Below are 55,712 nucleotides of genomic sequence, written 5' to 3' on the forward strand. Positions count from 1 at the left end.
CCCAGATCGGCCAGCCATTGACTGGCATAGGGGCCCATCACGACCGTCGAAAGATCGACGACCCGGATACCTGACAAGGGCAGCATAGGCGGTGTCTCCTACTGTTTTAGTGATTCTGGCGAGGACACAGCGTAGTGCAGCGAGCCGCTTGCGTCTAATATTAGATTTTTAGGAAGCGATATCCATTGCATATCACCATGGACCTGCGCCAGCTGCAGCAATTCGTTGTGCTTGCCGAAACCGGCAATTTCCACCGTGCCGCCGAACGGCTGCATATGGCACAACCGCCACTATCGATCTCCATACGAAAACTGGAATCGTCGCTAGGCACGCCATTGTTCGTGCGCACCACGCGCGGCGTGAAATTGACGCAGGCTGGCGAAGCGGCGCTGACCGATGCCCGCCGCGCGCTGTTTCATGCGGATCAGGCGCGCGCCGCCGCGCAGTCGGCGGGGCTGGGCGAGCGCGGCGCGCTGCGGATCGGCTTTGTCGGATCCGCCACGTATGCGCTACTGCCAAGGTTGATTCCGGCGTTTCGCGGTGCCCATCCCGGGATCGAACTGATCCTTCATGAATCGACCTCGGCGACGATCCTGGACCGCATCGAACGCGGCCAGCTGGACGCCGGACTGGTGCGATTTCCGATTCTATCGAGCGGACCATTCCAGCTGATGCCGCTCGAATCGGACGCCTTCGTCGCGGCGGTGCCTGCAGACAGTCCGTTTGCCGCCAACGACAGCATCGCCCTCAAGGCGCTGGCCGGCGAGCCATTCATCATGCATCCCAGCGCCGACGTGCCGAACCTGCAGGCCGTGGCGATGTTGCTGTGCCAGCAGGCCGGCTTTGTGCCCCGCATCACGCAGGAAGCGGTGCAGGTGCAAACCATCGTCAGTCTGGTGGAAAGCGGGCTCGGCGTGGCGCTGGTGCCGGGCGTCGCGGCACGCTACACCAATCGCCGTGTGCGTTTTCTGCGCTTGTCGAGTCCGCGTCCCACCGCACGTATCGGCATTGCGCTGGCCACCCGGCAGGACGCCGACGATCGTCACGTACAGCGCTTTATCGCTGCAGCGCAGCGAATCGCGCGGGGCTGAGCGCCCGCGTTCCGCCCCGCAACGAAAACCATAGAGGCGGTGCATGGCCGCCATGAAACTTACGCCATCGTTGCCCGCGCGCTGTTGGCCGCGACGTACATTCTGGCTTGCATTGCCGTGGTATCGCGCCTGCGCTGTTGTGCTGCCTCGTCGTCGAGAGGATGGCAAAGCTCGCATCGCCGGACTCGCCCCAACAAGAGCCAGGAGACACGATGGACGAAAGCGTATTCTTCGCCGATCTCGACGCAAGGCACCGCCGCATCTGGCCAGCCGGGGTGCCAACAGCGCCGCACTACCCGCATGGCGAAGTCAGTCTTGGCGAATCGCTGCGCGCGTGGGCGCGCATCCAGCCGGACCATCCGGCGCTGATCTATTACGGCCGCACCATCAGCTATGCGGAACTCGATGATCTGAGCGAACGCTGCGCCGAATTGCTGCGCGGCCATGGCGTCGGGGCGGGCGAGCGCGTGGCGGTATTGCTGGGCAATTGCCCGCAGTTCCACATCGTGTTCTACGCGATCCTCAAGCTTGGCGCCGTGTACGTGCCGGTCAACCCGCTGTTCAAGGAACACGAGCTGGCCTATGAACTGAACGATGCGGGCGCCACAATGGCCATCGCGCTCGACACGCTGGTGCCGATGCTGATGGCTGTGAAGCCGGTCACGCGCGTCGGTACTGTGTTCCGCACGTCGGCAGGCGAATTTCTTCCCTCACAGCCAACACTGCCGATCCCTGCCGGCCTGGATGCCGCTCCCATCGAGCATCCGGGCTGCGTCGACCTGATGCCTGCGATTCGCCTGTGCACGGGCAACGTGCGTGACGTGCAGGTGGATCTCGATGCGCTGGCGGCGCTGAACTACACCGGCGGCACGACCGGCATGCCCAAGGGCTGCATGCACACGCAACGCGACATGCTGTACACCGCCGCGGCGTCTCTGGCGGTCAGCAGCGAGCACGCGCCGTTGGCCGCGGCGCAACCGAGCGCCGACGTCATGCTCAACTTCCTGCCGATGTTCTGGATCGCCGGAGAGAACCTGGGCCTGATCTATCCGATCTTTAGCGGCGCCACGCTGATACTGCTGTCGCGCTGGGATCCGGTAGCCGTGATGGCGGCGGTGGACCGCTATCGCGTCAACCGCACCTTCATGGTGGTCGACAGCGTCGTGGAGGTGCTGCAGCATCCCGAACTGAACCGCTACGACTTGCGTTCGCTGCAACACACGCGCGTGGCATCGTTCATTCGCAAACTCACGGTCGATCTGCGTCGCCAATGGCAATCGCTGACCGGCGGCGTGCTGGCCGAAGGTGCCTGGGGTATGACGGAGACGCACACCAGCGACACCTTTACCACCGGCATGCAGAGCGACGATATGGATCTGCACGGCCGCCCGATTTTCGTGGGCCTGCCCGTGCCCGGTACACGCATCAAGATTTGCGATTTCGAAACTGGCTCGCTGCTCCCGATTGGCGCGGAAGGTGAAATCGTGGTGAGCACGCCGTCGCTGCTCAAGGGCTACTGGGGACGCGACGACGCGACCGCCGAATCGCTGCGCGACGGCTGGTTCCGTACCGGAGATATCGGCGCCTACGACGACGCGGGGTATCTGCATTTCCTCGGACGTCGCAAGGAAATGCTCAAGGTCCGCGGGATGAGCGTGTTTCCATCGGAACTGGAGGTGCTGCTGGGCCGCCATCCGGCGGTACTCGGCTCCGCCGTCGTCGCGCGGCCCGATCGCGAGCGCGGACAGATGCCGGTGGCATTCATTCGCCTGCGCGCCGGTTACCACGACACGTCGGCGCAGGCACTGACGTCCTGGTGCCGCGACCACATGGCCGGCTACAAGGTCCCGGAAATCCGCGTGGTGGACGAATTTCCGATGACAGCCACCGGCAAGGTGAAGAAGGTGGAACTGCAGAAGCTGCTCGAATCGGACCCGCAGTAGCACGACGAGCCAGGAGACTCGCTGCGCTTCACCATGTCATGACGTGAACGTTTCCACGACGCCGCGCGCCCCGGCGTGGACCCATATTCACTTCGCAAGTGCGGCGCGAACAGTGCTTTTTATTTCAGAGCCGTGCCGAAAGATTCTAATTCGCCGTCTTGGCGCGGGACCGCGCAGAGGTCATCGAAACCTGCCATACGCTCGCACGAGTGCATTGCTTGACGCCCATCGTTCCGGTTCCTTAAATACGTTACGCACAACCGGAGCACCCTCCGGCGACGGTGTACACAGAGCCGGGGGAAACATGGAATCGGACCATCTGGAAGATCCGCAGCGCAAGAAGGAAGAACTGCGCAGCTTCCTGTTTCTGACTGCCGTGATGGTGCCCGCACTCACCGTCATGATCGTGGCCGGCTATGGCTTCATTGTCTGGATGAGCCAGTTGATCAGCGGTCCGCCTTCGCATTGAAGCATCGCAGCCATTGCCTTTAAAGGCCAATGGCAAAAATCAATTCCTGCAAAAGCAGTCTTGATTGGGGGCACACGCATGCCTGCAAGACTTCCGATTCCTATTCAGCCCATTGCCTCGAACGACGAGTGGCATATCGCGGGAATCATGGTGTTCGCGCACCCTGCGAGTCTGGAACGAGTGCGCAATGCAATCGATTCGATGACCGGCACGGAAATCCATGCCGTCAGCGGCGCCGGAAAACTCGTCGTGACCGTCGAGGCGCCGACCTCGCAAGCGATCGTGGCGCAGCTCATGTGCCTGCACCAACTGGAAGGCGTGATCTCGGCCACGCTGGTCTACCAGCACAATGAAGACGCCGCCGCCATGTACGAGGAGATCGACGATGTCAGTCACGCGTCGTGAATTCATCAAGCAGACGGCCATTGCGGCCACCGCATCCGTGGCCGGCCTATCGCTGCCGGCAGAATCCGCCAATTTCGTCACCGACAGCGAAGCCACCAAACTGAAATGGTCGAAGGCGCCCTGCCGCTTCTGCGGCACCGGCTGCGGCGTGACCGTCGCCGTGCGCGACAACAAGGTGGTGGCCACCCAAGGCGATCCGCAGTGCGAAGTAAACAAGGGACTCAACTGCGTAAAGGGCTACTTCCTCTCCAAGATCATGTACGGGCAGGACCGGCTGACAAAGCCGCTGCTGCGCATGAAAAATGGCCAATACGACAAGAACGGAGAATTCGCCCCGGTCAGCTGGGAGCGCGCGTTCGACGAAATGGAGCACCAGTTCAAACGCGTGCTCAAGGACAAAGGGCCCACCGCGGTCGGCATGTTCGGATCGGGCCAGTGGACGATCTGGGAAGGCTACGCCGCCGCCAAGCTCATGAAAGCAGGCTTCCGTTCCAACAACATCGATCCCAACGCGCGGCATTGCATGGCGTCGGCGGTGGCCGGCTTCATGCGCACCTTCGGCATGGATGAGCCGATGGGCTGCTACGACGACTTCGAGAATGCGGACGCCTTCGTGCTATGGGGGTCGAACATGGCAGAGATGCACCCGATCCTGTGGTCACGCATCACCGATCGCCGCCTGAGCCATCCCGAGACGCGCGTGGCCGTGTTGTCGACCTTCACGCATCGTTCGTTCGATCTGGCCGACCTGCCGATTATCTTCACCCCACAGACCGACCTGGCGATGCTGAACTACATTGCCAACCACATCATCCGCACCAACCGCGTCAACCAGGACTTCGTCAACCGGCACACGGTGTTCAAGGAGGGCGTGACCGACATTGGCTATGGGCTGCGTGCGGACAATCCACTACAGAAAGCCGCCAAGAATGCCGCCACGCCCGCTGACGCGAAACCCATCACGTTCGACGAATTCGCAAAGTTCGTCTCGAAATACGACGCCGACTATGTGAGCAAGCTGTCCGGCGTCTCCGCCGACAAGCTGGAACGACTGGCCGAGCTCTACGCCAATCCCGATATCAAAGTGATGTCGCTGTGGACGATGGGTTTCAACCAGCACACGCGCGGCACGTGGGTCAACAACATGGTCTACAACATCCATCTGTTGACGGGCAAGATCGCCACGCCGGGCAACAGCCCGTTTTCGCTCACCGGTCAGCCTTCGGCATGTGGCACGGCCCGCGAAGTCGGCACGTTCTCGCATCGCCTGCCCGCAGACATGGTCGTAACCAACCCAAAGCATCGCGAGGAAGCCGAGCGCATCTGGAAGCTCCCGCCCGGCACCATTCCCGACAAGGTTGGCTATCACGCCGTGTTGCAGCACCGCATGCTCAAGGACGGCAAGCTCAATGCTTACTGGGTGCAGGTGAACAACAACATGCAGGCCGCTGCAAACATGACGCAGGAAGGCCTGCCCGGATACCGAAATCCAGACAACTTCATTGTCGTATCCGATGTCTACCCGACGGTCACGGCGTTGTCCGCCGACCTGATCCTGCCCAGCGCCATGTGGGTGGAGAAAGAAGGCGCGTATGGCAACGCCGAACGCCGCACGCAGTTCTGGCATCAACTGGTCGACGCGCCGGGCGACGCGCGCTCGGACCTGTGGCAGGTGATGGAGTTTTCGAAGCGCTTCAAAGTGGAAGACGTCTGGCCAGCGGACCTGATCGCGAAACAGCCCGCCGTGCGCGGCATGACGCTGTTCGACGTGCTGTTCCGCAACGGCAATGTCGACAAGTTCCCGTTCGAAGAGGTCAGCACCGAGTACAGCAACGCGGAGGCCCAGGCCTTTGGCTTCTATGTGCAGAAGGGTCTGTTCGAGGAATACGCCGCATTCGGCCGCGGCCATGGGCACGACCTGGCGCCGTTCGACGCCTATCACCAAACGCGCGGCCTGCGCTGGCCGGTGGTCAACGGCAGGGAAACACGCTGGCGCTATCGCGAAGGCAGCGACCCTTACGTGAAGGCCGGCACAGGCTTCCAGTTCTACGGCAACGCGGACGGCAAGGCCGTGATCTTCGCGCTGCCCTATGAACCGCCAGCGGAAGCGCCGGACAAGGAATACCCGTTCTGGCTGGCCACCGGCCGCGTGCTGGAGCACTGGCATTCCGGATCGATGACCCGCCGCGTGCCCGAGCTGTATCGCGCGTTCCCCAATGCGATGTGTTTCATGCATCCCGAAGATGCCAAGGCGATGGGCTTGCGACGCGGCGTGGAAGTAGAGGTGGTATCGCGCCGGGGCCGCATGCGCACGCGTGTGGAAACGCGCGGACGCGATACGCCGCCGCGCGGCCTGGTCTTCGTGCCGTGGTTCGACGCCAGCCAGTTGATCAACAAGGTGACGCTCGATGCAACGTGCCCCATCTCGTTGCAGACCGACTTCAAGAAATGCGCGGTCAAGATCGTCAAGGTTTAGAGAGGAGACGCCATGGCAACCCGCCGATCCTTGACTGCATGGCCCGGCGTGCGCGCGTGGCTGCATGCGGCGCTGCTCGCCTGCGTGGCACTGGCGACGCTGGGCCTGCCGCCGGCCGGCGCGCAAGGCTTGGTGGACGCCATGCGCGGCCCCACGCCGGTGGCCGATGAAGCAAAGGCGCCTCTGCTGTATCCCACTGAAAACAAGGACATTCGCCGCACACGTGCCTACACCATGCAGCCGCCGACGATTCCGCACAAGATCGACGGCTATCAGCTCGATCGCGATTTCAATCGTTGCATGTTCTGCCACGCTCGCACGCGCACCGAAGAGACCGGCGCCATTCCCGTCAGCGTCACGCATTACATGGATCGGGACAGCAATGTGCTGGCGGAGGTGTCGCCACGCCGCTATTTCTGCACGCAGTGCCACGTGCCGCAGGCCGATGCCAAGCCGCTGGTGGGCAACACGTTTGTCGACGTGGAAACGATGCTCAAGCGCGCCAATGGCAAGAGCGGCGGCGCCAGCGCCCAGAGCGCCAAATAGCCGCACCTAACGGGGCAAGCGATGACGGGCAGACTCTGCGATCTCATCAAACGTTACTGGTGCACCATCAATCGTCCCAGCGCGTATTTCAGCCTGGGCTTTCTGACACTCGGCGGTTTCATCGCGGGCCTGGTGTTCTGGGGCGCGTTCAATACGGCGCTGGAGTTCACCAACACCGAGCAATTCTGCACCGGCTGCCACGAAATGCGCGACAACGTCTATCAGGAACTGCAGGGCACGATCCACTTCGCCAACCGCAGCGGCGTGCGCGCGAAATGTTCCGACTGCCACGTCCCGCACAACTGGACCTCCAAGATGGCGCGCAAGATGCAGGCGTCCAAGGAAGTGTGGGCCAAGATCTTTGGCACTGTGGATACGCCCGAGAAATTCCAGGAACACCGCCTGGTGCTGGCGCAGCATGAATGGGCGCGCTTCAAGGCCAACGACTCGCTCGAATGCCGCAATTGCCACGACTACCAGTCGATGGATTTCACGCGGCAGAGCCCGCGCGCGCAGGCCATGCATTCGACCTATCTGGCCGACAAGGAAAAAACCTGTATCGATTGCCACAAGGGCATCGCCCATCGGCTGCCCGATATGGGCAAGGCCGGGGAGCCGTGACATGACGGCAGGCGCCGTGCTGGAAGCCGGCAAGCTCACCGTCCGGCGCATGGGCCGCGCCATCTTTCGCGATATCGAAGTGTCGCTCTCGCCAGGTCAGTTGCTGCAGGTCACCGGGCCGAACGGTGCCGGCAAGACCAGCCTGCTGCGCGTGCTGACCAGCTTGCTGCAGCCAGCCGAAGGCGGATTGTGTTGGCACGGCCGCGCAATCGGCACGGGCGACGCGGAGTATCTGTCGGCGTTGGCCTATATCGGCCATACCAACGGTATCGACGTCGACCTGAGCGCTGCCGAGAATCTGCGCTTTGCCGCTCGCATGCACGACGCGCCGGCGCAGGCTTCGGCGATCCGCAACGCCTTGGCGTGCCTCGGTCTTGAAGCGGTGGGCAGCGTCCCGGTGCGCGCGCTGTCGCAAGGTCAGCGCAGGCGGGTATCGCTGGCGCGACTGGCGCTAGCGCCACGCCAACTTTGGCTGCTGGACGAACCGCTCACATCGCTCGATCAGGCGTGCGCCGCCTGCTTCGTCGCGCTGCTCGATGCGCATCTGGCGAGCGGCGGCATAGCGGTGATCGCCACGCACCAGTTGCTGCCCCAACGCGGCGCGGTGCTCGATCTGGCTACGCCATCGCGGAGGCCGACGTGATTGCCGCGCTCGGGGCCATCATCGCGCACGACGTGTCGCTCGCATGGCGGCGACGTAGCAGCCTGTTGGCAAGCGTGGTGTTCTTTGTGATCGTCTCTAGCCTGTTTCCGCTGGCGGTCGGGCCCAATCCGCAGCAGCTTCGGGTGCTGGCGCCGGGCATTCTGTGGGTGGCCGCGTTGCTGGCATCGATGCTGTCGCTGTCGCGACTGTTCACGCAGGAGCATGCCGATGGCAGCCTCGACCAGCTGCTGCTATGCCCGCATCCGCTTTCGCTGATGGTGCTGGGAAAAATCTGCGCGCACTGGCTGACCAGCGGCCTGCCGGTGCTCGCACTGACACCGTTGCTGGCCCAGCAATACGCCCTGCCCGGCGGGGCAACGCTGCTGCTGACGGCTTCGCTGCTGGTCGGCACGCCGGCGCTGAGTCTGATCGGCGCGGTGGGCGCGGCGCTTACGCTCGGTGTACGCGGCGGTGCGGTGTTGCTGTGCATCCTGGTGCTGCCGCTGTCGATTCCGGTGCTGGTGTTTGGTGCCAGCGCGGGCGCTGCCGCCGACGCCGGCCTGAACGTCGCGCCGCATTTTTCGTTGCTGGGCGCCTGCCTGGCCCTGTCCCTGTGCGTGTGTCCATTGGCCACCGCTGCGGGATTACGCATTGCGATGGAGTGACGCCGATGACCCAGCACGCTTCGTTGCAGGACACCGCCGCGCCCACGCGGCACGCCGGTCGCGCGCGATGGACGCGATTTGCATCGCCAGCCCGGTTCTATCCGGTTGCCGGCAAACTCGCCCCGTGGTGTTTCGCCGCGGCCGCGCTATGGCTGGCGCTGGGCCTGTGGCTGGGCTTCGTTGTCGCCCCCACGGACGCGCAACAAGGCGAGGTCTATCGCATCATCTTCATCCACGTGCCAGCGGCCTGGATGTCGATGTTCATCTACGTCGTGATGGCCGGCTACTGTGCGCTGGCGATGGTGATGCGCACGCGGCTTTCGTCGATGATGGCGTCCGCCCTGGCGCCGACCGGCGCGATGTTCACGTTCCTAGCGCTGTGGAGCGGTGCGCTGTGGGGCAAGCCAACATGGGGGACGTGGTGGGTCTGGGACGCGCGCCTTACGTCCGAGCTGATCCTGCTGTTCCTGTATCTCGGGTTCATCGCGCTGGAATCCGCCATCGACGAGCCGCGCCGCGCGGAGCGGGCGTGCGCCGTGTTGGCGCTGGTGGGTGTGGTGAACGTTCCCATCATCTATTTCGCCGTGCAGTGGTGGAACACGCTGCATCAGGGCGCATCGGTAAGCCTGACCACTGCGCCGACTATGGCCGCGACGATGCTCGCCGGCATGCTGGCAATGACGCTGGCATGCTGGATGTACACGATTGCGGTGGCACTGGTGCGGGTGCGCTGCATCCTGCGCGAACGCGGCGAGGTGGCCGTGCCGATTGGGCAGACGCTGCGATGAACGCGCACGCGGGCTATATCGCCGGCGTCTTCTGCGTGGCGCTCCTGGCGATCGTGATCGAACTGGTCAGGCTGGCGTGGCGGGTACACCGCCGCATCGATCCGGACGACACGCCATGACGCCTCGCCAGCGCAGGCTCGGATTGCTGCTGGCCGCATTGCTGTGCGGCGGCGCGGCGCTGACGCTCGTGCTCAACGCATTCCGGTCGAATCTCGTATTTTTCTTCAGCCCTTCGCAGATCGCAGCCAAGGAGGCGCCATTGGCGCACGCATTCCGGCTCGGCGGACTGGTCGCCCCCGGATCGATTACGCGCGAAGGCGAAACGCTGACCATCCGCTTCGTGGTCACCGATACCCGGCATGACGTGCCGGTGATCTATCGCGGACTGCTGCCCGATCTGTTTCGCGAGGGGAAAGGCGTCGTGGCACGTGGCACGCTCGATGCCAACGGCACCTTCGTTGCCAGCGAAGTGCTGGCCAAGCACGACGAGAACTACATGCCGCCGGAAGCGGCCGAGGCGCTCAAGCGCGCGGCCAACGACGGCCCCGCCTCGCAAAAGGTGCAGCGATGAGTGTGGAACTAGGCCACTTCGCCTTGATCTGCGCGCTGCTTGCCGCGCTGGTGCAGACGGTGTTGCCGCTGGCTGGCGCACCGCGCGGCTTTGTGCCGTGGATGGCATGGGCCAGACCCATGGCGCTCTTGCAGTGGGTGCTGGTCGCCGCCGCCTATCTGTCGTTGACGGCGGCCTTCGTTGGCGACGACTTCAGCGTGCGCTACGTCGCGGCAAATTCCAACAGCGCGCTGCCGCTTGCCTATCGCATCGCCGCGGTATGGGGCGGCCACGAGGGGTCAATGCTGCTCTGGACGCTGATGCTGGCCGGCTGGTCGCTGTCGGTGGCGCTGTTCAGCCGGCGCTTGCCGCTGAGTTTCGTCGCCCGCGTGCTGGGCGTGATGGGCGGCATCAGCAGCGGCCTGTTGCTGTTCCTGCTGTTTTCGTCGAATCCGTTCGTTCGTCTGCTGCCGCGCGCCATGGAAGGCCGCGATCTCAATCCGCTACTGCAGGATCCCGGCATGGTGTTCCATCCGCCATTCCTTTACATGGGCTATGTCGGCTTTGCCGTGGCGTTTTCTTTTGCGCTGGCGGCGCTGCTGGAAGGCCGGCTCGATGCGGCATGGGCGCGCTGGTCGCGACCATGGACCATCCTGGCGTGGATGTTCCTGACGGTGGGCATCGCGCTGGGCAGCATGTGGGCGTACTACGAATTGGGCTGGGGCGGCTGGTGGTTCTGGGATCCGGTGGAGAACGCGTCGTTCATGCCATGGCTGGCCGGCACCGCGTTGATCCACTCGCTGGCCGTGACGGAAAAACGCGGCGCGTTTCGCGCGTGGACGGCATTGCTGGCAATTTTCACGTTCTCGCTGAGTCTGCTCGGCACGTTCCTGGTGCGCTCCGGCGTGCTGACATCGGTTCATGCGTTCGCGGTGGATCCCAAGCGCGGCATCTTTATTCTGACGCTGCTGGCACTGGTCACCGGTCTCGCACTGGCGATCTTCGCGTGGCGAGCGCCACAGCTGACGCAACGCGCCGACTTCGACTGGACATCGCGCGAGGCGTTTCTGCTGGCCAATAACGTGCTGCTGGCCGTTGCCGCGTCCGCCGTTTTGCTTGGCACGCTGTATCCGTTGCTGCTCGATGTGCTTGGTCTCGGCAAGGTTTCGGTCGGGCCCGCGTATTTCGAACAGGTCTTCGTGCCGCTAATGGCGCCCGCGGTGCTGTTGATGGGGGCTGCGCCGCTGGCGCGTTGGCGTCGCGGCGAACTGCCGTCGATAGCGCGGCGCTTGCGCTGGGCGGGCGCGGCCAGTGTGGTGATCGGCATCGGTTTGCTGGGCGTGCTGCGCAACCAGTCGGCGCTGACCGGCCTGGGATTGGTGCTGGCGGCATGGTGCGTGGCCAGCGCGGGCGTCAGCCTGAAGGAACGGCTCAGGCATCGGCGCGGATGGCGCGAATCGTTGCGCCAGTTGCCGGCCGGATACTGCGGCATGCTGCTGGCGCACGTAGGCGTCGGGGTGTTCGTGATCGGCATCACGCTGGTCAACAGCCAGGAGACCATGCGCGAACTGCCGATGCGGCCGGGCGACACCGTCACGGTCGACGGCTTCGCCTTCCGCTTCGACGGCGTGGCGCCCGCGGTCGGCCCCAACTACGAGGCGCTGCGCGGCATCATGACGGTCAGCCGCGACGGGCACCCCGTCACGACGCTGATAACGGAGCGGCGCATCTATCGCAGCCAGGACATGCCGACCACGGAGGCGGCCATCGATACAGCGCTGACGCGCGATCTCTACGTCGCCATTGGCGAAGCTGGCGGCGACACGACCTGGGGCGTGCGCATTTATGTGAAGCCGTTTGTGAAATGGATCTGGGGCGGATGTGCGCTGATGGCGCTGGGCGGCCTGCTTGCCGCGTGCGACCGCCGCTATCGGCTGCGGCAGTCGGCCGCGCGCGAGGTGCAAACGATCAAGCCGCGTGTAGCGCCGTCGGCGCTGGCGATCCCGCGCAGCGAGCAAAACGGGCCATGACGCGCTTTCTGATGCCTTTGGCAATCTTCCTGGCCATCGTCGTAGCCCTGGGCGCCGGCCTGCGACACGACCCGCGCGAATTGCCGTCCGCCCTGGTTGGCAAACCGGCGCCGCAGTTTTCGCTTCCGGTGCTGAGCGTGGAGCCGGGCGCGCGGCAGACCGTGAAACCCCAGGATCTGCTTGGCAAGGTCTGGATCCTCAACGTGTGGGCGTCGTGGTGCGCCGCGTGCCGCAGCGAACATCCAGTGCTGATCGACTTTGCCTCGCGCTCCGCCGTGCCGGTCTACGGGCTGAACTACAAGGACTCGCCCGCGGCTGCATTGCAATGGCTGAAACAGATGGGCGATCCGTACGTGCAATCGCTGGTCGACGCCGATGGGCGCGTGGGGATCGATTTCGGCGTCTACGGCGTGCCGGAGACCTACGTCATCGACGCGCGCGGCGTGGTGCGCTATCGACAGGTGGGCCCGGTCACCCGCGAAGTGCTGGAACGCCAGATACAGCCGCTGCTGAAACAGCTTGCGCAGGGTGATAACCGTGCGTAGGCGCGGACTGATAGCGCTCCTTGCTGCGATCACGCTGCACGCGACGGCTGCCGCGCCGCTGTCGGACGCCGCGCTCGATGCGCGCGTGCACGCGCTATCCCAGCAACTGCGCTGCCTGGTGTGCCAGAACCAGACGCTGGCCGAGTCGAACGCCGAGCTTGCCGTGGATCTTCGCCAGCAGATTCGCGCGCAGGTCGCACACGGCGCCAGCGATGAAGCCATCAAGACATGGCTGGTGCAGCGCTATGGCGATTTCGTGCTGTACGATCCACCGTTCGCGCCGATAACGTGGCTGCTGTGGATCGGACCGTTTGCATTCCTGGCTGCTGTGGCGATCTGGCTGTGGCGCCATCACCGGAATACGCGCGGCACCCGCGCCGCATCGCTGGCCGAATTGCGCAGACCCCGGCCCGATGATCCGATCGCTCCCCGGCGTCCGCGCTCGCCGTGGACCACCGCCACGTTATGCGTGATGCTGCCGCCAGCCGCCGCCATGCTGTATCTGCATCTGGGCAATCCCGCGGCGCTCGTGCCGGGCGGCGACGCGCACACGCTGTCCGGGGACCGACACACACCGGACATCTCGCAAATCGAAAGCATGGTCGATCAACTCGCCCGCAAACTTCAGGCCGAGCCGCAGGACGCCGGGGGCTGGATCATGCTGGCGCGGTCCTACACGGTGCTGGAGCGTTTCGATGACGCAGCCGCGGCCTTTGCCAGGGCGGTGGCGCTGGCCCCGCACGAGGCCGCAGTGCGATCGGACTATGCCGACGTGCTGGCCAGCCTGAACGGCGGATCGCTGCAGGGGCCGGCGCTTGAGCAGATTCGCGCCGCGCTGGCGGCCGACCCGGACGATCCCAAGGCGCTTGCGCTGGCTGCCAGCGCAGCAGCCCAGCGTGGCGATGCGCGCGAGGCCATCGCCTTTTGGGAGCATCTCTATCGCTTGCTGCCGCCCGATTCGCAAACGGCAACGCGAGTCGCTGCCAATCTGGCCGCAGCAAAGTCGGCTGGGATGAAGTAGCGCACCGCAAAGCCGGCAGACCAAACCGCGAGCGGAACTTGATCGACGTGGACTTGTCGCGCCCCTCTCGTACATGGCGCTTTTCCGATATCCACTTACCTGGCATCGATGCATTGCGCCAGGGCAAATTTCGAGCTTGGGAACGGTCTGACAATTCGGGCTCGATTGCTGTACCGCCCCGAGATCCTATGTGGAATACCGCTTCAAAACGTGCGGAGAGGCTGCCTGCCGAAGGCCCCCGCCCTGTTCGCCAGGCCATGGCCTTGCCGGTTCGCCCGCCGGAAGTACTTTATGGATCGTTGCCCATCCGGCACGTCAACACCTGTCAACTGCGGCGATTCGTTCTGATGATGCAATTCCGTTCCGCCAGCGCCGCGGAACGCCACAGCGGCATCAAGGCAGCCGGCATCCTCTACGCCGTCCGGTGTATCGAAGACCGCCTCAGTACCAAGCTGTTCGAGCGCAACGGCACGACGATGCGTCCGACTGCCGCAGCACATCGGCTTTATCCATGCGCCATCCGCCTGCTGGAGATGTGGGATGAGCTGATCGCCGAACTGCGGCCGCCACCGGACAGCGCGCTGGCAGCCGCCGATACTGCGACAGGCGATGCATCCGCCGAGTCCGATTTGCTCCCTACGTCCGCGTTGCCCCCCGCGCCCCGAATCCCCGCCTCGCCCACCCCCGCCGCGCCCCCTTTGCCAACCGCTTCCACTGCTTCCACCGGGTCCACCACCCCTGCTGGCGGCGCCAAACCCAAACCCAAAGCCAGGCGCCAGGCCAACTCCCAATCCAGCCCCCAAACCAAACCGCGCGGCAAACCGGGCGTGCCCACACCTTTGGCCGCCGACTCGGCGCTGTTCCCGACTCCTTCCCGCGACACTGCCAAGACCGCCTTCGGCACGCGCCGACCTGTGCGGCGTACCGGCTAGATCGGCCGGCCGCGGGGCAAATCGTCGACAGATATCGACGGCGTCGTAGAATGGCGACTGCTTAGCCGATTAAGGAATCGCCCCATGACCGAGTCCTCCGGTCTGCACCACAAGTCGTTTCTGCTCCTGCTTGCGCTGGTGACCGTCGCGTTCTTCTGGATCCTGTGGCCCTTCTATGGCGCGGTGTTCTGGGGTGCGGTGCTCGCCATCATCTTTGCGCCATTGCAACGCCGTCTCGTCACCGGTCTGCGCGGCCGCGCCAACCTTGCGGCACTGCTCACGCTGCTGCTGGTGCTGCTTCTGGTTATTTTGCCGATGATCGCGATCACGATGTCGCTGATCCAGCAGGGCGTGAGCCTGTACGAAAGCATTCGTTCGGGCCAGCTCAATTTCGGCCACTATTTCCAATCGGCCGCGGACGCGCTGCCGCCCTTCATGCGTGATCTGCTGGCACGCGCCGACCTTGCCAGCCTTTCCGACGTCAAGGACAAGCTCAGCGCCAGCGCGCTGCAGGCCAGCCAGATGCTGGCCACCCGCGCGCTCAGCATCGGGCAAAACACGGCGCAGTTCATGATCAGCTTCGGCATCATGCTGTACTTGCTGTTCTTTCTGCTGCGCGATGGCCCCCAGCTGACGCGCCGCCTGCGGCTGGCCGTGCCGCTCAGCCCCACGTACAAGCAGCATCTGATCCAGAAGTTCACCACTGTCGTGCGGGCCACCGTCAAGGGCAATATCGCCGTGGCCCTCGTTCAGGGGCTGCTCGGCGGCGGCATTTTCGCCGTGCTGGGCATTCAGGGATCGCTGCTGTGGGGGGTCGTGATGGCGTTTCTGTCGCTGCTGCCAGCAATCGGCGCAGGCCTGATCTGGGCACCCGTGGCGGTCTACTTCCTGCTGACGGGCTCGATCCTCAAGGGCTGCGTGCTGGTGGGATTCGGCATGCTGGTGATCGGCATGGTCGACAATGTGCTGCGGCCCATTCTGGTTGGAAAGGACACGCAAATGCCCGACTACGTCGTGTTGATCTCCACGCTGGGTGGCATGGCATTGTTTGGATTGAACGGCTTTGTGATCGGACCGCTGATCGCGGCGCTGTTCATTGCCTGCTGGGACCTGAACAGCACGGAGGACCCGGCCAGCCATTGACCGGGGCGTCCGTGACGCGCAGGTTACGGCATCACAAAATCCCAGCGGATCCCCACGCGCTCCAGCAGCTTGTCGATGTGCCAGCCATGCGCGTCGATCATCAGTTCGTCACCGGCACCGGTAACGTAATGATGTCCGGACGCCAAGCCGGGGTTGTCGGCGGGATTGAACACCAGTTCCAATCCGTACTCGCAGGTCAGCGTCCAGTATCCGCCCGCGTTCATGGTGAAGCGGCTGCCCTTGGCGCCGCAGTTGCGCTTGTAGCCGCGGAACGTCGCCGTCACTGTCTCGCCGGTCTCGGCATCCTGCACGCGGCTATGCAGCATGGAGGGCTCGGACGAGTACGACCAGACGCCGGTGGTAGGCCCTTGGCGCGAGTCGAGCGTCGTGAAATAGATACTCGAGTTGGGCAGGTTGTAGGGGCGATAGAACGGTGTATCGATCCCTGCGGTAACGAAGGTCGGCATCTGCAACGATGCGTGCACGGTCACCTCGTCGACCAGTTCGCCGTTATCGCGCAACACGTTCAGCTTGACGCCTTCCGTCGTGGCATAGCTGCCGCTCGCCAGGCCGGCGTTGTCCTCGGCGGTGGCCCAAAGCACAAGCCGTTGGAGGTTGCTGGTGATCTTTCCGGGAGGCGCACCGCGATAGTTCGCCGGCATTGAGAGGATCCCGTTGGGCGCGTTTACGGTCTTGGCCGCACGTACCACGACGGTATGTATCATGCCGTCCGGCCCGATCATCGGCACGGTCAGGCGCATCGGCTGGCCGTTGGCGTCGCCGACAGCGGTCGTTGGCCCCACCGTCGCATCCTGCGCGACGAAGTGCAACGATGTCGCGTCGGACGGATACCAAGCCACGTCGACGGTCTGGCGCCCACAGCTCTTGGACATGCAGATGGCCGACAGCGTCACCTGCTGATGCTGCAACAACGTGCTGGGATTGACCTCGACGACCTCGGGCAACGCCGTGCCGCTGTCGATCGCGCGCGTGAAAAGCGCCGTGTTGCCCGTCGGCGTGATCATCGGATAAGGCTGGGCCGCTTCCCATAGCGTCATCTCGACGGGCCGCTCGTCGAGCGGCACATTGATGGAGAATTGCGCGAGCGCCTTGGGATTGGTGATTTCCGCCTGCTGGATCAGCGCGTACTCATGCCGGCCGCCCGCATAAGTCACGTCGACGTAGTATTTGGCACCGTTGTATTTTTGCGGCAAGCCGGCCTTGAACGGATCCGGCGCCACAAACGTGTTGCCGCTGGCGGCATAGATTGGCGGGTAGATCTGGCGTGCATCGGGCGAAGTCGCCGCCGCCAGTGTGCCCATCAGCGTGGCCACCGGCACATTGGTCCGTTGCGGCGCCTGCATATCGGCTTCCGGGATCGCGGCGGGCATGTACTGCCGCGCATTGTCGTCCCACTTATAGACGCCCGTGACGCCGTCCTGCTCGAGAATGGTCGGCGTGCTGCGCATCCAGCGCTGCGCCTTGCGGGCGTGGTAACCGGAATATGGCGACGAGCAGCTTGGCGTATTCGACTCGTTGTCGTAGCTCATCGGATCGTTCCTGCTGACCAGCGAATCCGCCGAAGCCGGATAGGAAAAACCCTTCGAAACCCGATACCAGGTGCGATACATGCCCCGCACCGTGTCGTAAGGCAGCGGCTGCGTCGGCAGCAAGGCAGCGTCCTTGGGATACTCGTCGGCAATTCCCCAGCTTTGCGCGTTACCTGCAAAGAAATGCGAAAGGGAAAGCGAATGTCCCACTTCGTGGTCGAAGAGATAGCTGCAATCGGTGTTCCAGTAGATTGCCGACCAGCCGGTCCAGCCGCCTGCCGCGCTATAGTCGTTCAGGTCCTTGTAGACGCCGGCGCTGTTGAGAAACTGCCCTTGCGCGACATAGCTGCCAAAGCTGTATGGAGAAGAGTCGCCATATTCGCTGGTTCGCAGGCCGCGACCGGTATTGGCCTTGTTGACCAGCACCGCCACCTGTTTCAACGCCTGGCTGTAAAGCAGGCCGCCGCCCGCGCTGGCATGGGCGGCTTGCGATGTCGCGCGAATTGGAGCGCCGTCCGCTGGCGCGAAGACCAGGTAACCCCAGCGCGCTTCCGTATAGTCGACGGCGCGCAGCGCGCCGACCGGCAGCACACCGTAGTAGTCGGTGGCACGCTTGGGAAGCGGACCGGTGTCGAGGCTATGGCTGTCCTCGCCCCAGAGCAATACTTTCAGACGTGCAAACGTGAACGGCAGATGCGGCGCCAGCGCCGGCAGCGACGCCGTCGCGCGCCACGCGTCGATTTGCCGCGCTGATTCGCGCGCTTCATCGTAGCCGACTGTCAAGGCCACGCCCCGCCGGATCCAGCCGGCCGGCATCTGCACGGTCCACGCCTTGGAGTTGTACGACGGCAGGCGGGTGACGCTGAGCCGGTCTTCGGCGAAGAACGGCTGCGACGATGGCCCGGCCATATACATCCGGCCCAGCGACACGCCGTTGAGCATGGCTTCCACAAACACGTTACGGTCTTCCGGAATTGCGGTGACCGGCGTGAATTGCAGTAGCGTGCCGCGTCCCTCGACCAGATCCGGTGCACTGCGCGTGTCGTTCTCGCCAATGATGTGTGTCTGGCCGAATTCGAACGCGCCGCTCAGCATGCGCGTTTCGATCACAGGGTCTACGACGGGGGGGTCATCGGGCACGCCCGGTGTATCGGGGTTGACCGGCACGTCCGGGATCGCCGGGGTGTCGGGGGAACTGGGCGATGGGACATACGGCGTGTCGGGAACGGCCGGCAACGCTGTTGGGCTGCCGCCATCGCCGCCGCCGCATCCGGCAGCCAGTGCGCCGAGCGCACAGAACATCAGTGTGACCAAACGGCGTCTTGCGGGGGGCATACTCTTCATGATCTGCAGCTTCGAAAATTGGAAGATTCTTGAGAAGCTGCGCTGCCGGGGATCGGGACAACGCAGCAATAGATATGCTTGCGCAGTCGGCCTGTGGTTGACATCGGAACTCAGCGAATTGGCTCCGGCCGCGAGCTGAAGTTGGAAGCGCGTGCCCCGACGCCGGGCGCATCAACCGATGACTCGTCGGCCGACAATCATCGTTTCCCCAAACTGCGCGCTATCAGGTTTGCGACCACACGCCGGGCTATTCCCGGTGCGACGCCCGCGCAGGTACCATCGTCGTTTCACTAACTTGCCGACACCATCGGGAAGCCGGCCAGCCAGGAGGAGCGTTTCGTGGACAGACTGCAGGCGATGAAAACCTTCGTGGCCGTAGTGGAGGGCGGCGGCTTCACGCCGGCGGCGCGCAAGCTCGATGTATCGCTGAGCGTGGTAAGCCGTGTCGTGACCGAACTTGAGACGCACCTGGGCGTCCGGTTGCTAACGCGCACCACGCGCGTCGTCAGGCCCACCGCAACCGGCATGGCGTACTACGAAGACTGCCGCCGCATCCTTGGCGAGATCGACGATGCGGAACTTGCGGCCACCGGCGCGCATGCCGCGCCGCGCGGTCGCCTGACCATCACGGCTTCGGTGCTGTTCGGACGCAGGTTCGTCACGCCGGTGGTGGTCGAATACCTGCGGCGCTACCCGCAAGTCGACGTCGACTGCCTGTTTATCGACCGCGTGGTTAATTTCGTCGACGAAGGGATCGACGTCGGCGTGCGCATCGGGGAGTTGCCCAGTTCGTCGCTGCAGGCCATCCCGGTCGGCCAGGTTCGGCGCGTGGTCTGCGCCGCGCCGCAGTACCTGGCGCAACACGGCGCGCCTGCGTCGCCTGACCAACTGGTCGAACACAGCGTGATCCAGACCACCGGCATCTCCACGTTGCCCGAATGGCGCTTCATGCGCGACGGCGAGCCGCATCCCGTCCGCCTGATGCCGCGCATGGCTACCACCACCAACGATTCGGCGATCGCGGCGGCAGTCGACGGCTTTGGGCTGGCGCGCGTGCTGTCGTACCAGATCGCCGATGAACTGCGCGACGGCCGGCTGCAACTGGTGCTCGAGCCGTTCGAGCCCACGCCGCTGCCGATCCACGTGATCCATCGCGAGGGCCGCCACGCCATGCATCGGGTGCGCGCCTTTATCGATCTGGCGGTGGAGACGCTGCGCGGCACGTCGTCGCTTAACCCCGCCGGCTGATTCTTCTCGATTTCACAATAGTCACTTGGGCTACGGGCCGTTTTTCGCGCCAATCGGTGCGCCTATAGTCGATCCGTGACGCGCATCTGCGTGCAAATCCGCAACAATCGACCCAGGACACCGATCATGAAACTGTACGGCCACCCGCTCTCCGGCCATTCCCATCGCGCCCGGCTTTTCCTTTCGCTGCTAAACCAGCCCGCCGAGCTGATCGACGTTGACCTGCTGGAGCGCCAGCACAAGACGCCCGAGTTTCTGCAATTGAATCCATTCGGCCAGGTGCCGGTACTGGTCGACGACGAGACCGTGGTGTGCGATTCGAACGCGATCCTGGTCTATCTGAGCAGAAAGCTGGGCCGCAAGGACTGGCTGCCAGAGGGCGCGGCGCAGGAGGCTGCCGTGCAGCGCTGGCTATCGGTGGCGGCCGGCGATATCGCGTCCGGCCCCGCCACCGCGCGGCTGGCGACGGTATTCGGCGCACCGGTCGACAGTCAGGCGGCTATCGACCGCGCGCATGTCGTGCTCAGGCGCATGGACGACGCGCTGGCGAGCCGGCCGTGGTTCGCCGCCGACCATCCGACCATCGCCGACGTGGCGCTCTACAGCTACACCGCGCGCGCACCGGAGGGCTTCGTCGATCTGAAGGACTACGCCCACGTGCGTGCCTGGCTGGCGCGCGTGGAAGCGCTGCCGGGCTTCGTGCCGTTCCAGAAAAGCGCAGCCGGACTGGAAGGCTGAACATCGCAACCGATCAGCGGGAGATCAACATGACAACGCAGCCGATAGCCGATATCGAAGTTCTGGCAGGCACGCCGTGGCATACCGGTGAACGGCTGCTACAGGCGCGCGCCGGTGTGGCAGAACGCCTGGCGGAAATCGGCGCGCGTGTGGTGCGGGACTATATGCCTGACCAGCATCGTGACTTCTTCGCGCAGTTGCCGTTCGTGGTAGTGGGCGCCGTGGCGCCCGATGGGCGGCCGTGGGCTACGGTGCGCGCCGGACATCCCGGATTCATGCACTCGCCCGATCCGCGCCGGCTCGATGTGGTGGTCCCGCGCGACGCCGACGATCCGGCCGAAGCCGGCATGGACGACGGCAACGCGATTGCCCTGCTCGGCATCGAGCCGATGACGAGGCGACGCAATCGCATGAATGGCGTGCTTCATCGCTCCGACGCGCAAAAGTTTGAGGTATCGGTGGTGCAAAGCTTCGGCAACTGCCCCCAGTACATCCAGAAGCGCGACCCGGTGATGACGCGCGATCCGGCGCAACCAAGCGGTGTGCCGACGCAAGCGATGACCACGCTGGACCAGCGCGCCCGCACGCTGATCGCGCATGCCGATTCGTTCTTCGTGACGACGTATGTCGATTTGGGCGATGGACAGCGCCAGGTCGATGTGTCGCATCGCGGCGGCAAACCCGGTTTCGTGCGCGTCGATAGCGATGGCGGTCTGACGATTCCCGATTTTCCGGGCAACACGTTTTTCAACACGCTCGGCAACATGATGGTCAACCCGGTGGCCGGGCTGGTGTTCGTCAGCTATCCGACTGGCGACCTGCTGCAGATGACGGGCCGCGCCGAAGTCATCACCGATTCACCGGAGATCGCGCGCTTCGACGGCGCGCAACGGCTGTGGCGATTCCTGCCCGAACGGATCGTACGGCGCGACCGGGCGCTGCCGCTGCGCCTGGACTTCGTGCCCGGCGGCGCATCGCCGCAGGCGCTCAACACCGGCAGTTGGCAATAGGCAGGGATCGGGAAGCGATGCAAGGGGTCGACGCTAGGGGCTCTCGTCGGCGGGGCCGATTCCAGGGCCAACATTCGGGCCAATGTTCGGGCCGACATTCGAGCCCATAAGAATGCCGACGCAAGCGGGGCCGGCTGTGCCACAATCGCGCCAGTTTTTTGGCCCGACCGGATGCCGATCATGTCCCTGGAAGCCCTGCAGAATATCAACCCGCAATCGCTGCTCGATACCGCCATCAGCCTGACCGCCGCGTTCATCCTGGGCGGCATGATCGGCTTCGAGCGCCAGTATCGCCAACGCACCGCAGGCCTGCGCACCAATGTGCTGGTGGCGGTTGGCGCGGCCATCTTTGTCGATCTGGCCAACCATATCGCGGCGCACGACGGCGCGGTGCGCGTGATCGCCTATGTGGTGTCCGGTATCGGTTTTCTGGGCGCGGGCGTCATCATGCGCGAGGAAGGCAACGTGCGCGGCCTCAATACCGCTGCCACGCTGTGGTGTTCGGCGGCGGTGGGCGCCTGCGCGGGCGCGGACATGATCGTCGAGGCCGGTATCGGCGCGCTGTTCATTCTGGCGGCCAACACATTGCTGCGCCCCGTGGTGGACCGCATCAACCGCCAGCCGCTGGACACCACCGCGGTGGAAGTCACGCACACCGTGCATGTGATCACATCGCGCGACTACCAAAAGACCGCGATGCGCTTGCTGGAAGAGGCGCTGGAGGCCGCCGAGTATCCCACGCGCGACCTGGAAGTGCGCGCATTCGGCGAGCAGGATGTGGAAATCGAGGCGGCGCTGGCCGCCACCTCAGTCGATGGCGATGCACTCGACAAGATCGTGGCGCGGCTGGGCGGCACCAGCGTGGTCAGCCAGGCGTTCTGGAGTGCCAGCACCACGGAATGACGGCGCGGCACGATGACTTGCGCAGGCACCCGGGTCGGGCCGCGCCTGCGCGCCGACTCAGCCTTGCTGCAGGTCGCGCACTGCGCCCACGGCGAACTGGCCCAGCATGCGCAGCGCGGTGATCTCGTTCGCCGTCCACGCATCAACGTCGGCCAGATAGTTGAAGGTGCCGATCACCTTGCCGCCATGGCACAGCGGCACGTTGACCACGCCGTTCAAGCGCAGCGCGCGGATCGTGGCGATATCGTCGAACACCGCAGCCAGCGCGTCGTCGCCCTCGCCCACGAACACTTCGCCGCGCACCAGCAACTGGCGCGTCCAGGAAGTATCGCCCTTGCGCTTTTTGCCGCCCACGGGATAGGCGGCGGGGTCGGACGACCAGAGCCGTTCGATTTCGCCAGTCCGCGCGTGCCAGGCGTTGATCGTCAGCAGGCCGGGTCCGACGATGTCGAGCGTGGCCTGCCCGATCGCATCCATTGCAACCCGCGGCGTGGCGGCATCGCGCAGGCGATCGAACAGCGCATGCAGATGCGTTTGCCAGTGGCCCAGCGTATCGACGCTTGCCATCATTCCCCCTTGATGCCGAGGTCCTTGATCAGCTTGCCGTAGCGGTCCGCGTCGCGACGGAGGATCTTGCCGAACTCCTGCGGCGTCGACGTCGCCGTTTCCACGCCGATCGAATCCATCTTGGCCTTCACCTCGGGCAGCGACATCACGCGGTTGATCTCCTTGTTCAGGCGCGCAACGAGATCTGCCGGCATGTTCTTCGGGCCGAACGCGCCATACCAGACGGACAACTCGTAGCCCGGGATCGTCTCGCCCACCGTCGGCACGTTTGGCAGCAATGGCGACCGCTTGGCTTCGGTCACGGCCAGCAGCTTGAGCTTGTTGGCCTTCACGTGCGGCAGCGTCTGCGTGCCGGCCGAAAACAGCAGTTGGGTCTGCCCGGCCACGGTATCGACCACCGCCGGCGCGCCGCCCTTGTATGGGACGTGTAGCATTTCCACGCCAGCCATCTTTTCGAACAGCACCGCGCTCAAATGGTTGGTCGATCCGGGACCCGCGCTGGCATAGGCCAGCTTGCCCGGATTGGCCTTGGCGTAGGCGATCAGTTCCTTGACGTTGTTGGCCGGGACCGACGGGTTCACCACCATCGTGTTGGTCACATAGGCCAGCAGGCCGAGCGGCGTGAAATCGTCGACGCCCTTGAACGGCATGTTGGCCATCAGCGCCGGATTCATCGCGTGCGTGCTCATCGAGCCGACCAGCAGCGTGTAGCCGTCCGGCTGCGCGCGCGCCACCATGGCCGAGCCGATATTGCCCGATGCGCCGGGCTTGTTATCGACGATCACGGGCTGGCCCAGCGCTTTCGTCAGGTGTTCCGACAGCACGCGGGCGAGGATATCGGTGGAACCGCCCGCCGCCCACGGCACGATCAACGTGACGGGCTTGGTGGGATACGCATCGGCTGCGCCAGCCACGCTGGCGAACGACATGGCCAGTGCGGCGGCGCCGCACAGCAGGCTTTTCACTACGGCTCTCATCTTGCTTACTCCCCTTCTGTCTTCGAATAACAACGGCGCGCCCCGCTTTCGTCCCGAATCCGCAATGCAGCGCTCAGCGGCCCACCGCGTAACCCTGCATGCCGCGCGCATTGGCACCGGCGCGCAGCACCAGCCGGCCCTTGCCGTCTCGCTCGCGCGTGCATGCCGACATGCGCCCTTCGGACCAGTCATCGCCTACGCGAACTTCGTGCCCGCGCGCGCGCAGCGCATCGATCGTCGCGGCGGGCATGCGCGATTCCACGGTGATGCGGTTCAGCGTGGTCTGGCGCGGCCAGAACGATTGCGGGAAGTGGTCGACATGCCAGGCCGGCGCGTCGATGGCTTCCTGCAGGTTCATGCCGTGCACGGCGTGGCGCATGAAAAACGCCAGCGACCATTGGTCCTGCTGATCGCCGCCGGGCGTGCCGAACACCATGTACGGCTCGCCATCGCGCATGCACAGCGATGGCGACAACGTGGTGCATGGGCGCTTGCCCGGTGCCAGCGTGTTGTGCAGGCCCGGTTCCAGCCATGTCATTTGCAGGCGCGTGTTCAGTGCGAAGCCGAGTGCGGGAATCGTCGGGCTGGACGACAGCCAGCCGCCCGACGGCGTGGCCGCGACCATATTGCCGTGGCGGTCGATCACGTCGATATGGCAGGTGTCGCCGACGAATACTTCGCGCTCGGCCCATTCGCTGACCGGCGGCAGCGCCGCGAACGTCGGCTCACCGATGCCGAAGCGCGTATCGGCCGCGGCCAGCGTGCGCTCGGCGACAGCCAGGTCGGGCATGCGCGGCGCAACGCCCTTGAGCGCGCCCGGCTGCATCGTCGTGGCCGCGCGGTCGCCGATCAACGCCGCGCGCGCGGCCAGGTAATGCGGATTTAGCAGTGCGCACAATTGGCTTTCCACAAAACGCGGATCGCCGTACCACGCAGCGCGGTCGGCCATCGCCAGCTTGGCCGCTTCGGCAATCTTGTGGACGAATTCGACCGAGGTTGGCGCATGCGCGTCCAGCCCCGCGTGGCGCAGCATGCCAAGCTGCTGCAGGAATACCGGGCCCTGGCTCCAGATGTCGCACTTGGCCACGGCATAGCGGCCGAACTCGAGCGAAACAGGCGCTTCCACCACAGGCGTCCAGTTGGCCATGTCGTCGTAGCGCAGCAGACCGGTGTGCTTTTCGCCGGTGGTATCGCGCACAGGCGTGTTGCGGCAGTAATCGTCGATGGCCTCGGCCACGAAGCCGCGATACCAGCAATCCATGGCGGCATCGATCTGGCCTTCGCGGCTGTCGCTTTTTGCCACGGCGGTCTCGACCACGCGGGTGTACGTGTCGGCCAGCACCGGCAGTGTATGGAGCGCACCGGGGCGTGGCACCTTGCCATCGGGCAGCCAGGTATCGGCCGAGCTGTGCCATTCGTCGCGGAACAGCGCCTGCACGGCGAGGATCGCCTGCGAGATGCGCGGCACCAGCGGAAAACCGTTGCGCGCGTAGCCGATGGCCGGCGCGAGCACGTCGGCCAGATGCCACGTGCCGTGATCGCGCAGCATCGTCAGCCACGCGCCAAATGCGCCGGGCACGGTGGCGGGCATCAGGCCGATGCCGGGCATCATTTCCAGGCCCATGGCGCGCAATGCGTCGGGGTCCGCCAGCGCTGGCGCCGGGCCTTGCCCGCACACCGAGCGCGCGGCGCGATCGCGTTCGCTCCAGAACAGGATCGGCACTTCACCGCCCGGCCCGTTCAGATGCGGCTCCACCACCTGCAAGACGAATCCCGCCGCCACCGCCGCATCGAATGCGTTGCCGCCGCATTCCAGCACGCCCATTGCGGTTTGCGTAGCCAGCCAGTGCGTGGAAGCGGCGACGCCAAAGGTGCCGACGATCTCGGGCCGTGTCGTAAACATGGGTCAATGACTCCTGTTGCATGCATTTGCCTGTGGCGTCGAGTATAGGCAGATGAAATAACTTTCTGGATCGAATTACTTATCGTTGTATTACCATCCGGTTATATCGCTTTCGCCCGCCCTGCTCCGATGCCTATCGCCGCCGACAAACTGCTGCACCAGATCGTGTCCCGCCTGCGTTTGCGTCATTTGCCGCTGTTGCTGGCGCTGGAGCGGCAACGGTCCATCTCGCGCGTTGCGGCGGAAATGAACCTGTCGCAACCAGCGGTCACCAAGGCACTGCGCGAGATCGAGGACATCTTCATGACGCCGCTGTTTACGCGCACGCGCAACGGCCTGGAGCCGACCGCCACCGGCGCGGCGGTGCTGAGCCACGCGCGCATGACGATGGCCGATACGGAAGCGCTCGGGCGCCAGCTCGGCGTCATCGAGGCAGGCGGGCGCGGACGCTTGCGGATCGGCGTGATTCCGTACACCGCGCGCGCGGTGCTGGACGCCGCGCTGGCATACGGGCTCGATCAATCGCCGCGCGTGGCGGTGGTGGTGCGCGAAGGCACCACCGATGAACTGGTCACGGCGCTACGCCAGCACGAGATCGATTGCGCCATCGCGCGGTCGTTTTACCTGGCGGGCGAAGATATCGTGCAGCAACCGCTGTATCGCGAGGAGCCGGTGCTGGTGGTGCCTTCGCGCGCGGCGGCGCGGCTTTCGCGCGGCAAACTGGACTGGAAACGCCTGGCCCTGCTGGACTGGATTCTGCCGCCGCCGCACACGCCGGTCCGCCGCACGATCAATACGATGTTTGCGCTGGCCGGCGTGGCGCCGCCGCTGCCGATCGTGGAAACCTATTCGATCAAGCCGATGGCCACGCTGCTGCGCAGCCAGCCCGACGCAATCACCATCGTGCCGCGCGCCGTGGCCGCGGAACTGGTCGAGCTAGGCGACGCCGCCACGCTGCCGTTTTCGCTTAGTTGGGATTTGCCGCCGGTGGGCGTGATGTGGCGGCGCGGCACCGAAGAGAACGAACTGGTGACGGCGCTGGTGGCGGCATTGCGCGTGGCGGTTGGGTAAGGACATCGCGCATTCGACGTGCCCCGTTCGCCCGCGTGACCGCAGGCGATTAGCCGGTTCAAACATCCACAAAAAACCTCGACCGATATGAAGACAGTCGCGCTTTACCTGCTGACCGCGCTTGCCGAGATCCTTGGCTGCTATTTGCCTTACCTGTGGCTGCGCCAGGGCGCCAGCCCCTGGCTACTGCTGCCCGGCGCCGCGTCGCTGGCCATATTTGCTTGGCTGCTGACCTTGCACCCGGACGCCTCCGGCCGCGTCTACGCCGCATACGGCGGCATCTATATCGCGGTGGCGATCGTCTGGCTGTGGCTGGTGGACGGCGTGCGGCCCAGCGTCTGGGATATGACAGGTGTCACAATCGCCGTCGCCGGCATGGCCGTGATCGTGTTCCAGCCGCGCTGAGGCGAAGATTAAGGGCGGATTAACAGTCACATATTCTGACAAAAACCGTCACTATGTGGATCTTGCGTCCTACCCTACCAATGTGGGGTGACAAATTTTTGCAGATACATTCCGTTACATGTGACAAGAAATCTCACATTTCTCTGCTTTTTGCCCATTCCGTACGCTGGCACACCGATTGCTCTATATGCCCCGACAGCGCAGTTGCTGTTCCAACAAATTCAAGGGGTCAATTCCATGAAAAAAGCACGGATGGGAATCCAACGGGTACAAAAGGGCTTCACGCTGATCGAACTGATGATCGTGGTCGCGATCATCGGTATCCTGGCTGCGATTGCGATTCCGCAATATCAGTCGTATGTGGCCAAGTCGCAGGTGAATCGCGTGATCGGTGAGCTTTCGGCTCTGCGCACTGCTGCTGAGACCTGTCTTAACGAAGGGCGCACCGTAATTACGGACGGTGTGCCGGCAAACGCAACTGACTGCAACCCGGGGCGCACTCAGTCGACGTTGCTTGATGGTGCAGTCAATACGAATCAGTTGCCGACGATTGTTCTTGCAGCCGCTGCATCGACGATCTCTGGCCAATTGGGGGGGTCTGCCTCGGGTTCGGTGGCAGGGGCCACTGTGACGTGGTCCCGCTCGAGCACGGGCTCGTGGACCTGCGGAGTGACTGGAGGGGTTGCGGCTAACGGCTGGAATAACTCCTTCGCACCGGCTAGCTGCCCAGCGTCTTAATGCAAACCTAAGCAAGCTAAAAAGCCCTGGACTTTCCCCAGGGCTTTTTTCTTTTCCTCACCGCCTGAAGCAATTCAAGCGCGTCAAGCTCCTTACCCCGCCTCCCCCCGCATCCCGATCTCCTCGATCAGCTTTCCATAACGCGCATTGTCGGCCGCCACCATCTGCGTGAACTGGCCCGGCGATTGGCTCTTGCGAATTTCTCCCGCGTTGGCCTTCATCGTTGCATCAAGCTTGCCGCTGGCTTGCAGTGCCGCCACCGCATCGAACAGCTTCTTGGTCAGCGCCGCAGGCAAACCGGCAGGGGCAAACAGGCCGCTCCAGTTGTCGAGCACAAACCCGGGCGACAGAGATTCCGCCAGCGTCGGCACATCGGGGAAATAGATCGAACGCGCCGCCGATGACACGGCCAGCGGGCGGATCTGGCCGTTGCGCAGGAACGGCGCCGCCGTGGACAACACCGGCATGCCGAATTGCGTCTGGCCGCTCAGCATCGCCGTCACGATCTCGCTCGCGCCCTTGTAGGGGATATGCACGGCTTTCGTGTGTGTCTGGTGCAGCAGCGTCTCCACGGCCAGATGCGATACGCTGCCCTTGCCGCCCGATCCATAGTTCAGGCCATCGGGCTGCTTGCGCATCGCATCGACCAGATCGCGCGCGGTCTTGAAAGGCGACGACGCGGGCACGGCCAGCACCACTGGTCCGCCGGACAGCGCGGAAATCGCCGTGAAATCCTTGGCGGCGTCGTACGGCTGGTCGCGATACAGATGCACGTTGATGACATGCTGATTGGCCAGCACGCCGAGCGTGTAGCCATCGGGCTGGGCGCGCTTCAATGCGCGTGCGCCGATGATGCCGCCCGCGCCGCCGATGTTCTCCACCACCAGCGGTTGGCCCAGCACTGGCGCCAGCTCAGCTGAAATGGTGCGCGCCATCGAATCCGGCGCGGTGCCGGCGATAAAAGGCACGATCAGGCGGATCGGACGCGACGGATAGGGGGCGGCAGCCATGGCCAGGCGGCCTGTCATGCCATTCAATGCTGCGGCGCCGGCCGCAGCGCCCGCGGTGGCAAGCCACTGTCGACGATTCATGTTTGTCTCCTGTCGTTGGGCGCGCCGTCTGGGCGGCGTCGCCGTCGAGGTTGTGGTCCTGGCGAATCAGGCCGCGCCCGGATCGAGAATGGCCTTTGCGATGGTGTTGCGCTGGATTTCGCTGGTGCCCGTGAAAATGCGGAACATCCGCAGCTTGCGCCAAGTCTGCTCTACCGGATGACCGCGCGTGACGCCCACGTTGCCGTGGATCTGCACCGCCTTGTCGGCCACCTCGAAGCAGCGTTCGGACACGAACAGCTTGCACGCCGCCGCCTTCATGCGCAGGTCCGCGCCGGCATCGGCCAGCATCGCGGTCTGCGCGATCATGCTTTCGCACGCCCACAGCGCCGCCGCCATATCAGCCAGCATGTGCTGGATGGCCTGGAAGCGCGCGATCGGTCCGCCGAACTGCCGGCGCTGGCCCGCATATTCCACCGACGCCTGGTACGCGCGCGTAGCCAGACCCAGCATCGACGGGCAGTGCAGCAGCCGATTCACGTTGATGCGCGACATGCCAAGCTTGAAGCCCCTGCCCTCGCCGCCAAAAATGTTGGCGCGCGGCACGCGCACGTTTTCGAAGCGGATATCGCCATCGATATGCTGGCCCGACATCGGCACGTATTCGGTGCTCACCGTCACGCCCGGCAAGTCCAGATCGACCAGCACCGCGGTGATGGCCGGCGGCGACGTCGTGGCGTCGGTCACGCACATCACGATGGCAAAGTCCGCGAACGGCGCGCCGCTAATGTAGTGTTTCTGGCCGTTGATCACCAGCTCGTCGCCGTCGACGACGGCACTGGTGCGGATGCTCTGCGCATCGGATCCCGAATGCGGCTCGGTCAGCGCGAAGCAGGTCGATTTTTCTCCGCGAATCACCGGCTGGAAATAGCGCGCCAGCTGATCGGACGTCGCGTATTTCAGCATGTTGCCCACGCGCGGCGGGCCGCCAAGATCGCCCAGCACATGCGGCGCCAGCACCGCGCCGCTGGCGGCCAGGTCGGCTTTCAGCGCGCACTGCTCGGCAATATTGAGCCCCTTGCCGCCCAGTTCCACCGGCAGGCAGGCCGCATACAGCCCGAGTTCGCTCGATCGCCGCCAGACCTTGCGCAGCACCTCGCGCGGCCAGGGATCTTCGGTGCCGAGGCCCAGTTCGCGCTCCAGCGGGCGCAGCTCTTCGTCGATAAAACGCTGCACCGCTGCGCGCGTGTCGATCAGCACGGGATTGGTCAGATGGTCGAACATGGGTGAATTCCTGACGGCTTCAATTGACACGGCGGGTGGCGCCCATCCAGTACTGTTCGCGCACCAGCTTGCGCGCGAGCTTTCCACTGGCGTTCTTCGGCAGTTCGGCGACGAAATCCACCGAGCGCGGCGACTTGTAATCCGCGATGCGCGCGCGGCAGTGACCGATCAGTTCCGCCGCGCTGGCCTGGCGTCCCGGCCAGAGCGCCACCACGGCCTTCACGCTTTCGCCCCAGGTATCGTCGGGCACGCTGATCACGCACGCCTCCATCACGTCGGGATGCTGGTACAGCGTGGCTTCCACTTCGGTCGGATAGACGTTGAAGCCGCCGGAGATGATCATGTCCTTCTTGCGGTCCACCAGATAGAGATAGCCGTCGGCATCGACGCGCGCCAGATCGCCGGTGTGCAGCCAGCCGTCGATCAGCACTTCGCGCGTCAGTTCTGGTTCGCCCCAGTAGCCCTGGAACACGTCCGCACCGCGAATCACAAGTTCGCCGATCTCATCGCCGCTCACTTCCTCGCCGCGCTCGTTCACCACGCGCACTTCGGTTTCGCCCAGCGCGCGGCCGCACGATGCCAGCCGCTCCGGATGCGCGGCGATGGCCAGTGCGTGATCGGCTGTGGACAGGCGCGTAACGCCCGAGGTCGATTCGCTCGCGCCATAGCCTTGCGACAGCACCGGGCCGATGCGCTCCCAGGCCTCGCGGATGCGTGCGGGCGCCATCGGCGCGGCGCCGTAGGCCAGCGTCTTCAGGCTGCTCAGGTCCGCCGTGGCCAACGTGGGCTCGGCCAGCAGCATGTTGATCATGGCCGGCACCATAAAGACATGCGTCAGTTTCAGGCGCGAGACTTCGGCAAGGAAATGCGCCGGCTCGAATTTCTCGAACAGCACCAGCGTGGCGCCCAGGAACAGGTACGGCTGCATCAGCATGCCGGACGCATGGGTGATCGGCCCGATCAGCGCCAGACGGTCGCCGGGGCGTGCGGGGCGGTCCATCGTCAGGATCATCTTGCGCATCGACGCCAGCCGGTTGCCGTAGCTCTGCATCGCCGCCTTGATCTTGCCAGTGGATCCGGACGAGAAATGCAGCACCGCCAGATCATCGTCCTGCGGCACATAGTCGATCGCGGTGTTGGTGCCGCGCTCGATCAGCGCCTCGTACGCGCCGTAATGCGCCTGTGCGCCGGCAATCGCGAAGAAATGCTCGACCGCGCCAAACCCGCGCGTTTCCCGCGAATAACCGGTGTAGCCCGGGCCGGCGATCATCACGCGCGGCGTGCAGTTTTCTACCACGTCCGATGCTTCGTTGGCGGTGAAACGCGGATTCAGCGCGGCCTTGACCAGCCCCGCCTTGTACAGCGCACATTCGATCTCGACGATCTCCGGGCAGTTGCGCGACTGGATCGCCACACGGTCGCCCTTGCGCAGCCCCAACGCCAGCAGCGCATTGGCCAGCCGCGTCGAGCGCTCGTCAAGCTGGCGGTAGGTCAGCACGCGGTCGCGATACAGCACGGCGGGATTGTCGCCCCAATAGCGCGCCGCGCGCCTGAGGAAATAGGCGAACGTCATCGATGTCTCCTTGTATTGGAATTGGTATGTGTCCACGCAGTCTGTAAGATGCAGCCCATTACCACAATGGCGCGACTGGCATCCAGTCATAACCAACAGGAATGTGCGATGGAGACTCGCGATCTGGAATACGTGCTGGCCGTCGGCGCGCACGGCGGCATCGGCCGCGCCGCCGAAGCATTGGGCATGACGCAACCGGCGCTGACCAAGGCGATACAGCGCGTGGAGGCGCAACTGGGCATGCCGCTGTTCGAGCGTAGCGCGCTAGGCATGCGTGTCACGCAAGCGGGCACGGTATTCCTGGAGCGCGCGCGCCGTATCCGGCTCGAGTATGAAGATGCGCTCAAGGAAATGCGCGGCATCCAGACCGGCGAACAGGGCCTGCTGCGGCTGGGCTATTCGCCGTCGATGCCGAATGCACTGGTGCTGGGCGCATGCCGGCAGTTGATCCGCGAACGGCCAGTCGCCCGATTACGGTTGACGATGCGCGTAGCGCGCGAACTGATGGATCTGGTGCAGGCCGGCGACCTCGATCTGGCAATTGCGCCGCTGCCGCGCCAGGCAAATCCCGCGCTGCTATCGCGTGAACTGTTCACCGATCGGCTGGCCGTTGTGGCCGATGAGAATCATCCGCTGCAAGGACGGCGAAATTTGGCGCTGGCCGATCTGGTCGATCAGCAATGGCTGCTGCCGAGCGCGCACGTGTTGATCCGCCAGCAACTGGACGCCGCGTTTGCCGAGCTTGGGCTGCCGTCGCCAATCCTGCGCGTGGAAACCGATTTTGGCAGCACGACGCTGTTCGACCTCGTGCGCGGCACCGGCATGTTGTGCATTGCGGGATCGACCGGCAACAGCAAGCGCGCGGGCCTGCGGCCGCTGGCGCTACGCGCCGACGCGCTGGACCTGGGCCGTCGCGTCGGCGTGATGATGCGCGCAGGCGCGTACCTGTCGCCGCTGGCCGAGCGCATGATCGATATTCTCGAAGCGCACGTGGAATAAGGCGCTACTGGAACGTGCGCAGATAGGCGAGCAGGTCGTCGATCTGTTTGGTATTGCTGATGCCCCAGAAGCGCATCTTCGTGCCGGGCACCACCTTGGCCGGCGATTGCACGAACGCGCGCAAGCTGGCCTCGTCCCACACCACGGCAGAGGTCTTCATGGCATCCGAGTAACGATAGTCTTCCGTGCCGCCCGCCTTGCGCCCGAAGATGCCGTTGAGCTGCGGGCCAAACGCGGCGCGCGCCGACGGGCCGACGTGATGGCACGACGCACAGCGTGCGGAGAAAAGGTCCTTGCCGGCCTGGATATCGCCGGCGCCATGAGCGTTGGGCGCCACCAGCGCGGTGGACAGCGTGGCTGCGGCGGTAAGTGCCTTGGCAAGGCGGACTACGTGCTTCATGAATGCGATGAAAAATGGTTCGATGACTGGCGTGCGGTGCTTACGCCTTCTCTTGCGGCGGGTAGCTGGCCACTTCGATCAGATTGCCATCTGGGTCGCGGCAATACACCGACGTGATGGGCCCCAACGCGCCCGTGCGCTGCGCCGGCCCCGCTTCCACCGGCACCTTGTGCGCCAGGAAATGCGCAACCACCTCCTGCGGCGGCATGCGCGTGATAAAACACAGGTCGTCGCTGCCGGAGGTAGGATGCACGCCGGTGAACCACGCCACGGGGTCTTCGCCGATCGGCCGCAGATTAATCTTTTGCTGGCCGAATTTCACCGATACGCGCGTGCCGGTGCGCGACGCGAAATCCTCGCGCTGCATGCCGAGCACTTGCTCGTACCACGCGGCGCTGGTTTCCACATCTTTCACGTTGAGCACGATGTGGTCAAAACGGTCGATTGCGAGCGTCATGGGGCGTCCTTGTAGGAATCTCGGCAGATTATGTAACAGCATGTGAGACTGTGCAGTGCAAGGCGTAATGTACACCGCGGCGCTGCTTATAATTCCCGGCCGGTCAACCACCGCGCCCCCCGTCATGCGCCGAATCTCCTGGCTCGTCATGAGCCTTGTCCTCGCGGCACTGATGCACGTGTCCATCGGTATCGCCGCCGAATCGGCTTCGGACGCCGAAGCCCAGCCAGTCCCCGCACTCACGCACGCCGGTGCAGTGGCCGAACTCAAGCGCCTGCAATCCGAGCAGGATCGCGTCAAGCAATTGGCGTCGAGCGTTTCCGCCGATATCAAGCTCAGCGATCTGAACGAAACACTGAAGCAACTCGACGACGATGTCGACAAGCTCAACGCAGCGCTCACACCGCAGCGCGCTCAGCTACAGGCTCAGGTAGATCTGCTCGGCCCACCGGCCGATGCCGGCACCGCCAAGGAAGCGCCCGCTGTGGTCAGGCAACGCGCGGCGCTCAGCGCACGCAAGGCGCAGCTCGACGACGAGCTGACGCAGGCAGCCGAGAGCAAGGAAAACATCGCCCATTTGCAGGACCAGTTGGCCAAGCTGCAGCGCAGCCGGCTCAAGGACCAGCTTGCGCTGCGCTCCGAGAGCATCCTGAATCCCACGTTCTGGACGCCGTTGTTCAAGGTGTCCGACGAAGATCGAGAACGGCTGGGCAATTTCACCGACGAAATCGGGCCGATGATCCGGCAGGCATGGGACCCGTCGCAGCGCGGAAAGACCGTGATCCTGCTGTGCGTGGCGCTGGCGGTGTGGTCGCTCGGCCGGCGCCTGCTCGAACGCGGGCTGGCATGGTTTTGCCTCACGCAGTTGCCAGAGACGCGCATTCGCCGCAGCGCGCTGGCATTGGCGACGGCGCTGACCACGGTGGTCACCACGGCGATTGCCGTGCGCATCGTCTACGCGGCAATGACGGGCGGCGACGCGCCTTCGTCCGCGCTGCAGGATCTGATGAGCGAGATCGCCAAGCTGACGATGACCAGCGCGCTGATCGCTGGCCTGGGCCGCGCACTCCTCTGCACGCGACATCCCTCGTGGCGACTGCCGGCGCTGGCCGATCCGGTCGCCTTGGCGATGAAGCCGTTCCCAACGCTGCTGGCCGGCCTGCTGCTGCTAGCCGGCACGGTGGAACAGCTCAACCGCATGGCCGACACCAGCGTGCAGGTGACACTGCTGGGACGCGGACTCGTGTCGCTGGTGGTGGTGCTGACGATTGGTGCGGCGCTGCTGCGCGCCAATCGCGTGCGCACGGAAGTGGCCGCCGCCGGGGAACGTCCCGAGGCGCGCGCCACGCTGGCGGGCCTGATCCACGCGGCCGTGACGGCAACCGTGGTGGTGTCGTTTATCGCGCTTCTGGTTGGCTATATCAGCTTCGCGCGATTCCTGACCTATGAACTGGTCTGGTTCGATATCGTGCTTTGCAGCCTGTATCTGCTCACCCAACTGACGCGCGATCTCTGCGAGGCGCTGTTCTCCGCGCAGCATCGCAGCGGCCGCGTGATCAAGCAGTTGTTTGGCGTGGGCGACAGCCATCTGGAGCAGGTTTCGACGGTGCTGTCCGGCCTTGGCGCCAGCCTGTTGTTGCTGCTTGCCGTGCTGGCGCTGCTGACCGGTGGCTTCGGCACCACGCCGGCGGATTTGCTGAACAGCCTGCTGACGGTGCTCGGTGGCGAGAAGCTGCGCGCGCTGAACATCATGCCCGACCGCATTCTCAATGCGCTGATCGCGCTGGTGGTGGGCATCTGGCTGCTGCGCTCGGTGCGCCGCTGGCTCGACGCCGAACTGCTGCCCAAGGTCTGCATGGAACCGGGGCTGCGCGCGTCGCTGATTACGCTGTTCAGCAACGTGGGCTATGTGCTGATCGTGCTGCTCACGCTGTCGCTGCTCGGCGTGAAATGGGAAAACCTCGCGTGGATCGTCAGTGCGCTGTCGGTGGGCATCGGCTTCGGTCTGCAGGAAATCGTCAAGAACTTTGTCTCCGGTCTGATCCTGCTGACCGAACGCCCAGTCAAGGTCGGCGATATGGTGAGCATCGCCGGCGTGGAAGGCGATATCCGCCGCATCAACGTGCGCGCCACGGAAATCCTGTTGGGCGACCGATCGACGGTGATCGTGCCGAATTCCCAGCTGATTTCACAGAACCTTCGCAATGTCACGATGAGCAACAACACGCAGGGCGTGGCCACGCTGCAGCTGACTTTTCCGCTGAACACGGACCCCGAAGCGGTGCGCGATCTACTGCTCGATGTTTATCGCGAGAACGAAGCCATTCTTGATATTCCCGCGCCGTCGGTCACATTCAGCCAGCTTGCGCCGCACGGCATCACGCTGAGCGTCACCGGTTACGTCAACAGTCCGCGGATTGCCGGCGGCACGAAAAGCGACCTACTGTTCGAGATTCTGAAACGGCTGCGCTCGGCCAATATTCCGTTGTCCGAACCGCAGACATTGCGCGTGGAAAATATGGCAGCGCTTGGTACATGACGTCAGCGCGCCGGGATCGCGTCGTGATGCGTCCAGTAGTCCGCACCATCTTCCTGGGTGGACAGCGCGATCATCTGCCGGCAGCGCTGGCATGTGTAGACAAAGACCTGCCGGCCCGTGGGCGATACGGCATCGCCCGATCGCAGCAGGCGCGGATGAGGCGGAACATAGCCGGGACGACCCAGCAGGCTCTTGCATAGTTCGCAAGGAACCATGGTGCTCTCCAGACGCTGATTTCGGTCGCTGCAACAACCATGTCCTACGTACGCCAGACATTGCTGCAACGCAGCAGAGCACCCAGTATAGGCGCACGATCGTTCGATCGCCACGCCCGATACAGCCGATAGACGATTTCGCCTATTGCTGCGCGTTGGCGGCAAACCGGTCGGTCGCGGCGATCAGTTGATCGAGGATGCCGGGCTCGCTCCATGCGTGGCCGGCACCTTCAATCAGATGAAAATCCGCATCCGGCCAGGCCTGATGCAGCGCGTAGGCATAGCGCACGGGACACGGCATGTCGTAGCGGCCATGCACGATCACGCCGGGAATGCCGGCCAACTTTCGCGCATCGCGCAGCAGTTGTCCGTCCTCGAGCCAGCCGCGGTGCGTGAAGTAGTGATTTTCGATGCGCGCAAACGCCAGCGCGAAGTGCCCTTCATCATGCTTGGCGCTGATGTCGGGATCGGGCAACAGCGTGATGGTCTCGGCTTCCCACACGCTCCAGGCGCGCGCGGCCTCGATCTGCTTGTCGCGGTCGGCGCCGGTCAGCAGCTTGCGATACGCCGCCATCATGTTGCCGCGCTCGGCCTCGGGCACCGGCGCCTGGAAGCGCGCCCATTTTTCCGGGAACATCTCGGAGACGCCGAACTGGTAATACCAGTCGAGTTCAGCCTGCGATACCGTGTACACGCCGCGCAGCACCAGTTCGCTGACGCGCTGCGGATGGCTTTGCGCGTAGGCCAGTGCAAGCGTCGATCCCCACGAGCCGCCAAACACGAGCCAACGGTCCACGCCGATGGTTGCGCGCAGCCGTTCGATATCCGCCACCAGATGCCATGTGGTATTCGCTTCCAGCGACGCATGCGGCGTCGATTTTCCGCAGCCGCGCTGGTCGAACAGCAGCACGTCGTAGCGCGCCGGATCGAACAGGCGGCGATGATCGGACGAGATGCCGCCGCCAGGTCCGCCATGCAGGAACACCGCCGGCTTGGCGCCGCGCGTGCCGACGCGCTCGTAATACAGGACGTGGCCGTCGCCGACATCGAGCATGCCGGTTTCGTAGGGTTCGATGGCGGGATAGAGCGTGCGCAGTGCGGACATGGGTCGGTATCGGTCAGGACATCGGAGGAAACAAAGTGTAGCGCCAAGCCGGGGATTTGCCGCTTCGTGCTTCGCTCCGCTTTACGATTCGCGCTTTAAGTTTCGTTTAAGTCTTCGACTCTAGATTGGAGCCGTACCGCAACCGAATCCCACGAAGGTGATGCCATGACCCCTCAAGACGTGCAAGCCCTGGAAGCCTTTCTGAACCAACTGACCCAGGCGCGCGTGGATGCCAAGGACCCGCAGGCTGCGGCGATGATTGCCGAAGCGACGGCGCGCCAGCCCGACAGCGCGTATCTGCTGGTGCAACGCGCGATGCTGCTGGACCGCGCGCTGATGGACGCGCACGCGCAGATCGCGACGCTGCAGAATCAGTTGCAGGCCGCGCAAGGCAACGGCGCGCGCGGCTTCATGGACAACGATGTCGCATGGGGCGCGCATGCGGGCCGCGCGCCGTCGCAGCCGCCCTACCCTGCCCAGGCACAGCCGCAACCGCAGGCCCAGCCCTACGCGGCGGCGCAGAGTGGCGCGCAATATCCAGGCCAATATCCGGCTCAACTCGCCCAGCCCGCACCACAGGCCGCGCGCCCGGGATTTCTGAGCGGCGGACTGGGCGGCACGCTGGGCAGCATCGCAACCACGGCCGCAGGCGTGGCGGGCGGCGCGATGCTGTTCCAGGGCATCGAGAATCTGTTCCATCGCGGCGGCGGCGGCTTCTTCGGTGGCCAACCCGCCGTGGGCGCGGCGCCGGGCGAGACCATCGTCAACAACTACTATGGCGATGACAATTTCGGCGGCGGCAGCCATCGCGACAACGCGCTGCTGGCCGACAACGGCAATCTCGACAACGGGCTGGACGATTACATCGACGACAGCCAGAACGACGACTCCTCGTTCTTCTGAAGCGGCGGAGCGATAAAGGCGCTGCGCCGCTGCAACGCGGCGCTTGTAGGAAGATGACCGATTGCGGGCGTGGGCCGATGGGCGCACGATCCCCGCAGTCGGGCCGTCGGCCCGCTCGAGCGGAGCCCGCGCCATGAAGACTTTCCACTGCAATCGCTGCGGCAATCTGGTGTTTTTCGAGAATGTCGAATGCGAACGCTGCCGCGCCACGCTGGGTTTCATCCCGACCCTATCGCAGATCGCCGCGTTCGACGGCGATGACGAATCGGGCTGGCGCAGCCTGCATCCCGACGCACGCGATGCGCGCTTCAAGCGCTGCCACAACTATCAGGTGGAATCGGTCTGCAACTGGATGGTGCCGGCCGATGACCCCGGCAGCCTGTGCGAGGCGTGCAAGCTCACGCACACGATCCCCGACCTGACCATTCCCGAAAATCGCCTCTACTGGTACAAGCTCGAAGCGGCCAAGCGCCGCCTGCTCTACACGCTGCAGGCGCTGGGCCTGCCCGTAGTCTCGCGCGATGACGACCCGGCGTCTGGCCTGCAATTCGATTTCCTCGCCAACACCGGCCCGCACGACCCGGTGCTGACCGGGCACGACAACGGCCGCATCACGATCAACGTTGCCGAAGCCGACGATGCGCACCGCGAGCAGATGCGCAACGCCATGGGCGAGTCCTATCGCACGCTGCTCGGCCATTTCCGGCACGAGGTCGGCCACTTCTATTTCAATAGGCTGATTGCGGGCACGCGCAGGCTGGAGCCGTTTCGCAAGCTGTTCGGCGACGAGCGCGCCGATTATGCTGCGTCGTTGCAGCGACACTATGACCAGGGCGCGCCGGCGGACTGGAACGATGCCTACATTTGCGCGTACGCCACCATGCATCCGTGGGAAGACTGGGCGGAAACGTTTGCCCACTACCTCCATATGGTCGATACGCTCGACACCGCCGTGTCCTGCGGTCTGGTTCTACAGCCAGACAGTCCGCAGGAACCGACGCTGACCGACCAGACGCCAGTCGAGGACGCCAGCTTCCGCAGCCTGCTGAACCGGTGGTTTCCGCTGACCTATGTGCTCAACAGCCTGAACCGCAGCCTGGGCGTGCCGGACGGTTATCCGTTCACGCTGTCGCCAGTGGTGGTGTCCAAGCTCGAGTTCGTGCACCGCGTGATCGATTCCGCGGCACGCGAAACATCGAGCCACGCGCCGCACGCGACCGGATCGCCCGAAGGCGCCAGCGAGGCTCCGCTCAGGCAGTCACCGTGACATCGCGGCGCGACGGACTCATCAGCGACCACGCGAACATTGCCAGTCCGCCCAGCGCCAGCAGCATGCCCACCCAGCCGGTGGAAGTCCAACCCAGGCCCGCGGCGATCGTGATTCCGCCCAGCCACGCGCCCAGCGCGTTGGCGAGGTTGAAGGCCGAGTGATTGAGCGCCGCGGCCAGCGTCTGCGCATCGCCGGCCACATCCATCAGGCGGATTTGCAGCGGCGGGCCCAATGCGACAGCGGTGCCTACCAGCATCACGTTCAGCGATGCGAGCCACGGATATGGCGCGGTGAACACGAAGGCACCGAGCACCAGCGCGGACCACACCAGCACGCCGCCCACGGTTGGCATCAGCGCCTTGTCGGCCAATTTGGCGCCGGCCAGATTGCCCGCCACCATACCCACGCCAAACAGCGCCAGCACGATTGGAATACTGCTGACCGGCATGTGGGCCACTTCGATCATGGTGGGCTTGACGTAACTGAATACCGCGAACATGCCGCCAAAACCGATCGCGCCGATACCGAGCGTGAACCACACCTGCTTGCGTGCCAGCGCCGACAGTTCGCGCAGGGGGCTGGCGTGACGATCGGCCGGGACGAACGGCACCCAGCGCCAGACCAGCAGCACCGTCAGCGCGCCGATCGCGCCGACGATCATGAAAGCAGCGCGCCAGCCAAGCCAAGTGCCGATGCCGGCCGCAATCGGCACACCGACCAGCGTCGCCACCGTCAGACCCAGCATGACCAACCCCACGGCCTGCGCGCGGCGCTCGCGCGCGACCAGACTGGCCGCCACCAGCGCGGCCACGCCGAAGTACGTGCCGTGCGGAAAACCGGTGAACAGGCGCGCCGTCATCATCGACAGATAGTCCGGCGCCAGCGCACTGGCGAAGTTGCCGATGGCAAAGAACGCCATCAGCGCGATCAGCAGGTTGCGGCGCGGCCAGCGCGCGCCCAGCACGGCCAGCAGCGGCGCACCAACCACCACGCCCAGCGCATAGGCGCTGATCAGATGGCCGGCTTCGGGGATCGTGATGGCGAGGTCGCGCGCGGCGTCGGGCAGCAGGCCCATGATGACGAATTCGCCGGTGCCGATGCCGAAGCTGCCCACCCCAAGCGCGAGCAGCGCGCGACGGTCGGCGGCGCGACTGCGGTGGGGATCTGCGGGGGCGTTGGCGGCGAGTTCGGGGACGTTATCGAAATTTCCGGATGGAGCGGTCATGAGGAGAGATCGCAAGACATGTGTAATGGCTTTGCGCCGCGCACTGGTGGACAGGATCTTGCGTCCTGCCTCGGGGGTTCCAGTGTGCTCCGGTGCGGCGTAGTGCTAGGAGGGCGCTATTGTGAAGGAAAACCGCGCCGGTCGCAGAACCGTCCCAAATGCCCCTTTGCGGCAGTCTTGTATGCGCACGTATCCATCGCTGCGATGTATCGCGTCGATGCCTGCCGGTGATCGCGCCGGTCTCATGTGGGAAACACCACAGAGCCCGGGGGCGTGCGAAATGTGACCGCTCTATGCTGAATTCATGCGGCGCCGCCCGCAACGCATGTGTGAATCACAGCCCGGGGCGTCGCGCGAATCGTGTGTGGGAGGGGATATGTCCCTGTGTAGGGTGTTGCTGATCACCGCCATCGGCATGGTCTGGACGCTACCCGCGTCCGCGGCGGGATGCCAATATGACATGCAGTGCAAGGGCGACCGCATCTGCCAGTCGGGCCAGTGCACGGCGCCCGACGCCGAAGAGGCCGGCGATGCCGCATCGCAGCCCAAGGCGGTTCCGACCATCCGGCTTTCGCCCCCGCCCGCCAGCCTGCCGCGCAGTTGCTGCACCGTTGCGGGCAAGTTGCGGCTCGCGCCACCGCAGTCCGGCGACGGGCCGTTGGCGTTGGGCGACAGCTGCCAGGGCATCTCCAATAGCGGCAAGCCCGTCCTGGGTACGGCGTGCAATTAGTGCGCACGCAGCGCGAAGGCGATTGCCGTTGGAGCCGCGGCGTCAGACCGACGCCGCGATGAACTCCCGCAGCCATCGATGCGCGGGATCGCGGTGGCTGCGCTCGTGCCACAGCATCGACATCTCGTAGCCCGGCACATCGACCGGCGCCTCCACTACCTGCAGCGCGGCGTTGTCGCGCACCAGCCGCTCCGGCAGCATCGCCACCAGGTCGCTGCCGGCCAGCACCGCGGCCACATACAGGAAATGCGGCACCGATAGCACCACGCGCCGGGACGCGCCCGCGGTGGCCAGTGCTTCGTCGGTGACGCCGAAGAATCCACCGCCATCGGGCGACACCATCACGTGTTCCAGCGAGCAGAACTGCGCCAGGGTCGGCTTGCGCCGGAGTTTCGGGTGTCCCGCGCGGCCGACCAACACGTAGCGCTCGGTGAACAGCGCCTTGCGATGTAATGTCTGCGGCGAGTCGTGGGTGGTGTGGAATGCCAGATCGATATCGCCCTGTTCCGCCTGGCGCGCGAGCCGCGCGGGCGCCATTTCGAGCACGCCCACGCGGGTGCCCGGCGCGGCCTGACGCAGGCCCGGCAGTGCGGGCAGCAGCACGGTCGATTCGCTGTAGTCGGTGGCCGCGATGCGCCAGGTGTTGGCAGCGGACGTCGGATCGAACGGCGCCTCCGGTGCGACTGCCTGTTCCAGCGCGGCCAACGCCTCGCGCAGCGGTTCGCGCAAGGCCTCGGCGCGCGCTGTGGGCCGCATCCCGCGGGGGCCCGGCAACAGCAGCGGATCGTCGAAGATCTCGCGCAGGCGCGCCAGGTGCACGCTGACGGACGGCTGCGAATAATGCAGCCGCTCCGCTGCGCGCGTCACATTGTGCTCGGACAGCAGCACATCGAGCGTCACCAGCAGGTTCAGATCGAGCCGCCGCAAATTAATCATGGCAATACCTGAAATATTGGAAATTCATTTCCAATATACCTTGGCCGACCCTACGCTGCTGTCATCTACCGATCACTGGATGACTGTCATGAATGTACTGATTGTTTACGCCCACCCCGAGCCGACCTCGCTGAACGGGTCGCTCAAGGACTTTGCGGTCCGCCGGCTGGAAGCGGCCGGGCATCAGGTGCAGGTGTCGGATCTGTATGGGATGCAATGGAAAGCTTCGCTCGACGCCGCCGACACGCTGGCGCCGCGCTCGGATGCGCCGTTCCATCCGTCGCTCGATTCCAAACACGCGTTCGAAAACGGCCTGCAGGCGCCCGACATCGCGCGGGAGCAGGAAAAGCTGCGTTGGGCCGATGCGCTTGTCCTCCAGTTTCCGCTCTGGTGGTTTTCGATGCCGGCGATCCTCAAGGGCTGGGTCGAGCGCGTCTACGCGTACGGCTTTGCCTACGGCGTGGGCGAGCATTCCGACGTGCGCTGGGGCAACCGCTATGGCGAGGGCACGCTGGCCGGAAAACGGGCGATGCTGGTGGTGACGACCGGCGGCTGGGAATCGCACTACGGCCCGCGTGGCATCAATGGGCCGATCGACGACATCCTGTTCCCGATCCATCACGGCATCCTGTACTACCCGGGCTTTGACGTGCTGCCGCCGTTTCTGGTCTATCGCACCGGCAAGATGGATGTCGAACGTTACGCCGCCACCACGGACGCGCTCGGTGCGCGGCTCGATGAACTGTTCACCGCCGCGCCCATCGCATGGCATCCGCAGAACAGCGGCGCCTATGAGATTCCCGCGCTGACACTGAAGCCGGAAATCTCACCGGGACAGACCGGCTTTGCGGCGCATCTGGCCGACGCGGCCTAGGCCTGGGCGGTGTGGGCTGTGCGCGCCTGCTCGCGGTAGTAGCGTGTGTGCCGATACAGGCCGTAGAGGCTGGTGGCGGTGAAACCAAGCTGCTGGACGAACAGGCCGTAGGTGCCCGTGACCAATGCGAACGCGCTCCAGACGAGATTCGAACACAGGTACGCGACCCATCCCCAACGCGACGCGCGGTTATGCAGGGCGACCAGGAACGATCCGCTCATCGCCAGGGCGCACCCCGACCATTCCAGACCATTGAGCACTTGAGGAAGATGAGCACCAAGCTCCATGGGGTTGTCTCCGTTTTTTTGCGTTCATTTTTTGTATGCAAAGCGGAGAATACCGGCGATCCGGGGTGTCACGCAAGTGGCTGTAACACTGTCGTTTCGAGCCGGGTGAAGGCGCTGACGCAGCGCGGCCTGTCGGAGCCAGGCCCCACAGGCGACGCGGAGATACAATGCCGGCCTGATCGCCACCAGGAACCGCTGCCATGCTGCCGGACCACGACGCCCTTGTGCTGCTTGTCACGCGGGAAATGCCCTTCGGCAAGCACAAGGGCACCCTTATTGCCGATCTGCCGGGCAACTACCTGAACTGGTTTGCAAGGGAAGGGTTTCCGCCCGGAGAGATCGGCCGGCTGCTGGCGTTGATGCATGAGCTCGATCACAACGGGCTGTCGGACCTGCTGAAACCGCTACGCGCGAAAACCGCGCGGCAACGCGGCGCGTGAAGGTACGCGCCGCGCCCGGACAACGCCGGGCCGGCGCGCGTTCGCGCTACTTCACCGCCTGTGCCGGCGTGGGCTGGTTTGCGGTGCCCGGCGGAATCTGGTAGCTCCAGGTTTCGCTGAGCACTCGATCGTTGGCGACCAGCGCCTCGCGCATCTCGACCACCTTGCTCGGATCCTTGACCTTGATGCGCAGCGTCACACGATAACCCTTGGTTACGGGATTCGGCTGCAGCACGTTTTCGATGACCTCGGCGTTATCGCCCACGCTGAACGACGCCCGCACGGGCGTATTGGGCGGCAGGCTGGCCAGCGCGCCGCCTTCGAAATCGATCACAAAGCCGAGGCTGCCGTCCAGATGGCGGATCAGATTGGCCTGCGTGATTTCCCCGGCGGTGCGCAGCGTCTGCTTGACCCACGCCAGGTCCTTGGAAAACACGCCGCGTTCGTCCATCGTCCAGTGAATCGTGTAGTCGGCCTTGATGGGCGTGCCCTTGGGCGGAAGCTCGTCGGGCGTCCAGAACGACACGATGTTGTCGTTGGTCTCATCCGGCGTGGGAATCTCCACGAGTTCCACCTTGCCCTTGCCCCAATCGCCCTGCGGTTCGATCCACGCGCTGGGCCGCAGATCGTAGCGGTCCTTCAGGTCCTCGTACGACGAAAAATCGCGCCCGCGCTGCATCAGCCCAAAGCCGCGCGGGTTGTTCACCTGGAACAGGCTCAACGCCACGTACTTGGGATTGTTCAGCGGCCGCCAGACCCATTCGCCATCGCCGGTATGGATCGACAGCCCGTTGGAATCATGCAGCGCCGGACGGAAGTTGTTGGCATCGCGCATCTGGTTCGGGCCGAACAGGAACATGCTGGTCAATGGCGCAATGCCCACCTTCTTGACCGCGCCGCGCATGAACACGCGCGCCTGCACTTTCAGTACCGCGTCGGCATCGGGATGCAGTTCGAAGCGGTAGGCGCCGGTGGCGTTCTTCGAATCGAGCAATGCGTAGAACACCAGATGCTTGTCCTGCGGCTTGGGACGTTCGATCCAGAATTCGCGGAAGGCCGGGAATTCCTCCGGTTCGGACAAGCCGGTGTTGATGGCCAGCCCGCGCGCCGAAAGCCCGTACACCTGACCCTTGCCGATGACGCGGAAATAGCTCGCGCCCAGCACGCTCATCACCTCATCGAGCTTGTCGGCGCGGTTGATCGGATACATCACGCGAAAACCCGCGTAGCCGAGCTTGTTGGTGGCCGCCTTGTCCAGCTTGAGATCGCCGAAATCGAAGCGGCTGGGCTCGTACTTGATCTCCTGCACGCGACTGTCGACGATCTCGTTGATGCGCACCGGCGAGCTGAACTGCATGCCCTGGTGATAGAAGCCGAGCTTGAAAGGCGTGCCCTGCCCTTTCCACTCGACCTGGTCCATCTTCGGCTGGATCTTGATGTAGTCGGCGAACTGCATCTGCGCAAAAACCGGCGGCAGATTGCTGGCCGGCGCCGCGTAGGGCTGATCGGCAAGCTTTTTCGCGCGTGCGGTCACGTCATCGAGCGAAAAAGCGTGAGCCGGCGCGGCGCCGATCAGGCATCCGGCAAATGCGATGCCGGGCAAGACAAGTTTCATCGTGTTACGAAACGACGCGGCAAAAACGGCGAGCACCAATCCATCTCCTGAAATTACATCGAGAAAACGCCACAAAGCAGCCAGTGTAGCCACCGTAAGGCTGTAAACTTGCGGCGCAGTTCAGAAAAATAACCGATTTCGCCCGACGTGCATGTCAGACACGCGGCGACATCCGTAGCAAGCGCCCTTGCCGCACCATGGCGGAGCGACGATCCGGAAGTCCGCCCATCCGAGACAACAAATAATGCGAATGTTCTCTTTGCTGGCCATCGCGGCCGGCCTTGCCTGCGCGCCAATGTTTGGCGGCGCCGCACCTGCCACAGACGGGGCCGCCACCGGCCCCGCCGCCATCGCGCCGTCACCGGACAAGCGTGCTTTCATCGACGACCTGGTCGGCCGCATGACGCTCGACGAAAAGATCGGCCAGCTGCGGCTCATCAGCATCGGCCCTGAAATGCCGGCCGCCAAGCTGATGGAGGAAATCACGGCCGGCCGCGTGGGCGGCACGTTCAATTCCGTGACGCGCGCCGACAACCGGCCGCTGCAGCAAGCCGCCACGCGCAGCCGGCTGAAGATTCCGATGTTCTTCGCCTATGACGTGGTGCACGGCCATCGCACGGTGTTTCCGATCAGCCTGGCGCTGGCGTCCAGCTGGGACATGGGCGTGGTGGAAAAGGCCGCGCGCATATCCGGCCTGGAAGCCGCGGCCGACGGCCTTGACGCCACCTTCGCGCCGATGGTCGATATCTCGCGCGATCCGCGCTGGGGCCGCACGTCGGAAGGCTTTGGCGAAGATCCGTTCCTGGTATCGCAGTGCGCGCGCGCCAGCGTAAAGGGATTCCAGGGCACGTCGCCCGCCAACGCGGACAGCGTGATGGCCTTCGTCAAGCACTTCGCGCTGTACGGAGCCGTGGAAGGCGGACGCGACTACAACACGGTGGACATGAGCCCGCAGCGCATGTATCAGGATTACCTGCCGCCCTATCGCGCCGGTCTCGAAGCCGGCGCCGGGGGCGTGATGATCGCACTGAATTCGATCAACGGACAGCCGGCCACGTCCAACAAATGGCTGCTGCGCGACCTGCTGCGCAAGGAATGGGGCTTCAAGGGCGTGACCGTGAGCGACCACGGCGCGATCGACGAACTGCTGCGTCACGGCGTGGCCAGTAACGGCCGCGAGGCGGCACGGCTGGCGATCGAGGCCGGCGTGGACATGAGCATGGCCGACACGCGCTACCTGGAACAGCTGCCGACGCTGATCAAATCGGGCGCCGTGCCCGTGGCGCTGATCGACGAGGCGGTGCGCGAAGTGCTGGGCGCGAAGTACGACATGGGCCTGTTCCACGACCCGTTCCTGCGCATCGGCGCGGCGGCACAGGATCCGACCGACGTCAACGCGGAAAGCCGCCTGCATCGCGCCGAAGCGCGCGAGGCCGCGCGCAAGTCCACGGTGCTGCTGGAAAACCGCAACCAGACGCTGCCGCTGAAGAAGGCGGGCAAGGTGGCGGTGATCGGCCCGTTGGCCGATGCGCCGATCGACATCATGGGCAGTTGGTCGGCCGCTGGCGTGGCCAAGCAATCGGTCACGCTGCTGCAGGGCATGCGCGAGGCGCTCGCCGGCAAGGGCGAGGTGGTGTACGCGCGCGGCGCCAATATCACCGACGATAATCGCGTGGTCGGCTATCTGAATTTCCTGAACTGGGACAATCCGGAAGTGGTGCAGGACAAGCGCTCGTCCGGCGAGATGATCGACGAAGCAGTGCGCGTGGCGCGCGACGCCGACGTGGTGGTGGTGGCGGCCGGCGAAACGCGCGGCATGTCGCACGAGGCGTCCAGCCGGTCCAGCCTTGGCTTGCCTGGCAGCCAGCAAACGCTGCTCAAGGCGCTCAAGAGCACCGGCAAGCCGCTGGTGCTGGTGCTGATGAACGGCCGCCCGCTGACGATCAACTGGGAAAAGGACAACGTCGACGCGATCCTGGAAACCTGGTACGCGGGCACCGAGGGCGGGCACGCCATCGCCGATCTGCTGTTCGGCGACGAAAATCCTTCCGGCAAGCTGCCGATCACGTTCCCGCGCTCGCTTGGCCAGATCCCGACGTACTACAACGCGCCGCGCATCGGCCGCCCCTTTACGCCGGGCAAGGCGCCGAACTATACGTCGCAGTATTTCGAGGAAGATTACGGCCCGCTCTATCCGTTCGGCTACGGGCTGAGCTACACCACGTTCAGTCTGTCGGAGGTGCGGCTGTCGGACCGCAAGCTCGCGCGGCAGGGCAAGGTGACGGCGAGCGTGACCGTGAAGAACACCGGTGCGCGCGCGGGCGAAACCGTGGTGCAGCTCTATCTGCAGGACGTCACGGCATCGGTGGTGCGTCCCGTGAAGGAGCTCAAGGACTTCCGCAAGGTGATGCTGACGCCCGGAGAATCGCGCACGATCGATTTCCCGATCGACGAGAACATGCTCAAGTTCTACAACGCGAAACTCGAATACGTGGCCGAGCCCGGCGACTTCAATGTGCAGGTGGGGCTGGATTCCGAGGCCGTGAAAACCGCCACATTCACGCTAGAGTGACGCGGCGGCGCCAGGGACCGGAGCGCAGGCGGCAACGTGTCAGCGGTTGCCGTCCAGCAGATCGTTGAGGACTTCGTCAAAGCCCGCCTGGGCGTCCTCCAGCGCCTGCAGGGCAGCATCGAAGGTCTGCAGCGCGATCTTCGACGGCTTGCCGCTGCCTTGCGGCGGATACTGGCTCTGCAGCGCGGCAAACGCCACCTGCACCTGGCGCGTGGCATTGACCACCCGCTCCATCGCCTGCGCTTCTTCCGCGCGTTTCTGTTCGTCGTTCATGCAACAGCCCCCCGGTGGGCGTGGTTCGATATGCGGCATATCGTACAAGAACTCTCCCGGGACATGGCCGGTCAAATGCCGCGTCGTTCAATTTTCGGTTAGGCTGGGCACGATTGCCCGTCCGAGACCATTCTTTCGCCCCCATGTCTTCGTCGTTATTGCGCAGAACGCTGGCCACCACGCTTGTGACCGCTGGCGGCTTCGCCTGTTATTGGACTTACCTGGCCGTCAACCAGGAGCGTCTCTTGTTCGACGCGCGCCGCAGGCCGCCGCGCGACCTGCCGGACGGCGTCGACGCCTATTCCCATCCGGTGCCCGGTGGCCTGTTTCGCGGCTACACGTATCATGCCGATCATGCCGGTGTGGGCGACCTGCTTTTCTACCTGCCCGGGCGCGGCGAGGACGTGCTGGAAACGCTCCAGTTCATGAAATGGCTGCCACGCGGCATGGGTTTCGCCACGTTCGACTACCGCGGCCTGGGCCATTCCGACGGCATGCCGTCCGAGGCCGCCGCCGTGGCCGATGCCAGCCAGTTCCTGCTGCATATCCGCCGCAGTTTTCCCGGCGTGCGCGTGCACGTGGTGGGGCGCTCGCTCGGGACCGGCGTGGCAATCCAGCTGGCCGACCTGCAGGATTTCGAAAGCCTGCAATTGATTACGCCATACGATTCGCTGCTGGAAATCGTGCGCAAGCGCTTTCCGCTGGTGCCGCTGCGGCAGTTGATGCGCCACCACTTCGACTCGATTTCGCACTGCAAGAAGGTGGTGCAGAGCACGAAAGTGCTGTTGGCGCAGACCGACGACGTGGTGCCGCACGAATGCTCGGAGCGGCTGATGGCCGCGTGGCCGGGCCCGGTGGCGGTGCAGACGATTGCCGGCACCGATCACTACACGATCGTCGAGCGGCCCGAAACCTGGCTTGCGCTGTGCGATTTTGCACGACAAGTGCCGCATCATCCGCCTCAGGCCGCGCGCGAGACGCCGCCTGCCGATCTGACCGAAACCGGTGCGCCGCTGCCGCTCTCCGCCGCACGGTAGAATGCGCGCCATGAAAAATCTTGCAGTCAAGGCCGCCGGCGTCACGGCAGCGCTGGCCGCCGCTGGCGTGCTGCTTGCCGGCTTTGCTGCCGTGATCAGCCTGCGGCAGCTTCCTTCCGTCGAGGCCTTGCGCGATTACCGCCCCCAGGTGCCATTGCGCGTTTTCACGCGCGACGACGTGCTGATCGGCGAATTCGGCACTGAGCACCGCGAATTCATCCCGATCGAGCGGATGCCCAAACTGATGTCCGACGCGCTGCTGGCGGCCGAGGACGACCAGTTCTACAACCACGTCGGCGTCGATATCCCTGGACTGATTCGCGCGGCTCTGGCCAATATCGGCGAGGGCTACGCGCAGGGGGCGTCCACCATCACGATGCAGGTGGCGCGCAACTTCTACCTGTCGCGCGAGAAAACGCTGTCGCGCAAGTGGTACGAAATCCTGCTTGCCTTTGAGATCGACCGCTCGCTGCCCAAGGAACGCATCCTCGAGCTGTACATGAACCAGGTCTACCTGGGCGAGCACGCCTATGGCTTCGGCAGCGCCGCGCAGACCTATTTCGGCAAGCCGCTGGCGCAATTGTCACTGGCGCAGACCGCGATGCTGGCCGGGCTGCCCAAGGCGCCGTCGACCATGAACCCGGTAGTGAACCTGCCGCGCGCCAAGCGTCGGCAGGAATATGTGCTGGGCCGCATGCTGGCGCTGGGCATGATCACGCAGGACCAGTATCGCGAGGCACGCAATGCGCGCATCGTGGTCAGCCGCGACACCAACGGCCGCTTCGACGGACACGCCGAATACGTGGCCGAACTGGCGCGGCAGCTCGCGCACGATCGTTTTGGCGACGAGGCCTACACGCGGGGCATCAACGTCTATACGACGGTGTCGTTGATGCATCAGGTGCAGGCCTTCGATGCGGTGCAGGCCGGTATCGACCGTTACGGCAAACGGCATGGATCGGCCAAAGGTGCCGTGGCCTTGCCGCAGGCCGCGCTGGTATCGCTCGACGCACGCACGGGCGCGATCGAGGCGATGGTGGGCGGCACCGATTTCGACGCCAACCGATTCAACCACGCCACGCAGGCACAGCGCCAGCCGGGATCGACGTTCAAGCCGTTCATCTACTCGGCCGCGCTCGAACGCGGCATCTCGCCGGGCACGCTGATCAACGACGCGCCGCTCGACAACTCGCCGCGCTGGCAGCCTTCCAACGACGACGGCCGCTTTGTCGGACCGATCTCGGTGCGCCAGGCGCTGGCCGAATCGCGCAACCTGCCGGCCATCCGTACGCTGCAGGCCATCGGCATCCCCTATGCGATCGACTTCGCCGGCAAGTTCGGCTTTTCGACCAAGCGCCTGCCGCCCTACCTGCCGATGGCGCTGGGCACGGGAACCACGTCGCCGCTGCGGCTGGCTGCCGCGTACGGCGTGTTTGCCAACCAGGGACACCGCATCGAACCGTACCTGATCGAAAAAATCACCGATGGCGATGGCAACGTGCTGTTCGCCGCCGACACCAGCGAGCCGCCGCGCGTGATTTCCGAACGCAATGCCTTCGTCATGAATAGCCTGCTGCAAAGCGTGGTGGACGAAGGCACCGGCAACGGCGTGAAGCGCTATCTGCGCCGCGACGATGTGGCCGGCAAGACCGGCACTACCAACGATGCCGTCGACGGCTGGTTCGCGGGATATGCCGGACAAGTGGTCACCGTGGCGTGGATGGGCTTCGACGACAATCGCAGCCTGGGCCGCCATGAGTTTGGCGCCACCACGGCGCTGCCGATCTGGGCGGCCTACATGGAGGGCCGCCTGGCCGGCGTGCCCGATACCGAATTCCGCGCGCCGCCTCAACTGGCAAGACTCAACAATGACTGGGCCTACGCGGAGAACGCCGATGGGACGCACGGCATCGCGTCCTTGGGCTTCCCGCCGCCCGCCGCAGCCGACATCGCGCCCGAAGGCGGCGTCCCCGGAGCGCCATCGATGCCTGGCCCGACGCCAGCGGCGCTTGGCATACCGGCACCGGTTGCCCCGCCGCGCCCCGCCGGCAATCCGCTCTGATCGTCCAGATGCCGAGCTACGCCAATCCATTGATCTGGGCCGTCGCCGCGCTGGCCACGGCCGGCGTGCTGTTTCGTCCGTTCCGGCTTGCCGAGCCTTACTGGGCGATGGGCGGCGCGCTGCTGCTCTGCTTGGCCGGCCTGCTGCCGTGGCGCGATGCCATCGACGCCGTAGCGCGCGGCAATGACGTTTATCTGTTCCTGGCCGGCATGATGCTGATTTCCGAGCTGGCTCGCAAAACCGGGCTGTTCGATCATGTGGCGGCGCTGGCCGTGCGCAGTGCAAGGGGCTCCGCCAAACGGCTTTTCGCGCTGGTCTACGGGTTCGGCATCGCCGTCACGGCCTTCATGTCCAACGACGCGACCGCCGTGGTGCTGACGCCGGCCGTACTGGCGGCCACGCGCGCCGCACGCGTCAAGCACCCGCTTCCCTATCTGTACGCCTGCGCCTTCATCGCCAATGCGGCCAGCTTTGTGCTCCCCATTTCGAACCCGGCCAACCTGGTGCTGTTTGGCGAGCGGATGCCGCCGCTTTTGGGCTGGCTGGCGCGCTTCACGTTGCCGTCGGTGGTTGCCATCGCGATGACCTTTGTCGTTCTCTATTGGACGCAACGCGAGGCGCTGGCCGAGCCTATCGCCGACGATGTGGAAGTTCCACCGCTATCGCTGCAGGCCTGGCTGACCACGCTTGGCATTTTCCTCACCGGGGCGGCCTTGCTGACCGCGTCGCTGCTCGGTCGCGACCTGGGCTGGCCGACCTTCATCGGCGGCACCGCGACGTTGATGGCGGTGTGCGCGACGCAACCGCGCCTGCTGCGCCCGGCATTGACGGAAGTGTCGTGGGGCGTGCTGCCGCTGGTCGCCGGACTGTTCGTGCTGGTCGCAGGGCTGTCGCAGACTGGACTGATCGATCAGTTGGCCCATTGGGTGCGCGAACTGTCGGCGCGCGAGGGTTCGCAAGCGGTGCTCGGCGCGGGCGTGGCCGGCTTGGTGATTGGCGTCGTCAGCAATATCGTCAACAACCTGCCGGCCGGGCTCTTTGCCGCATCGGCACTCGCCGCGGGCCACGCATCCGACACGGTGACGGCGGCCGTGCTGATCGGCGTGGATCTTGGCCCCAATCTGTCGGTAACCGGATCGCTGGCGACACTGCTGTGGTTGACGGCATTGCGCCGCGAAGGCCATGCGGTGAGCGCCGCGACATTCTTGAAGACCGGCGCCATCGTGATGCCGCTGGCCTTGCTGCCGGCGCTGGCGGTCTTGCGCTGAAGCATTGAAAGCGCGAAACGGCGGGCGCCAAAGCGACGCCCGCGGCGTCGAGTTGTGGTGCAATGCCAACTGCCATATAGTGAAGCACCGCGCACCGCGCCCCCTCTTACCGTTCGCCAGCGGCTACACATGTCACACAAGGATCACCTCGACGAGGCCAAGCGCCCCGCTCCCACGCCGGTTGCAGACCGCATCCGCGCCCGTATCGAAGCATCGGGCGAGCGTTTCCATGCCAACGACAACATTGCTCGCCATATCGAGCACGGTGAACTGGACGCGTTGCAGGCCGAAGTCGAAGCCCGCATGGAAGAGGTACTGCGCGCGCTGGTGATCGATGTCGATCAGGACCACAACACACGCGAGACCGCGCGCCGCGTGGCGAAGATGTACCTCAAGGAAATCTTTGCGGGCCGCTACGCCAAGGCGCCAGAAGTCACGGAATTCCCGAATGTCGAGCAGTTGAACGAACTGATGATCGTTGGCCCGATGCGGGTGCGCAGCGCGTGCTCCCACCACCTATGCCCGATCATCGGCAGTCTGTGGGTGGGCGTCATGCCAAATCGCCACTCCAACCTGATCGGGCTGTCGAAATATGCCCGTCTGGCCGAGTGGATCATGTGCCGGCCGCAGATCCAGGAAGAAGCGGTCGCGCAGGTGGCCGACCTGCTGCAGGAAAAGATGAACCCGGATGGGCTGGCCATTGTGATGGAGGCCGAGCACTTCTGTATGCATTGGCGCGGCGTGCGGGACACGGACGCAAAAATGACCAACAGTGTCATGCGCGGATCGTTTCTCAAGGACGACAAGCTGCGCCGAGAATTCCTGACACTGTTGAATCTGAACCGTCGTTAAGGGGCCATGATGCTAGTTCGCCTGCTTTATGCCAGCCGCGCCCGTGAGCCGCTGAGCGCCGATGTGCTCGACGCCATCCTCGACACCAGCCTGGCGCACAATCCGCGTCACGGCATTACCGGCGTGTTATGCCATAGCAACAGCATTTTCCTGCAGGCGCTCGAAGGCAGCCGGGAAGCGGTATCGCGCCTCTATCTCAATATCGGACGCGACGCGCGACATCACGACGTCGTGTTGCTGCATTACGAGGAAATCGCCGAGCGGGCGTTCTCCGGCTGGTCGATGGGACGCGTGAACGCCGACAAGATCAACGCTGCGACGCTGCTCAAGTACTCCGCGCAGGGCGAACTCGATCCCTACCGCATGCCTGGGGCGGCATCCTTGGCGCTGCTAAAGGAGTTGATTGCCGGTGCGTCGATAGTCGGTCGCAGCCAGGAACGTAGCCGTCACTGACCGCGTCGATATGGCGTCGTCGATACCTAAACCGTTACGCCGACACCCGACCGAACAGCCCGCATTCGAGATCGCTTTCGATTTCCTCGACCCACGCGGCGCCCGGGCTGGCGTCATAGACGCTCTCCGCACCCGTGCGCTGCCGTCGTACCGTCACTTGGCGCGCGGATGTACCGTTGGTATCCGAGATTTCGAATTCATCGAGCGCGAGGCCAAGATGTTGGAACACGGCCTCGAGTTCCTGTTTTTCGTTGGCGGGGAAATCGGCAAATTGGCGCGTTGGCATGGCACACCTCCATTCCGGGGGTCGTACAGGCGGCCGTGACCGCAACGTGATCCTGCCCGCTGCGCACGGCATCGACAGCATGCCATCATTCGTCGCGCTGTGTGATGCAGTGCGAAATGACCCTGAAGTGCGCGTATATATCGTGGCCCGAAGCTAACACTGGGCCGCCTGCCATAGGTGCGGGTGAAGCGCTAGCGCCACACCACTTCGAATGTGCCGACAGTTTCCACCGTCGATCTACCCCGCACGCGCGCGGCGTCTATCGGCAGCGACGGATCCATTTCCACCGTTGCCGAAAACCGCGTCCCGGTGGCCGGTTGACCATTTTCGACGGGCACGACGACCTGCCCCGGCACGAACTGCACGCTGGCGGCGCTCGAAACCGGCATCATGCCTGCCACGTTGGCCGATCCAAGGTTGACGCTGCGTCCATCAAGTTGCGCATCGATTACGCGCATGACGACCCGGCCTTGCGTACCAAACAGGTAATCGGCGCCAACGGACGGATCACGAAAGCTCACGCCGATTTTTACCGCGCTCACGCAACTCACGTTCAGAATGACTTGGCGCTTGCCCAGAAGCAGATTGTGCGACGCCGGATCTTCCCGGAGCGCATAGCGCGTCACCGCACCATAATCGAGTTCAGGTTCGCTGACGATGATTTGGCAATCTTGCACGGGAGGCGG

General features: G+C 64.6%; 56 protein-coding genes (2 of these 56 cut by a window edge). 37 read left to right on the forward strand and 19 right to left on the reverse strand.

Going from position 1 to position 55,712, the window contains the following annotated elements:
• Window positions 1–86 carry the 5' portion of a CaiB/BaiF CoA transferase family protein gene (locus AC1RKI_RS20690; protein WP_492796862.1) on the reverse strand. The gene continues 1,084 nt to the left of window position 1, outside the view, so the window shows 86 of its 1,170 coding nt (coding positions 1–86); its start codon is at window positions 84–86; its stop codon lies beyond the left edge, outside the window.
• A gap of 111 nt (window positions 87–197) precedes the next feature.
• On the opposite strand from AC1RKI_RS20690, the gene AC1RKI_RS20695 reads away from it, so the two are divergent.
• The 17 genes from AC1RKI_RS20695 (at window position 198) to AC1RKI_RS20775 (ending at window position 15,868) form a co-directional block, all read left to right on the forward strand.
• A complete protein-coding gene (locus tag AC1RKI_RS20695; RefSeq protein ID WP_150979938.1) occupies window positions 198–1,091 on the forward strand; it encodes a LysR family transcriptional regulator in 894 nt (297 codons plus the stop codon).
• A 212-nt stretch (window positions 1,092–1,303) separates the two neighbouring features.
• The gene (locus AC1RKI_RS20700; RefSeq protein WP_492796860.1) at window positions 1,304–3,034 is read left to right on the forward strand and encodes an AMP-binding protein; all 1,731 of its coding nucleotides are present in this window, start codon (window positions 1,304–1,306) and stop codon (window positions 3,032–3,034) included.
• 304 nt (window positions 3,035–3,338) lie between these two features.
• A complete protein-coding gene (gene napE / locus AC1RKI_RS20705) occupies window positions 3,339–3,503 on the forward strand; it encodes a periplasmic nitrate reductase, NapE protein (RefSeq protein WP_150979936.1) in 165 nt (54 codons plus the stop codon).
• A 78-nt stretch (window positions 3,504–3,581) separates the two neighbouring features.
• Window positions 3,582–3,908, forward strand: a complete 327-nt coding sequence (locus AC1RKI_RS20710) for a chaperone NapD (protein ID WP_150979935.1) — start codon at window positions 3,582–3,584, stop codon at window positions 3,906–3,908.
• Window positions 3,889–6,384: a periplasmic nitrate reductase subunit alpha gene (gene napA / locus AC1RKI_RS20715; RefSeq protein ID WP_227461352.1), complete on the forward strand. Its 2,496-nt coding sequence runs from the start codon at window positions 3,889–3,891 to the stop codon at window positions 6,382–6,384. The genes AC1RKI_RS20710 and napA overlap by 20 nt, the downstream gene beginning before the upstream one ends.
• 12 nt (window positions 6,385–6,396) lie before the next feature.
• On the forward strand, window positions 6,397–6,930 hold the full coding sequence (locus AC1RKI_RS20720; RefSeq protein WP_275061053.1) for a nitrate reductase cytochrome c-type subunit: 534 nt from the start codon (window positions 6,397–6,399) through the stop codon (window positions 6,928–6,930).
• A 21-nt stretch (window positions 6,931–6,951) separates the two neighbouring features.
• Entirely contained in the window at window positions 6,952–7,551 is a 600-nt protein-coding gene (locus tag AC1RKI_RS20725) for a NapC/NirT family cytochrome c (RefSeq protein ID WP_150979933.1), read from the forward strand.
• A 1-nt stretch (window position 7,552) separates the two neighbouring features.
• On the forward strand, window positions 7,553–8,194 hold the full coding sequence (ccmA, locus tag AC1RKI_RS20730) for a cytochrome c biogenesis heme-transporting ATPase CcmA (protein ID WP_492796858.1): 642 nt from the start codon (window positions 7,553–7,555) through the stop codon (window positions 8,192–8,194).
• Entirely contained in the window at window positions 8,191–8,859 is a 669-nt protein-coding gene (ccmB, locus tag AC1RKI_RS20735) for a heme exporter protein CcmB (protein WP_492796856.1), read from the forward strand. Before ccmA ends, ccmB begins: the two co-directional genes overlap by 4 nt.
• 5 nt (window positions 8,860–8,864) lie before the next feature.
• A complete protein-coding gene (locus tag AC1RKI_RS20740; protein ID WP_492796854.1) occupies window positions 8,865–9,647 on the forward strand; it encodes a heme ABC transporter permease in 783 nt (260 codons plus the stop codon).
• Window positions 9,644–9,766, forward strand: a complete 123-nt coding sequence (locus AC1RKI_RS20745; RefSeq protein ID WP_263289820.1) for a hypothetical protein — start codon at window positions 9,644–9,646, stop codon at window positions 9,764–9,766. Before AC1RKI_RS20740 ends, AC1RKI_RS20745 begins: the two co-directional genes overlap by 4 nt.
• Window positions 9,763–10,218, forward strand: a complete 456-nt coding sequence (gene ccmE / locus AC1RKI_RS20750; RefSeq protein WP_492796852.1) for a cytochrome c maturation protein CcmE — start codon at window positions 9,763–9,765, stop codon at window positions 10,216–10,218. Before AC1RKI_RS20745 ends, ccmE begins: the two co-directional genes overlap by 4 nt.
• A complete protein-coding gene (locus tag AC1RKI_RS20755) occupies window positions 10,215–12,227 on the forward strand; it encodes a heme lyase CcmF/NrfE family subunit (protein ID WP_492796850.1) in 2,013 nt (670 codons plus the stop codon). The genes ccmE and AC1RKI_RS20755 overlap by 4 nt, the downstream gene beginning before the upstream one ends.
• Window positions 12,224–12,772: a DsbE family thiol:disulfide interchange protein gene (locus tag AC1RKI_RS20760; RefSeq protein ID WP_492796848.1), complete on the forward strand. Its 549-nt coding sequence runs from the start codon at window positions 12,224–12,226 to the stop codon at window positions 12,770–12,772. Before AC1RKI_RS20755 ends, AC1RKI_RS20760 begins: the two co-directional genes overlap by 4 nt.
• Entirely contained in the window at window positions 12,765–13,793 is a 1,029-nt protein-coding gene (locus AC1RKI_RS20765; protein ID WP_492796846.1) for a cytochrome c-type biogenesis protein CcmH, read from the forward strand. Before AC1RKI_RS20760 ends, AC1RKI_RS20765 begins: the two co-directional genes overlap by 8 nt.
• Before the next feature lie 47 nt (window positions 13,794–13,840).
• Window positions 13,841–14,725, forward strand: a complete 885-nt coding sequence (locus AC1RKI_RS20770; protein ID WP_492796977.1) for a LysR family transcriptional regulator — start codon at window positions 13,841–13,843, stop codon at window positions 14,723–14,725.
• 84 nt (window positions 14,726–14,809) lie between these two features.
• Window positions 14,810–15,868, forward strand: coding sequence for an AI-2E family transporter (locus tag AC1RKI_RS20775; RefSeq protein ID WP_061958148.1), 1,059 nt, complete (start codon window positions 14,810–14,812; stop codon window positions 15,866–15,868).
• 23 nt (window positions 15,869–15,891) lie between these two features.
• Here the strand turns inward: AC1RKI_RS20775 and AC1RKI_RS20780 are convergent, their stop codons facing one another.
• The gene (locus AC1RKI_RS20780; RefSeq protein ID WP_492796844.1) at window positions 15,892–18,762 is read right to left on the reverse strand and encodes a TagA domain-containing protein; all 2,871 of its coding nucleotides are present in this window, start codon (window positions 18,760–18,762) and stop codon (window positions 15,892–15,894) included.
• Window positions 18,763–19,101: 339 nt separating this feature from the next.
• Here AC1RKI_RS20780 and AC1RKI_RS20785 point away from each other — a divergent pair, with 339 nt between their 5' ends.
• From AC1RKI_RS20785 to AC1RKI_RS20800, 4 genes are all read left to right on the forward strand, one after another.
• Window positions 19,102–20,010: a LysR family transcriptional regulator gene (locus tag AC1RKI_RS20785; RefSeq protein ID WP_150979923.1), complete on the forward strand. Its 909-nt coding sequence runs from the start codon at window positions 19,102–19,104 to the stop codon at window positions 20,008–20,010.
• 126 nt (window positions 20,011–20,136) lie between these two features.
• Window positions 20,137–20,748, forward strand: coding sequence for a glutathione S-transferase family protein (locus AC1RKI_RS20790; protein WP_061958145.1), 612 nt, complete (start codon window positions 20,137–20,139; stop codon window positions 20,746–20,748).
• 29 nt (window positions 20,749–20,777) lie between these two features.
• Window positions 20,778–21,758, forward strand: coding sequence for a flavin-nucleotide-binding protein (locus AC1RKI_RS20795; protein ID WP_492796841.1), 981 nt, complete (start codon window positions 20,778–20,780; stop codon window positions 21,756–21,758).
• Window positions 21,759–21,938: 180 nt separating this feature from the next.
• Window positions 21,939–22,661, forward strand: a complete 723-nt coding sequence (locus AC1RKI_RS20800; RefSeq protein ID WP_200899047.1) for an MgtC/SapB family protein — start codon at window positions 21,939–21,941, stop codon at window positions 22,659–22,661.
• 57 nt (window positions 22,662–22,718) lie between these two features.
• On the opposite strand, the gene AC1RKI_RS20805 is transcribed toward AC1RKI_RS20800, so the two are convergent.
• From AC1RKI_RS20805 to AC1RKI_RS20815, 3 genes are all read right to left on the reverse strand, one after another.
• The gene (locus AC1RKI_RS20805) at window positions 22,719–23,228 is read right to left on the reverse strand and encodes a GAF domain-containing protein (protein ID WP_235430275.1); all 510 of its coding nucleotides are present in this window, start codon (window positions 23,226–23,228) and stop codon (window positions 22,719–22,721) included.
• Complete coding sequence (locus AC1RKI_RS20810; protein ID WP_490713747.1) at window positions 23,228–24,205, reverse strand: Bug family tripartite tricarboxylate transporter substrate binding protein; 978 nt, start codon at window positions 24,203–24,205, stop codon at window positions 23,228–23,230. Before AC1RKI_RS20810 ends, AC1RKI_RS20805 begins: the two co-directional genes overlap by 1 nt.
• A gap of 73 nt (window positions 24,206–24,278) precedes the next feature.
• On the reverse strand, window positions 24,279–26,108 hold the full coding sequence (locus AC1RKI_RS20815; RefSeq protein ID WP_492796839.1) for a gamma-glutamyltransferase family protein: 1,830 nt from the start codon (window positions 26,106–26,108) through the stop codon (window positions 24,279–24,281).
• Window positions 26,109–26,237: 129 nt separating this feature from the next.
• Between AC1RKI_RS20815 and AC1RKI_RS20820 the strand changes: the two genes are divergently transcribed.
• The 3 genes from AC1RKI_RS20820 to AC1RKI_RS20830 all read left to right on the forward strand — a co-directional run bounded on the left by AC1RKI_RS20820 (window position 26,238) and on the right by AC1RKI_RS20830 (window position 28,322).
• Window positions 26,238–27,179 (forward strand): LysR substrate-binding domain-containing protein, encoded by a 942-nt coding sequence (locus tag AC1RKI_RS20820; RefSeq protein ID WP_061958140.1) that lies wholly within the window; start codon window positions 26,238–26,240, stop codon window positions 27,177–27,179.
• A gap of 87 nt (window positions 27,180–27,266) precedes the next feature.
• Window positions 27,267–27,584, forward strand: coding sequence for a YnfA family protein (locus AC1RKI_RS20825; RefSeq protein ID WP_061958139.1), 318 nt, complete (start codon window positions 27,267–27,269; stop codon window positions 27,582–27,584).
• A gap of 252 nt (window positions 27,585–27,836) precedes the next feature.
• The gene (locus AC1RKI_RS20830; RefSeq protein WP_492796976.1) at window positions 27,837–28,322 is read left to right on the forward strand and encodes a pilin; all 486 of its coding nucleotides are present in this window, start codon (window positions 27,837–27,839) and stop codon (window positions 28,320–28,322) included.
• Between the two features lie 92 nt (window positions 28,323–28,414).
• Here AC1RKI_RS20830 and AC1RKI_RS20835 read toward each other — a convergent pair whose 3' ends face one another.
• The 3 genes from AC1RKI_RS20835 to AC1RKI_RS20845 all read right to left on the reverse strand — a co-directional run bounded on the left by AC1RKI_RS20835 (window position 28,415) and on the right by AC1RKI_RS20845 (window position 32,228).
• On the reverse strand, window positions 28,415–29,413 hold the full coding sequence (locus tag AC1RKI_RS20835; protein ID WP_150979917.1) for a tripartite tricarboxylate transporter substrate-binding protein: 999 nt from the start codon (window positions 29,411–29,413) through the stop codon (window positions 28,415–28,417).
• A 66-nt stretch (window positions 29,414–29,479) separates the two neighbouring features.
• Window positions 29,480–30,655: an acyl-CoA dehydrogenase family protein gene (locus AC1RKI_RS20840; protein WP_150979916.1), complete on the reverse strand. Its 1,176-nt coding sequence runs from the start codon at window positions 30,653–30,655 to the stop codon at window positions 29,480–29,482.
• A gap of 19 nt (window positions 30,656–30,674) precedes the next feature.
• On the reverse strand, window positions 30,675–32,228 hold the full coding sequence (locus AC1RKI_RS20845; protein WP_061958135.1) for an AMP-binding protein: 1,554 nt from the start codon (window positions 32,226–32,228) through the stop codon (window positions 30,675–30,677).
• 108 nt (window positions 32,229–32,336) lie between these two features.
• On the opposite strand from AC1RKI_RS20845, the gene AC1RKI_RS20850 reads away from it, so the two are divergent.
• Window positions 32,337–33,227 carry a LysR family transcriptional regulator gene (locus AC1RKI_RS20850; RefSeq protein ID WP_061958134.1) on the forward strand — a complete coding sequence of 297 codons (891 nt, stop codon included), beginning with the start codon at window positions 32,337–32,339 and terminating at the stop codon, window positions 33,225–33,227.
• Window positions 33,228–33,231: 4 nt separating this feature from the next.
• Here AC1RKI_RS20850 and AC1RKI_RS20855 read toward each other — a convergent pair whose 3' ends face one another.
• Together AC1RKI_RS20855 and AC1RKI_RS20860 are read right to left on the reverse strand one after the other, a co-directional pair.
• Window positions 33,232–33,627: a c-type cytochrome gene (locus tag AC1RKI_RS20855; protein WP_492796835.1), complete on the reverse strand. Its 396-nt coding sequence runs from the start codon at window positions 33,625–33,627 to the stop codon at window positions 33,232–33,234.
• A 40-nt stretch (window positions 33,628–33,667) separates the two neighbouring features.
• Window positions 33,668–34,084: a VOC family protein gene (locus AC1RKI_RS20860; protein WP_061958132.1), complete on the reverse strand. Its 417-nt coding sequence runs from the start codon at window positions 34,082–34,084 to the stop codon at window positions 33,668–33,670.
• Between the two features lie 124 nt (window positions 34,085–34,208).
• On the opposite strand from AC1RKI_RS20860, the gene AC1RKI_RS20865 reads away from it, so the two are divergent.
• A complete protein-coding gene (locus tag AC1RKI_RS20865) occupies window positions 34,209–36,623 on the forward strand; it encodes a DUF3772 domain-containing protein (protein WP_492796833.1) in 2,415 nt (804 codons plus the stop codon).
• A 2-nt stretch (window positions 36,624–36,625) separates the two neighbouring features.
• Here the strand turns inward: AC1RKI_RS20865 and AC1RKI_RS20870 are convergent, their stop codons facing one another.
• Entirely contained in the window at window positions 36,626–36,838 is a 213-nt protein-coding gene (locus AC1RKI_RS20870) for a hypothetical protein (protein ID WP_061958130.1), read from the reverse strand.
• Between the two features lie 142 nt (window positions 36,839–36,980).
• On the reverse strand, window positions 36,981–37,943 hold the full coding sequence (gene pip, locus AC1RKI_RS20875) for a prolyl aminopeptidase (RefSeq protein ID WP_061958129.1): 963 nt from the start codon (window positions 37,941–37,943) through the stop codon (window positions 36,981–36,983).
• Window positions 37,944–38,108: 165 nt separating this feature from the next.
• On the opposite strand from pip, the gene AC1RKI_RS20880 reads away from it, so the two are divergent.
• Both AC1RKI_RS20880 and AC1RKI_RS20885 read left to right on the forward strand, forming a co-directional pair.
• Window positions 38,109–38,846, forward strand: a complete 738-nt coding sequence (locus AC1RKI_RS20880) for a DUF2076 domain-containing protein (RefSeq protein ID WP_061958128.1) — start codon at window positions 38,109–38,111, stop codon at window positions 38,844–38,846.
• Between the two features lie 133 nt (window positions 38,847–38,979).
• A complete protein-coding gene (locus tag AC1RKI_RS20885) occupies window positions 38,980–40,113 on the forward strand; it encodes a zinc-binding metallopeptidase family protein (protein ID WP_227461373.1) in 1,134 nt (377 codons plus the stop codon).
• Here the strand turns inward: AC1RKI_RS20885 and AC1RKI_RS20890 are convergent.
• Window positions 40,097–41,341 carry an MFS transporter gene (locus AC1RKI_RS20890; RefSeq protein ID WP_490713739.1) on the reverse strand — a complete coding sequence of 415 codons (1,245 nt, stop codon included), beginning with the start codon at window positions 41,339–41,341 and terminating at the stop codon, window positions 40,097–40,099. The genes AC1RKI_RS20885 and AC1RKI_RS20890 overlap by 17 nt on opposite strands.
• A gap of 376 nt (window positions 41,342–41,717) precedes the next feature.
• On the opposite strand from AC1RKI_RS20890, the gene AC1RKI_RS20895 reads away from it, so the two are divergent.
• On the forward strand, window positions 41,718–42,071 hold the full coding sequence (locus AC1RKI_RS20895; protein ID WP_492796830.1) for a hypothetical protein: 354 nt from the start codon (window positions 41,718–41,720) through the stop codon (window positions 42,069–42,071).
• Window positions 42,072–42,113: 42 nt separating this feature from the next.
• Here the strand turns inward: AC1RKI_RS20895 and AC1RKI_RS20900 are convergent, their stop codons facing one another.
• Entirely contained in the window at window positions 42,114–43,007 is an 894-nt protein-coding gene (locus tag AC1RKI_RS20900; protein ID WP_492796828.1) for a LysR family transcriptional regulator, read from the reverse strand.
• Window positions 43,008–43,095: 88 nt separating this feature from the next.
• Here AC1RKI_RS20900 and AC1RKI_RS20905 point away from each other — a divergent pair, with 88 nt between their 5' ends.
• Window positions 43,096–43,881, forward strand: a complete 786-nt coding sequence (locus AC1RKI_RS20905) for an NAD(P)H-dependent oxidoreductase (RefSeq protein WP_150979908.1) — start codon at window positions 43,096–43,098, stop codon at window positions 43,879–43,881.
• Here AC1RKI_RS20905 and AC1RKI_RS20910 read toward each other — a convergent pair.
• Window positions 43,878–44,168: a nicotinamide mononucleotide transporter gene (locus AC1RKI_RS20910; protein ID WP_061958123.1), complete on the reverse strand. Its 291-nt coding sequence runs from the start codon at window positions 44,166–44,168 to the stop codon at window positions 43,878–43,880. The genes AC1RKI_RS20905 and AC1RKI_RS20910 overlap by 4 nt on opposite strands.
• A gap of 200 nt (window positions 44,169–44,368) precedes the next feature.
• On the opposite strand from AC1RKI_RS20910, the gene AC1RKI_RS20915 reads away from it, so the two are divergent.
• Window positions 44,369–44,608 carry a DUF3820 family protein gene (locus tag AC1RKI_RS20915; RefSeq protein ID WP_150979907.1) on the forward strand — a complete coding sequence of 80 codons (240 nt, stop codon included), beginning with the start codon at window positions 44,369–44,371 and terminating at the stop codon, window positions 44,606–44,608.
• 46 nt (window positions 44,609–44,654) lie between these two features.
• Here AC1RKI_RS20915 and AC1RKI_RS20920 read toward each other — a convergent pair whose 3' ends face one another.
• Entirely contained in the window at window positions 44,655–46,223 is a 1,569-nt protein-coding gene (locus AC1RKI_RS20920; RefSeq protein ID WP_341248483.1) for a glucan biosynthesis protein G, read from the reverse strand.
• 250 nt (window positions 46,224–46,473) lie between these two features.
• On the opposite strand from AC1RKI_RS20920, the gene bglX reads away from it, so the two are divergent.
• The gene (gene bglX / locus AC1RKI_RS20925; RefSeq protein WP_492796975.1) at window positions 46,474–48,795 is read left to right on the forward strand and encodes a beta-glucosidase BglX; all 2,322 of its coding nucleotides are present in this window, start codon (window positions 46,474–46,476) and stop codon (window positions 48,793–48,795) included.
• A 39-nt stretch (window positions 48,796–48,834) separates the two neighbouring features.
• Here the strand turns inward: bglX and AC1RKI_RS20930 are convergent, their stop codons facing one another.
• Complete coding sequence (locus AC1RKI_RS20930; RefSeq protein WP_061958120.1) at window positions 48,835–49,068, reverse strand: hypothetical protein; 234 nt, start codon at window positions 49,066–49,068, stop codon at window positions 48,835–48,837.
• A 143-nt stretch (window positions 49,069–49,211) separates the two neighbouring features.
• Here AC1RKI_RS20930 and AC1RKI_RS20935 point away from each other — a divergent pair, with 143 nt between their 5' ends.
• From AC1RKI_RS20935 to AC1RKI_RS20955, 5 genes are all read left to right on the forward strand, one after another.
• Window positions 49,212–50,105, forward strand: a complete 894-nt coding sequence (locus AC1RKI_RS20935) for an alpha/beta hydrolase (protein WP_061958119.1) — start codon at window positions 49,212–49,214, stop codon at window positions 50,103–50,105.
• A 10-nt stretch (window positions 50,106–50,115) separates the two neighbouring features.
• Window positions 50,116–52,167 (forward strand): penicillin-binding protein 1A, encoded by a 2,052-nt coding sequence (locus AC1RKI_RS20940; protein WP_492796825.1) that lies wholly within the window; start codon window positions 50,116–50,118, stop codon window positions 52,165–52,167.
• Window positions 52,168–52,175: 8 nt separating this feature from the next.
• A complete protein-coding gene (locus AC1RKI_RS20945) occupies window positions 52,176–53,435 on the forward strand; it encodes an arsenic transporter (protein WP_061958118.1) in 1,260 nt (419 codons plus the stop codon).
• Between the two features lie 129 nt (window positions 53,436–53,564).
• Window positions 53,565–54,287 carry a GTP cyclohydrolase I gene (gene folE, locus AC1RKI_RS20950; protein ID WP_061958117.1) on the forward strand — a complete coding sequence of 241 codons (723 nt, stop codon included), beginning with the start codon at window positions 53,565–53,567 and terminating at the stop codon, window positions 54,285–54,287.
• A gap of 9 nt (window positions 54,288–54,296) precedes the next feature.
• Window positions 54,297–54,740 (forward strand): BLUF domain-containing protein, encoded by a 444-nt coding sequence (locus AC1RKI_RS20955; protein ID WP_061958150.1) that lies wholly within the window; start codon window positions 54,297–54,299, stop codon window positions 54,738–54,740.
• A gap of 34 nt (window positions 54,741–54,774) precedes the next feature.
• Here the strand turns inward: AC1RKI_RS20955 and AC1RKI_RS20960 are convergent, their stop codons facing one another.
• A complete protein-coding gene (locus tag AC1RKI_RS20960; protein WP_061958116.1) occupies window positions 54,775–55,026 on the reverse strand; it encodes a hypothetical protein in 252 nt (83 codons plus the stop codon).
• A gap of 191 nt (window positions 55,027–55,217) precedes the next feature.
• On the reverse strand, window positions 55,218–55,712 hold the 3' portion of the coding sequence (locus tag AC1RKI_RS20965) for a DUF1120 domain-containing protein (protein WP_492919058.1). Its footprint extends 126 nt past the window's final position; the window shows 495 of its 621 coding nt (coding positions 127–621); its start codon lies beyond the right edge, outside the window — the gene reads right to left on this strand; the stop codon is at window positions 55,218–55,220.

The sequence above is a fragment of the Cupriavidus sp. GW822-FHT06G04 genome, assembly GCF_058799075.1.

Bases quoted from the DNA above. Each gene is read 5' to 3' on its own strand.
- AC1RKI_RS20695 (WP_150979938.1), top strand. From the start codon at position 198: ATGGACCTGCGCCAGCTGCAGCAATTCGTTGTGCTTGCCGAAACCGGC.
- AC1RKI_RS20700 (WP_492796860.1), top strand. From the start codon at position 1,304: ATGGACGAAAGCGTATTCTTCGCCGATCTCGACGCAAGGCACCGCCGC.
- napE (WP_150979936.1), top strand. From the start codon at position 3,339: ATGGAATCGGACCATCTGGAAGATCCGCAGCGCAAGAAGGAAGAACTG.
- AC1RKI_RS20710 (WP_150979935.1), top strand. From the start codon at position 3,582: ATGCCTGCAAGACTTCCGATTCCTATTCAGCCCATTGCCTCGAACGAC.
- napA (WP_227461352.1), top strand. From the start codon at position 3,889: ATGTCAGTCACGCGTCGTGAATTCATCAAGCAGACGGCCATTGCGGCC.
- AC1RKI_RS20720 (WP_275061053.1), top strand. From the start codon at position 6,397: ATGGCAACCCGCCGATCCTTGACTGCATGGCCCGGCGTGCGCGCGTGG.
- AC1RKI_RS20725 (WP_150979933.1), top strand. From the start codon at position 6,952: ATGACGGGCAGACTCTGCGATCTCATCAAACGTTACTGGTGCACCATC.
- ccmA (WP_492796858.1), top strand. From the start codon at position 7,553: ATGACGGCAGGCGCCGTGCTGGAAGCCGGCAAGCTCACCGTCCGGCGC.
- AC1RKI_RS20740 (WP_492796854.1), top strand. From the start codon at position 8,865: ATGACCCAGCACGCTTCGTTGCAGGACACCGCCGCGCCCACGCGGCAC.
- AC1RKI_RS20745 (WP_263289820.1), top strand. From the start codon at position 9,644: ATGAACGCGCACGCGGGCTATATCGCCGGCGTCTTCTGCGTGGCGCTC.
- ccmE (WP_492796852.1), top strand. From the start codon at position 9,763: ATGACGCCTCGCCAGCGCAGGCTCGGATTGCTGCTGGCCGCATTGCTG.
- AC1RKI_RS20755 (WP_492796850.1), top strand. From the start codon at position 10,215: ATGAGTGTGGAACTAGGCCACTTCGCCTTGATCTGCGCGCTGCTTGCC.
- AC1RKI_RS20760 (WP_492796848.1), top strand. From the start codon at position 12,224: ATGACGCGCTTTCTGATGCCTTTGGCAATCTTCCTGGCCATCGTCGTA.
- AC1RKI_RS20775 (WP_061958148.1), top strand. From the start codon at position 14,810: ATGACCGAGTCCTCCGGTCTGCACCACAAGTCGTTTCTGCTCCTGCTT.
- AC1RKI_RS20780 (WP_492796844.1), bottom strand. From the start codon at position 18,762: ATGAAGAGTATGCCCCCCGCAAGACGCCGTTTGGTCACACTGATGTTC.
- AC1RKI_RS20790 (WP_061958145.1), top strand. From the start codon at position 20,137: ATGAAACTGTACGGCCACCCGCTCTCCGGCCATTCCCATCGCGCCCGG.
- AC1RKI_RS20795 (WP_492796841.1), top strand. From the start codon at position 20,778: ATGACAACGCAGCCGATAGCCGATATCGAAGTTCTGGCAGGCACGCCG.
- AC1RKI_RS20800 (WP_200899047.1), top strand. From the start codon at position 21,939: ATGTCCCTGGAAGCCCTGCAGAATATCAACCCGCAATCGCTGCTCGAT.
- AC1RKI_RS20805 (WP_235430275.1), bottom strand. From the start codon at position 23,228: ATGGCAAGCGTCGATACGCTGGGCCACTGGCAAACGCATCTGCATGCG.
- AC1RKI_RS20810 (WP_490713747.1), bottom strand. From the start codon at position 24,205: ATGAGAGCCGTAGTGAAAAGCCTGCTGTGCGGCGCCGCCGCACTGGCC.
- AC1RKI_RS20815 (WP_492796839.1), bottom strand. From the start codon at position 26,108: ATGTTTACGACACGGCCCGAGATCGTCGGCACCTTTGGCGTCGCCGCT.
- AC1RKI_RS20820 (WP_061958140.1), top strand. From the start codon at position 26,238: ATGCCTATCGCCGCCGACAAACTGCTGCACCAGATCGTGTCCCGCCTG.
- AC1RKI_RS20825 (WP_061958139.1), top strand. From the start codon at position 27,267: ATGAAGACAGTCGCGCTTTACCTGCTGACCGCGCTTGCCGAGATCCTT.
- AC1RKI_RS20830 (WP_492796976.1), top strand. From the start codon at position 27,837: ATGGGAATCCAACGGGTACAAAAGGGCTTCACGCTGATCGAACTGATG.
- AC1RKI_RS20835 (WP_150979917.1), bottom strand. From the start codon at position 29,413: ATGAATCGTCGACAGTGGCTTGCCACCGCGGGCGCTGCGGCCGGCGCC.
- AC1RKI_RS20840 (WP_150979916.1), bottom strand. From the start codon at position 30,655: ATGTTCGACCATCTGACCAATCCCGTGCTGATCGACACGCGCGCAGCG.
- AC1RKI_RS20845 (WP_061958135.1), bottom strand. From the start codon at position 32,228: ATGACGTTCGCCTATTTCCTCAGGCGCGCGGCGCGCTATTGGGGCGAC.
- AC1RKI_RS20850 (WP_061958134.1), top strand. From the start codon at position 32,337: ATGGAGACTCGCGATCTGGAATACGTGCTGGCCGTCGGCGCGCACGGC.
- AC1RKI_RS20855 (WP_492796835.1), bottom strand. From the start codon at position 33,627: ATGAAGCACGTAGTCCGCCTTGCCAAGGCACTTACCGCCGCAGCCACG.
- AC1RKI_RS20860 (WP_061958132.1), bottom strand. From the start codon at position 34,084: ATGACGCTCGCAATCGACCGTTTTGACCACATCGTGCTCAACGTGAAA.
- AC1RKI_RS20865 (WP_492796833.1), top strand. From the start codon at position 34,209: ATGCGCCGAATCTCCTGGCTCGTCATGAGCCTTGTCCTCGCGGCACTG.
- AC1RKI_RS20870 (WP_061958130.1), bottom strand. From the start codon at position 36,838: ATGGTTCCTTGCGAACTATGCAAGAGCCTGCTGGGTCGTCCCGGCTAT.
- pip (WP_061958129.1), bottom strand. From the start codon at position 37,943: ATGTCCGCACTGCGCACGCTCTATCCCGCCATCGAACCCTACGAAACC.
- AC1RKI_RS20880 (WP_061958128.1), top strand. From the start codon at position 38,109: ATGACCCCTCAAGACGTGCAAGCCCTGGAAGCCTTTCTGAACCAACTG.
- AC1RKI_RS20885 (WP_227461373.1), top strand. From the start codon at position 38,980: ATGAAGACTTTCCACTGCAATCGCTGCGGCAATCTGGTGTTTTTCGAG.
- AC1RKI_RS20890 (WP_490713739.1), bottom strand. From the start codon at position 41,341: ATGACCGCTCCATCCGGAAATTTCGATAACGTCCCCGAACTCGCCGCC.
- AC1RKI_RS20895 (WP_492796830.1), top strand. From the start codon at position 41,718: ATGTCCCTGTGTAGGGTGTTGCTGATCACCGCCATCGGCATGGTCTGG.
- AC1RKI_RS20900 (WP_492796828.1), bottom strand. From the start codon at position 43,007: ATGATTAATTTGCGGCGGCTCGATCTGAACCTGCTGGTGACGCTCGAT.
- AC1RKI_RS20905 (WP_150979908.1), top strand. From the start codon at position 43,096: ATGAATGTACTGATTGTTTACGCCCACCCCGAGCCGACCTCGCTGAAC.
- AC1RKI_RS20910 (WP_061958123.1), bottom strand. From the start codon at position 44,168: ATGGAGCTTGGTGCTCATCTTCCTCAAGTGCTCAATGGTCTGGAATGG.
- AC1RKI_RS20915 (WP_150979907.1), top strand. From the start codon at position 44,369: ATGCTGCCGGACCACGACGCCCTTGTGCTGCTTGTCACGCGGGAAATG.
- AC1RKI_RS20920 (WP_341248483.1), bottom strand. From the start codon at position 46,223: ATGAAACTTGTCTTGCCCGGCATCGCATTTGCCGGATGCCTGATCGGC.
- bglX (WP_492796975.1), top strand. From the start codon at position 46,474: ATGTTCTCTTTGCTGGCCATCGCGGCCGGCCTTGCCTGCGCGCCAATG.
- AC1RKI_RS20930 (WP_061958120.1), bottom strand. From the start codon at position 49,068: ATGAACGACGAACAGAAACGCGCGGAAGAAGCGCAGGCGATGGAGCGG.
- AC1RKI_RS20935 (WP_061958119.1), top strand. From the start codon at position 49,212: ATGTCTTCGTCGTTATTGCGCAGAACGCTGGCCACCACGCTTGTGACC.
- AC1RKI_RS20940 (WP_492796825.1), top strand. From the start codon at position 50,116: ATGAAAAATCTTGCAGTCAAGGCCGCCGGCGTCACGGCAGCGCTGGCC.
- AC1RKI_RS20945 (WP_061958118.1), top strand. From the start codon at position 52,176: ATGCCGAGCTACGCCAATCCATTGATCTGGGCCGTCGCCGCGCTGGCC.
- folE (WP_061958117.1), top strand. From the start codon at position 53,565: ATGTCACACAAGGATCACCTCGACGAGGCCAAGCGCCCCGCTCCCACG.
- AC1RKI_RS20955 (WP_061958150.1), top strand. From the start codon at position 54,297: ATGCTAGTTCGCCTGCTTTATGCCAGCCGCGCCCGTGAGCCGCTGAGC.
- AC1RKI_RS20960 (WP_061958116.1), bottom strand. From the start codon at position 55,026: ATGCCAACGCGCCAATTTGCCGATTTCCCCGCCAACGAAAAACAGGAA.